The sequence below is a fragment of the Pseudomonas sp. MF06569 genome (genome assembly GCF_059862735.1).
The window spans coordinates 1-53777 of the sequence record NZ_JCBCUZ010000010.1 but is presented as its reverse complement, the minus strand read 5'-3'; the positions used below and the strand labels follow the sequence as shown (position 1 = coordinate 53777).

The following is a 53777-nucleotide window of genomic DNA, read 5'->3' as shown; positions in this document are numbered from 1 at the left end:
TCGTTTGACGATAACAACAAGGGGAAATACGTGGGCGAACCGCGCACGCTCTACGTCCAGACTTCTGTCGCATTTTGATATAAATCGATCATAGCCCGCACACGCGGGCTTTTCTCACCGGCAAAGACTGACGCCGATCACGACTTGAAAGACTTCCTGAAAATAGTGCTTGAAATATTTGCTCATCGGCCCAAACACTGTAACTGAGCAATGACGATGAACCTTTGTACACACGAGGCCGTCAGACCTCACACGAGCACGCTTATATAAGGGAAGAACTATGCTTACTCACGTCTTTTCCGATAAACATATCGACAGTGACAAACGCACCCAAGACTGGGTCACCGCTACTGTTGAAGTAACGCTCGAACGCCATTTGGAAGATCTGACCCGGGTCGAGGTCCATCTCAGTGATGAAAATGGTGGCAAGTCTGGTCCGAAGGACAAACGCTGCAAAATGGAGGCTCGACCTAAAGGACACCAGCCGATTCTTGTATCCCACGACGCTGATTCGCTGACCCAGGCTGTGGAGGGTGCAGCTGAAAAGCTGGAGCACGCTCTGGAACACCTGTTTGGCAAGCTGCGTGGAAAACGCACTGCGGCCCTCGCCCCGGAAGGGTTTGAGGCAAAAGAACCAAAGCAGAGCGCTGACGCTTTGCTGGAAGAAGAGTTTTTGGAAAAAGAAAAAGAACTCGAACTCAATAGCTGATACCGCGTCCAGGACGCATAAAAAAGGGCGGGCTTACTTCGGTAAGCCCGCCCTTTTTCATGAAGAGCCCTTACAACTCGCCCTTCTCCACTTCCGGATGCTCACTGGAGCCGGTACCGGTCTTGCGATGGGGATTCTCGATCTTCACCGACGGGAACTGCGAAGACGCATAGCGCACCACCAGGATGGCAAACGCCAACAACAGGATTGCCCCGGTCAGGTACACCACGCCCATGTCCGGCGGGTTGTGGTGTGACACGTTGGAAATCAGCAAGCGGGTCAGCGCCGTAATTGCCACGTAAATCAGGAAGCGCACGGGCATGTGGTTGGTTTTGAAATAAATGCCTACCATGGCGCCCAGTTCCAGGTAGATGAACAGCAGCAGGATGTCATCAATCGAGATGTTGCCTTTCTCCACCATCCCCAGAAATTCCATCACCGCCGCCCAGGCAGTGACCGCTCCAATGGCAAACAACGCCAGGTAATGGAAGGTTTCGACGAACAGATTGCCCATCGATTCGGCCAGTTCATGAACCTGGCGACGTAGCTTCTCAGCTTTGTTAACTCTCACGATGCAGCTCCTTGAATCGACTCGAACGGATCGTCCGCGATGCACATGACGCTTTTTACATGCAGAAAAAAGGCCAGCGACCCCTGGTGAGATGATGGCGGGCGGCTATTAGACACGTCAGGCTACCGTTGCGCCTACCAATTGCAGCTAGAGTGAAAAAGCCGCTATTCAAATCCAGGTGATTGGATTATCCTTTTAGCTGTATATAAATACAGTAATCGCAAGATAATTTACGTGAAGGCATATGAGGTGGTAAATGGCCGTCGAAGTGGTATACCGCAGCAGCCGAGATCTGGAGCGTTTGTTCATGGATAAAGCCGAAGCTGACCGTCATGACAAAATGCTGGAACTGGCAGAATTGCTGGCCGAAGTGTTGCAAAAAGCTGTGCCGTCCCTGAGCGAGCAACAAGTCGAGGAAGCCGGTATTTACATGGCGAAAAATCGCGATGTGTTTGCCAAGGCCTTCAAGAGCCAGCCGGACGCCCTGTCCGAGTTGCTGGTCGACAGCGAGTAATCGCACCCAGTCCTCGCTTGACTCTCCCCTATGGGGCAGCCCCTAACCTCGAAGGCCCCCTTTCAGGTTGGCGTCACGATGAGCAAGCGAGTACTGGTGATCCTGGGTCACCCCGGCACCGACAGTTTCTGTGGTGCACTGGCAGACAGCTATGTTGAGGCTGCCAGGAGTGCCAACCATGATGTTCGCGTCATGCAATTGGGCACCCTGCACTTCGATCCGGTACTCCATGAGGGTTACAGGCAGATCCAGGCACTGGAGCCTGATTTGCTCAACGCTCAGGCAGACATCCTCTGGGCTGAGCATCTGGTCCTGGTCTACCCGATCTGGTGGGGTGGAATCCCCGCATTAATGAAAGGTTTTTTCGACCGGATCCTGCTACCCGGCTTTGCCTTTCAGTACCGCAAGGGCAAGGCATTCCCCGACAAGCTCCTGAAAGGTCGCAGTGCCCACCTGCTGGTGACGATGGACACGCCCCCCTGGTACTACAAATGGGTTTACCGCATGCCGGGGCTGCATCAAATACGCAAAACCACCCTCGCGTTTTGTGGCATAAAGCCCCTCGCCACCCTGACGTTCGGCCCGCTTCTGGACGCCACGCACGCACAAAAAAACACATGGCTGCAGCAAGCCCGCACGCTCGCGATCCGCTGAGCATCAGCCTTGCGGGCGACCATTGAAAAAGGACTTTTCATGTACATCGGCAAAGCCGCCCAGCTGTCGGGCACCACCGTCAAAAGCATTCGCCATTACGAAGACATCGGCCTGTTGCCACCACCGCAACGCCGGGGGGCTTATCGCGTCTACTGCGAGCAGAGCGTTGAGCTGTTGATGTTTATCAAGTGCGCGCAGCAATTGGGTTTCAAACTCAAGGAGATGCAGGCCATTCTCGATGAGCACCGTGGCCAGACATTGCCTTGGGAAGTGGTCAGCAACGCAATTGCCCGCAAAAAACACGCTGTGGCAAGCCAGATCGAGGCATTGCAGCAGGTGCATGCGGGGCTGGTTGAGTTTGAGTCACGCTTTGCCATGGGAGGCCTGGAGCTGGATTTGGCCTGCGTTCAATCCTTGGGGTACAGCAATTGATGCGCCAGCTCATCCGAAACCCGTGCCGGTGAGCGCTTTTCAGCCTGGGCATGGGCGTAGATGCCGGTCAATCGCCGGCTGATACGCAATAACTGCTCATTGATGGCCTCGGGCGTTGCGCCTTCATGGGTCAGCGCCATATAGATCAAGCCGCCAGAATTAATGACGTAATCGGGCGCGTACAAAATGCCACGCCGCTCGAGCTGGTCTGCCACTTGCAGGTTGGTCAGCTGGTTATTCGCACATCCGGCCACAGCCGAGCAGCGCAGTTGCGCCACACTATGCCAGTTCAGCACGCCACCCAGACCACACGGCGCCAGAATATCGCACGGGGTACTGAGCAAGGCTTCGCACGCGATGGGATGCGCTCCGAGTTGCTCCATGGCCAGGCGCACTTTAACCGGATCGGTATCGCAGACCAGCAACTCGGCTCCCGCAGCATGCAGTTGCTCGGCCAGCGCGTACCCCACCTTGCCCAACCCTTGTACCGCTACCCGCAAACCTTCGAGATTGTCGCTGCCCAAGCGCGACGAGGCGGTGCTGCGAATACCGGCAAACACACCCATTGCCGTATGGGGCGAAGGATCGCCTGCAGCGCTGGTACTGGTGACGTGTCGGGTATGTTGGGCAATGCAATCCATATCGGCGGTAGAGGTGCCGCTGTCGATGGCGGTGATGTAGCGCCCGTCCAGTTGCTCCACGCAGCGGCCAAACGCTTCAAACAGCTGCGCACGGCTTTCGACATGGGCCGCACGAATGACGACTGCCTGCCCACCCCCAACGGCAAGACCGGCCAGAGCCGCCTTGTAGCTCATGTCTTGAGCCAGATGAATGGCATCGTTCACAGCACTTTCGTCGTTGGGATACGCCAGATAACGGCAGCCACCCAATGCTGGACCCAAATGAGTGTTATGAATCGCAATCACGGCCTTGAGGCCTGTAACGGGGTCCACACTAAGGTGCAGCGACTCCATCTGAGCGCTTTGCATGAGAGCAAACATCATCAGGCCCTCGAACGATTATGGGTAATCGCCAGTATAGGCGGCGCCAGAAAAATCGTTGAAGTGCGCAGGAATAAGCCTGTGCGGTTTTCGGGGTTTCGGACATATCCCGGCGGGATTGGATTCTGTGGGAGCGGGCTTGCTCGCGATACTGACAACGAGGTTATCCAGCAAGACCGCGTTGATTCGATCGCGAGCAAGCCCGCCCCCACAGTGAGTTCAGGCAGGTGTATCGGGCTGATTGGCTGGATGCGCCTGGATAAACGCCAGGTGTTGCTCAGCCAGCGCTGCCACACGGGCAATGCGCGGGTACGCCGCCATTGGCACGCCAAAACGCTGCGCGGCGTACAACTGCGGGATCAGGTACACATCCGCCAACCCTGGCTGCGACCCGAAGCAATATCCGCTGTCACCGATCAATTGCTCAATGGCTCCCAGCCCTTGGGTGATCCAGTGACTGATCCACTGCACCACTTGCTCTTCGCTCTGCCCCAATTGACGCAGTTGATTGAGCACGCTGACGTTGTGCAACGGGTGAATATCGCAGGCCACCAGGGCCGCCACCGCCCGCTCGTGAGCGCGGACGGTAAGGTCCGGGGACAGCAGCGCTACCTGCGGGTAACGCTCTTCAAGATATTCAATGATCGCCGGCGACTGGGTCAGGACGCTGCCCTCATCGGTGCGCAAGGCCGGCACGCGGCCTTGCGGGTTGATCGCCAGATATGCCGCCTGGCGGTGTTCACCGCCAGGCGGCGAAATCAGGTTGACCGGCACTGCCTGATAATCCAGTCCCTTAAGCGCCAGCGCGATCCGCACTCGGTAAGAAGACGTGGAGCGGTAATAGGTAAAGAGTTCCATGACCCGCTCCTTTTAACGCGCTGCGACAACCTTGCCCCGGCACTCGCCGAAACCAATGGAGGCATGACCTTCACGGGTGCAGCGGGCACGCAGGATGATTTCATCACCGTCCTCCAAAAATTTGCGCACCTCTCCCGAAGCCAGCTCGATCGGGAGTTTGCCGCCTTCGGTGATTTCCAGCAGGCTGCCCAGCTGCGAGCGGTCAGGGCCCGACAAAGTCCCCGAACCGAACAGGTCGCCTGACTGCAATTGGCACCCATTGACGCTGTGGTGAGCCACCAGCTGCGCAGCGGTCCAGTACATGTTCAGGCTATTGCTCAACCCCAGGCGATGGGCGGGCAGATTTTGCTGGCGCATCGACTCGGTCAACAACAGCACTTCAAGTTCAATATCCAGGGCGCCACCGGCCTGGTCCTTGGGATCAAGCAGATACGGCAACGGCTGCGGATCACCTTCAGGACGGGCCGGTTGCGCACGGCGGAACGGCTCCAGCGCTTCAGCCGTTACCACCCACGGCGAGATGCTGGTGATAAAGCTCTTGGACAGAAACGGGCCCAGCGGCTGGTATTCCCAGGCCTGGATATCCCGGGCCGACCAGTCGTTGAGCAAGCAAAAACCGGCAATGTGCTTGCCTGCTTCGCTGACAGGGATCGCGTCCCCCATCTCATTGCCCTGGCCAATCCAGATCCCCAGCTCCAGTTCATAGTCCAGGCGCGCGCATGGACCAAAGGTCGGTTCAGTCTGACCCGCTGGCAAGGTTTGCCCTTTTGGACGGCGTACGTCGGCACCCGACGCACGAATGGTAGAGGCGCGGCCGTGATAGCCAATCGGCACATACTTATAGTTGGGCAGCAGCGGATTGTCGGGACGAAACAGTTTGCCGACGTTTTTTGCGTGCTCGATACCGACATAAAAGTCGGTGTAGTCACCGATTCTGGCAGGCAGATGCAGCTGGCAATCCGCCGCCAACGGCAGCAGCTTTGCGCCTTGGGCTTCGATTTTCCCGCGCAGGGTGCTGCCTTCAACCAGCAGTTCAAGCAGGCGCTCGCGCAGGGCAACCCGGGCGCTGCGGCCCAACGCAAAATAGGCATTCAAGGCCCCGCCCAACGAGGCTTCTACTGCAGCCTTCGCCTGGTCTTCGAACAGACCCGCCGCCAGTCCGGCTTCAAGGTCAAAAATGGAATCGCCAATGGCAACCCCGCTGCGCGCAGCAGATCCATCAATACTGAAAATGCCCATCGGCAGGTTTTGCAGCGGGAAGTCGCTGTGACCGTTGGCGGAGGCAATCCAGCTACGGGGGAAGGTGGACTGGGTCATGGGTTATCTCCGATTCGGGGTGAAGGTTGCGGGCAAGGAGGCCCAGCAAGCGTCGTAGTTCGATTGCAGTTGCGGGCACTCAAGCGCAAACCGGCTGGGACGCAACACCTGGCTGGTCTCAAACATGAAAGCCATGGTGTTGTCGATCTTGCCCGGTTGCAGCTCAGCCGCAATCGCTTTGGTACAGGTTTCGCCGTCCGGGCCGTGGGCGCTCATGCAGCTGTGCAGAGAGGCGCCTCCCGGCAAGAAGCCTTCGGCCTTGGCATCGTAGCTGCCCTGGATCAGGCCCATGAATTCGTTCATCAGGTTGCGGTGGAACCACGGTGGCCTGAAGGTGTTTTCAGCCACCATCCAGCGCGGCGGAAAAATCACGAAGTCCAGATTGGCCAGGCCAGGCACGCTGGTCGGCGAAGTCAGAACGGTAAAAATGGACGGATCGGGATGGTCGAAGCTGACCGTGCCAATGGTATTGAAGCGGCGCAAGTCGTATTTGTAGGGCACGTTATTGCCATGCCACGCGACCACATTCAGCGGCGAGTGATCCAGCTCGCAGCCCCACAGTTCGCCGAGAAACTTTTGCACCAGCGTCGTGCTGCCCTGGCCGTCTTCGTAATGGGCGACCGGCGCCAGGAAGTCGCGGGGGTTGGCCAGACCATTGCTGCCAATCGGCCCCAGGTCCGGAAGACGCAACGGCGCGCCATGGTTTTCGGCGACATAACCACGGGCCTGCGGGTCGAGTAACTCAACGCGAAACTTTAGTCCACGGGGGATGACCGCAATCTCCAAAGGCTCCAGGTCCAGACGCCCCAGCTCCGTGCAGATACGCAAGCGACCCTGCTCAGGCACCAGCAGCAACTCGCCGTCAGCATTGAAAAACACACGCTGCATCGAGGTATTGGCACGGTAATGGTAAATGCTGATGCCCGAGGGCTTTTCCGCCCCGCTATTGGCCACCATGCCCACCAGGCCATCGATAAAGTCAGTGGCCTCGGCAGGGATCGGCAGCGGATTCCATCGCAAGCGATTAGGCGTCACCGGGCCCAGTGGGCCGCCGACCAATTGCCGCTCCAGTTTAACGAACGCAGGATGATTGGCGGACGGCTGGATGCGGTACATCCAGGTCCGCCGCGACTCGCTGCGGACCATGGTGAATGCAGTGCCGGACAACAATTCGGCGTACAGGCCGTACGGGGCTTTTTGCGGAGAGTTCTGACCGACCGGCAAGGCGCCGGGAAGTGCTTCGCTGCTGAATTCATTGCCAAACCCGGATTGATAGCCAAGGACTGGCGAAGACGCGTCGAGGTTCATGGAGCCTCCAGAGTGGAGAAGACAGTGGACTGCGCATTGCTGTGAGACAACCTGCGCGTCGCTGCGTTATTTTTATCGTAATTCAATTACGCATAACGTAATTTGATTGGTATTAAGCGTCAAGCTATAAAGACGCCCATTCGTCCCGAGATATAAGCATCACCATGGAAAAGCCCCGTAGCAGCAATGACAGTGCCGGCAAACAAAAAGTGCGTTCGGCCGAGGTCGGCACAGACATCCTCAAGGCCCTGGCCGAGCTGTCACCCTCGACCTCGCTGTCGCGCCTGGCCGAACACGTGCAGATGCCCGCCAGCAAGGTACATCGCTATCTACAGGCGCTTATTGCCAGCGGGTTTGCCGAGCAGAATATCGCCACCAACCATTACGGCCTGGGGCGTGAGGCGTTACGAGTGGGCCTGGCCGCGCTCAACAGCATGGATGTGCTAAAGGTCGCCGCCCTGCCCCTGGCCGAGTTGCGTGATGACTTGAACGAAACCTGCTTTCTGGCCGTGTGGGGCAATCAGGGGGCCACGGTGGTGCATATCGAACCGGCGGTGCGGGCAATCACGGTGGTCACTCAGCTAGGCTCGGTTTTACCGCTGCTGAGTTCATCAACGGGGCTGGTGTTCAACGCCTTTTTGCCGGACCGCGAAACCGCCGATTTGCGCGAACTGGAATTAAAAACCGATCTGGTTCACCCGCTGGAAAAACCCGAGGCCTATACCCGGCTTTGTGAGCACATCCGTCAGCGTGGCTTGCACTTTGTGCATGGCTTGCTGATGCCCGGTGTTGATGCACTGTCGGCCCCGGTATTCGATGCTACCGGCAAGGTTGCCGGCGTACTGACCGTGGTTGGCCCCACATCACTGTTCCACGCCGATGAAAACGGGCCAGCAGCCAAGCGTTTGCTGGCTGCCAGCCAGGCCATCAGTTGGCGAATGGGCTATCAGCCGGGCTGACGATCAGCGGCGTCAAACCATCCATTTGTATTTGGCTTCATCGAGCAGGTCTCTCATCAGTTGTTCGATGTCCTCGATGGCAAACTGATGCATTCGGTGGCTGTCCTGGAACGTCCAGGGTTTAGAGAACACGCCTGTTTCCCAGTCGTTGTGCAACTGGACCGTGCCCCACTCCAGCGTGTCCATGCCAAGACCCTGCAGGTCCTGGCTGTAGGTCAATGTCAGGTCAACGATGTTGTTGACCGTGTTGATGTAAATGCTTTCGCAATCTATTGCATGGTGCAGCAACTGCTCATTCAGAAACGAGCGTACCCGCTCGAGTACGTCCGGGCTCGGCTTGAGGGTGAAGCTTGCAGCATCGAACACGCGCTTATCCATATCGCTCATGATGAACCTCCTGTCATTGCTCCCGGCCTGTGCAGCCTCGTGCTGCATCAGATCAGCCGGGAGAAATCATGTAAAAGCGCATTCAACACGGCCAATATGCAGGGCATGAAGTACATAGTTATCACGCCCTCATCAGACATATAACCCTCTGAGCTACCGCACTTTTTTGCTCCACCACTGTTGTCGAAGCTGTAAAAGAGATTGTCGTAAAGCGGCCTTACTCCGCAGCGGGCAAGTCCTTATTCTTGTCGAACTTTCCAGCACGGACACACGTCCAACGCATCGAGTCGCATCGACTCTGCACCCGATTTACCCTGACGTTGATTTGTAGCTCCTTGATGAACGTCTTCCTTGGCCGCTGTTTTCAGCGGCCTTTTTTATGCCCGCAGATTGTGTGGCAACGGTACAAACTAGAACACCATCGCCAGCAGCGGCGCGGCGAACAGGTTAAGAATGCCGGTCAACACCATCACCAGCCCTGCCACCGAACCTTCTTCGCTCCCCACTTCCCGGGCTCGGCTCACGCCCGCCCCATGGGCACCGATACCGAACAGCGCACCCCGTGCCAGACTGCTGCGCAGCGGCAACCACTTGAGCAGGATGCCGCCCAGCAATGCGCCAAATACTCCGGTAAACATCACAAACACAGCCGTCAGCTCCGGTACGCCACCCAAACCCTGGGCCAGCGGCATGGCAAACGGGGTGGTGATGGAGCGCGGCACCAATGACATGGTGAGCTCAGTGTCGAGTGACAGCGCCCTGGCCAGCCAGAATGAACTGCCGATGGACGCTGCGCTGCCTGCCAGCATGCCCAGCAGCAAAGCCACCCAATGCCGGGCCAGCAACCTGCGCTGCTGCCAGATAGGCACAGCGAAGGCGACCGTCACAGGCCCCAACACCAGCATCAGCCAATGGGTGTTGCTGGAGTACTCGGCATAGGCGGTGTGTAACGGGACGGCCACGGCAAGCAGCAAGGCAGGTACCAGAATCAGCGGTGACAGCAGATAGCGGCCGGTGCGCTGATACAACCAGCGGCTAAAACCGTAGGTGGCCAGAGTGAACAACAGCCAGAACATGGGCATCAGTTCAAACTTCATGGCGCACTCTCCAACGGCATACCGCCTCAACGGTAAACGCCGTCACAATCATTACCAGCAGGGTGCTGACGCCAATCACCAGCAGGATGCGCCAGCCGTCATCACGCATGATCACGCCGTAGTCGAGCAGGCTCATCAGCGCGGGAATAAAAAACAACAGCATTTCAGTCATCAACACGCCGGCCCCCAGTTGCAGGGTCGCAGGCTTGACCCAGCCCAGGGCAAACGCCAGCAGCAACAACGCCATGCCCACAACACCTCCCGGTATTGGCAGGTGCCACCAGGCCGCGAGCTGGCAGCCCAAGAAGTAGAGCGCCAACAACACCGCCAGCTCACTGATCAGCCGACCCAAGCGTTTTACATCGAAGCGTTTCATGATCTTTCCATTCCTGACAGGCCATCAGTCTAAAGAGCCTGCTACCATCCCGAAAACGAATTGTCAGACTTATAGCCATTCCAAAACGGAATCACGACGATGGAATTCAAACACCTGCGCACCTTTATTGAAGTCGCACGCCTGGGCGGCTTCACCCAGGCCGCCAGCGGCCTGCATATCAGCCAGTCGGCGGTCAGCAAGCAGGTGGCACAGCTCGAGCACAGCCTTGGCACGCCCCTGTTCGATCGCCTGGGCTCACAGGTCAGGCTGACGGCTGCGGGGACGGTGGTGCTACAGCGAGCCGAGGACATGCTGCGTTTGCACAACGAGTTGCTGAGCGAGCTGGACGATTTGAGCCATCTGACCCGGGGCGAGCTGCGAGTAGGCCTGCCATTGCTGGGCAGCAATACGCTGTTTGCCGGGTTATTTGCCGAATACCGGCGACGTTATCCGAATATTCAGGTGCAATTGTTGGAAGAAGGCAGCTTGAATATTGAAAAGGCGGTTTTGAGCGGCGAGCTGGAACTGGGCGGTAGCTTGACGCCGAAGAATCCCGCATTTGCTTATCAGCCCTTTTGTGACGAGCCTCTGGACGTTTTGATCCCGGTAGATCACCCGCTGGCAGAAGGCCCCAGCGTGCGCCTTGAACAATTGGCCGATACTCCTTTTTTGCTCTACCAGCGCAGTTTTGTGCTCAACGATCGCGTGCTCAAGGCCTGCCAGCAAGCGGGCTTTACCCCCATTGAAGGCGGACGCAGTGGGCAGGCGGATTTTTTGGTGGCACTGGTGGCCGCAGGCCAGGGCGTGGTGTTGCTGCCCAGCGTGGTTGCCCGCGGGCTGGTGCGCCCCGGCGTGGTGCGGGTAAAGCTGCTGGCACCGGACTATTTGCGCTGGGATATCGCGTTCATATGGCGCGAAGGCGCGTATTTGTCACGGGCAGCCCAAGCCTGGCTTGAGCTGCTGCGTGAACGCCCGGTTATTGGCTCAGTGCTTTGATCAAGTCTGCAATCCAGGGCTCGGAGTCTTCCTCTGGCGTCACCGTGACACTGGAGTCCAGGCGCAGCATCGGCAGTACTTCGCCCACGCCAAGCTCGGCAAACAGTTCGCGCAGTTGCTCGCCACCGCCACAGAACGTATCGCCGTAGCTCTCGTCACCCAAGGCGATCACGGCACCGGGCAAACCGCGCCAGGCGGCTGGCAGTTGGTCACGAATGGCGCTGTACAACGCCACAAGATTGTCGGGCAGCTCGCCCATGCCCGTGGTCGAGGTCACGGCCAACAAAGCCTCAGGGCCGAACGCCTGGAGATCGGCAAGGGTGGCGCGGGAATTGAGAAACACCTCAAAACCGGCATCAGTGAGCAGTTGCTTGGCATTACGGGCGACTTCTTCAGCAGTGCCGTACACCGAGCCGCAAAGGATGGCGACTTTCATCAATCTGATCCTGTAACTGACTAAAAGGCTGGGATATTAACAGGTGCGACACAGCTCTCGTACCTATGCCTTAAGATGCAGCAATCTGTTCGACTAAAGAGAATTGCACGATGATCAACGCCCGCTTGTTGCAGCGCATGGTAGACGCGTCCCAGGACGGCATTGTGGTGGCCGAACAAGAAGGCGAAGACAACATTCTGATTTATGTTAACGATGCGTTTGAGGCCCTCACCGGCTACAGCCGCGACGACATCCTGTATCAGGACTGCCGTTTTTTGCAGGCTGGCGACCGCGACCAGCGTGGCCTGCAGTTGATCCGCGAAGCCATTGCCAGCGGGCAACCGACTCGCCAGGTGCTGCGCAACTATCGCAAGGACGGCACGCACTTCTGGAATGAGCTGTCGATCACGCCGGTGTTCAACGAGAACGACCAGCTGACCTACTTTATTGGCGTGCAGAAAGATGTCACCCAGCACGTCAAGGCCGAACAGCGTGTCGCGCATCTCGAAGCCCAGCTGGCTGCTGTCCAGGCCGAGTTGCAGGCACTCAAGGCGACGAGCGGATCAAACAAAACGTAAAAAGAGCGGTCTGATAATCGCAATGACGATTTTTCTGACCTTTTTTTGAGCCCCATCCATGTCTCACGATGCCCTTTTGACTCAGGACGAGCTGGATTTCATCCGAACGATTCACCAAAACCCGCTGCTCAATACGCGGGATGCGTCGTCCAGCCTGACGGTCAACGGGATGTCGCAAATCCGTGATCTGCTGACACGCCTGGCGGCCCATGAACAGGTCACCATCCTGGCGCAATTCGCCAACCAGCAAATGAGCTTTCCACTGCGCCTGGTTGAAGACGAGTTCCATGCCCAGCATCTGCAACTCGGAACGCCAAGCATCTTCGAAGACGGGCCCAAATCCCGCCCCTGGCGCCTCACCCTGGCAGAACCAGTCCCCCTGGAAAACATCAGGGGCAAAGCCGGACACCTGTGGGTCACCGAACTTTCGTTCAAAGGGATGCTGGTTGAAATGCGTCACGACAGCGAGCCACCCCGCCAGTTTGCACAGTGGTTCAGCCCAGGCGGCCATGAGCGAATTGCCCTGCGCGGCACCCTTGAACGTAAAACCGAACTGGGCCTTTACGCCTACCAGCTCAGTCAGCGTAACAAGGGCGAGACTGAACGCCTGCGCCAATACATCTTGCAGCAACACCGCCTGACGCACCCAAGCCTGCACGGCTGATCTCGATCAGCTGCCCAGTGTTGCCTTGAGATCAGCGTCCAATCGCTGATTCATCAACCGGGCCTCACTGCCCAGGCAAGCAATGGATGAACCCGCCAGCGCCTCCTGGGCCACGTTCGAACCGGCCCCGGCCAATGACATCGAGCAATTCAAGGTCTGCGCCAGCCGCATCAGCCGGCGGTGGTGCGCCGTCCCCAGGGCATGACTGGCAAACAGTACGACAGCCTGAGGCTCCAGTTTTTCGCAGACCAGTGACAGCTCTTCCAAGGGTTGGCCGATGGCCAAAACCCGGACTACGCGATCATTACGGGTCAACAGCAAGCCCGTCACCAACAGTTCCAGCTCGCGGCACAGCTCGGGCATCGCCACCACCATCACACACTGCCTGGCATCTGCCGCCTGCAACTGCAGGCGATGCTGCACCCGCCCGCGCAAGAATCCATCCAGCATCAGCCATTCGCTGGTTCGGCCAAACACATCCCGAGCTTTTGACAACTGTTGCCACAGGGGCAGGAAGATCCCCTGAAACACCACTTCGACCGGGTAACTAGAGTAAATCTGACCGTAGAGTCGCTCCAGCTCCGACTCATTGAAGGCCGCGAGCGCGCTGCTGATACGGGTTTGCCATTCGCCATACTCGCTGGCCTCGGGCTGCGGATTGTCAGCGGGCTTCGTGTTTGCGAGCAATTGCGCGACTTTGCTGACAGCAACCCCACGCTCAAGCCAGCCCATGATCAGGCGAATTGACTCAATATCGCTCACTGAATACAGCCGATGCCCACTTTCGGTGCGTTTTGGTTCGATCAAACCATAACGCCGCTCCCACGCACGCAGGGTCACCGGGTTGATGCCGGTGAGCCTGGCCACATCCCTGATCGGGTAGAGACCTTGGCAATCATCAGCCTGTGTAATGGGCTCAACTTCAGTAATCACGGACATTGGGCGGGCAACAGTCAGAAAGGGATGACAGGATTCTACCCCTCAATCCAGACGCTGTGGGAGCGGGCTTGCTCGCGATGCAGGCCGAGCTGCCTGCCAGATAAGCGGCGGTGATGCTATTGCGGGCACGCCCGCCCCACAAACGGCGCCGTGAGCATTCAGGAACAATACTTGCTTGTTTTTCATCACTCAGCCCACCACCCCGGCGCTGTGTTTTGTGCCTGCCCTACCCGGGCAGCATTAGCCTCATGGAGATACACAATGTCTACCTCCCCTGTCACGTTGATGGTTGCGCGCCGTGTCGCCAAAGGTCGCTACCAGGAGTTGATTGCCTGGTTGCATGAAGGCGAACAACTGGCCACGGACTTTTCCGGATACCTGGGTTCCGGCGTACTGGCCCCGCCACCGGGCGACGACGAATTTCAAATCATCTTCCGCTTTGCCGACGAAACCACCTTGCATGCCTGGGAGCACTCGGTATCGCGCAAGGCCTGGTTGCTGCGCGGCAGCGATTTGTTTGCCAACCCGTCGGAGCACCGCGTCAGCGGGATCGACGGCTGGTTTGGCGCTGCCGGACAAAGACCACCACGCTGGAAACAAGCCGTTGCCATCTGGCTGGCGTTCTTCCCCGTATCGCTGCTGTTCAATTTTGTGTGCGCGCCCTTATTGAGCGAGCTGAGCCTGTTGCATCGGGTCCTGGTCAGCACCCTGGCCCTGACGCCGCTGATGGTTTATCTATTTATTCCACTGTCCACGCACCTGCTGGCCAACTGGCTGCACAGCTCGCCAGGCAAACCCCTGCGCAGCGCAATCGCAACCCAGCGCAACTAAGCTCGGGCTTGGGCTTTACGTCGCGGACGCTGGTATAGTTTTGCCATTGCGCCGCGACTGTTTCCGGCTTACCTGCTCCGAGTCTGTCATGCCCACTTCTTCTGCTCCGATCCTGATCACGGGTGCCGGCCAGCGCATCGGCCTGTACTGCGCGCAGCAATTGCTGGCAGACGGCTACCCGGTGGTTTTTACCTATCGCAGCGAAAGACCCGGGGTGCAAACCCTGCGTGACCTGGGCGCTGTTGCGTTGTTTGCCGACTTCTCCACCGAAGCTGGCATTCTGGATTTTATCCAGCGACTTAAAGAGCACACCGACTGCTTGCGGGCAATTGTGCATAACGCCTCGGCCTGGCTGGCAGAAACCCCGCAGACAGAAACCGACGCCTTTACGCACATGTTCAGCGTGCACATGCTCGCGCCTTACCTGATCAACCTGCATTGCAGCGAGCTGCTCAAGCGCTCGACCCCGGCGGATATCGTGCATATCAGCGACGATGTGACCCGCAAGGGCAGCAGCAAGCACATTGCCTATTGCGCCACCAAGGCCGGGCTCGACAGCCTGACCCTGTCATTCGCGGCTAAACTGGCCCCGCAGATCAAAGTCAACGGCATCGCCCCGGCCATGCTGTTGTTCAACCCTGACGACGATGCGGCGTACCGCACCAAAGCGCTGGCCAAGTCTGCGCTGGGCATAGAACCCGGCGCCGAGGTGATTTACCAGAGCCTGCGTTATCTGCTGGACAACCCCCATGTGACCGGCACTACCCTGACCGTCAATGGCGGCCGGCATCTAAAATAAGCCGCCCCGCGAGGAAGTATTTTCATGAGCGCATCACTGCCCGGGCATTACCGCGAAATCCTCATCGATATCGGTGAAGACCCTGACCGCGAAGGTTTGCTCGACACCCCCAAGCGCGCAGCCAAAGCCATGCAGTACCTGTGTCATGGCTATGAGCAGAGCCTGGAGACCATCGTCAACGGCGCCCTGTTCGCCTCTGACAGCGACGAAATGGTGATCGTGGCCAATATCGAGCTGTACTCACTGTGCGAGCATCACCTGCTGCCGTTTATCGGCAAGGCCCATGTGGCCTACATCCCGACGGGCAAAGTACTGGGGTTGTCGAAAATCGCCCGCATCGTCGACATGTTTGCCCGTCGCCTGCAAATTCAGGAAAACCTCACCCGTGAAATCGCCGACGCCATTGAAAGCGTGACCCAGGCCGCAGGCGTAGCCGTTGTGATTGAAGCTCAGCACATGTGCATGATGATGCGCGGCGTAGAAAAACAGAATTCGACCATGAACACCTCGGTCATGCTTGGCGCGTTTCGCGAGCCAAGCACCCGCATGGAGTTCTTGCAACTGATTGGACGGAGCAAGTCGTAATGCCACAACTTCAGCCAGGAATGGCCCGTATTCGCGTCAAGGACCTGTGCCTGCGCACCTACATCGGTATCAATGAGGAAGAAATCCTCAACAAGCAGGATGTGTTGATCAACCTCACCATCCTCTATGCCGCGCAAGAGGCGGTGCGCGATAACGACATCGACCACGCGCTCAATTACCGCACCATCACCAAGGCCGTGATCCAGCACGTCGAAGAGAACCGCTTCGCCCTGCTTGAGCGCCTGACCCAGGAGTTGCTGGACCTGGTAATGGCCAATGGCGCGGTACTGTATGCCGAAGTCGAAGTCGACAAGCCGCACGCGCTGCGCTTTGCCGAATCGGTCTCGATTACGCTGGCGGCGAGCCGCCAGGCTGCAACTTCATAACCCCGGTGAACCCCATGACTCCTCAAGAACAGCTTGAACTGGAGGCGGCCGCCTTCCGCCGCCTTGTCGCACATCTGGACAGCCGCAAGGACGTGCAAAACATTGACCTGATGAACCTCTCGGGTTTTTGCCGCAACTGCCTGTCCAAGTGGTACAAGGCTGCCGCTGACGAGCGCCAGATCGACATCAGCCTCGATGACGCCCGTGAAGCGGTGTACGGCATGCCGTATGCCGACTGGAAATCCCAATACCAGAAAGAAGCCAGCGCCGAACAAGCCGCGGCGTTTGCCCAAGGAAAAAAGCAATGACTGATGTGAACACCCTGCGCGCCAGCCTCGACAGCGGCGAACACCTCTTCGCCGACACCCTGGCATTTATCGCAGCGCACTACGATTACCAGCCGCAGGCCTTCAATAACGGCGGCGTGGAAAACGCTGCCGGGCAGAATGAAGGTTCGTGCAAGACCCTGGGCCTGGCGCTGCTGGAAGGTTTGAGTGATCAGCAGGCGCTGTTGGCGTTTGGCGAGCATTACCGTTCGGTGCTTGCCACGCCTGAAGGCACAGACCACAGCAATATCCGTGCGCTGATTGCCCACGGCCTGGCAGGTGTCAAACTCGACGCACAGCCGCTGACCCGCAAGGCGTAAGCCAGCCTCTGCCCCACAGGGCAGACACAAAAAAACCGGCCGAAGCCGGTTTTTTTATTGGGGCGGGCTATCAGAACTGAGCGTTCTGCAGGCCGTCCAGGTAGCGCTCGGTATCCAGCGCGGCCATGCAACCGGCGCCAGCCGAGGTGATGGCTTGACGGTAAACGTGATCAGCCACGTCGCCGGCAGCAAACACGCCTTCGACGCTGGTAGCCGTAGCGTTGCCTTCACGGCCGCCCTGCACAACCATGTAGCCGTCTTTAAGCTCCAGCTGGCCTTCGAACAACGAGGTGTTCGGCGTGTGGCCGATGGCGATGAATACGCCGTCCACTTTCAGCTCGTCAAAGCTGCCATCGTTGTTTTTCAGGCGCGCGCCGGTCACACCCATGTTGTCGCCCAACACTTCGTCCAGGGTCGCGTTCAGCTTGAGTTCGATCTTGCCTTCAGCGACACGGGCGTGCAGTTTGTCGATCAGGATCTTCTCGGCGCGGAAGGTTTCGCGACGGTGAACCAGGGTCACTTTGCTGGCGATGTTGGCCAGGTACAGCGCCTCTTCAACGGCAGTGTTACCACCACCGACCACGGCAACCGGCTTGTTGCGATAGAAGAAACCGTCACAGGTTGCACAGGCGGAAACGCCCTTGCCCATGAACGCTTCTTCGGACGGCAGGCCCAGGTAACGGGCGCTGGCGCCGGTCGCAATGATCAGGGCATCACACGTGAACGTGCCGCTGTCACCTTTCAAGGTAAACGGACGGTTTTTCAGATCCACTTCATTGATGTGGTCGAAAATGATTTCAGTCTCAAAGCGCTCGGCGTGCTCACGCATGCGGTCCATCAGGGCCGGACCGGTCAGGCCGTGAACATCACCTGGCCAGTTGTCGACTTCAGTCGTGGTGGTCAATTGACCGCCAGCCTGCATGCCCGTGATCAGCAGTGGTTTGAGGTTGGCGCGGGCCGCGTAGACCGCGGCGCTGTAACCGGCAGGGCCGGAACCCAGAATAATCACACGCGAATGACGTACTTCAGACATGACTCACTCCTATGACCGCCCGCATTGGAACCGGGTCGGAACGCCGTTTACCGGCTGGAATAAAAAGAAACCGTAAACCTGCCCAGGCCAAGCCTGAAAAACGCAGGTCCTGAAAAATATGGGTGAAGCATATAGAGGCCGCAGAGAGTAAGGAAATACGCATTAACAATCCAGCTCATAGCGGGTCTCTATGTAGTCGAATTCGATTTTAGACGGCTTTGTTACAGTTATTGTCGATAGTGCGACAAGGCTTTCGTCCTACAGATAAAGCCGTTAAGGTCGCCCGGTTTTCCACTGCTCGGAGCACTCTATGCCCGCCCCCGTTCTTTCTGGCCCGCAGTACCTGCGTGAAGGCCTGACGTTGGTTCTCAGCCCTGGCCTGCGCTTGTTCGTGCTGCTGCCGTTGCTGATCAATCTGGTGCTGTTCGTCGGGTTGATTTATTTCGCCGGGCATCAGTTCAGCCTCTGGGTCGATACCCTGATGCCGTCACTGCCAAGCTGGCTCAGCTTCCTCAACTACCTGTTGTGGCCGTTGTTTGTCGTGCTGGTGGCGTTGATGGTGTTTTTCACGTTCACCATGCTGGCCAACATCATTGCGGCGCCGTTCAACGGTTTTCTCTCGGAAAAAGTCGAGGCCGTCGTACGCGGGGTCGATAACTCACCGCCCTTCAGCTGGGGCGAACTGGCTGCGATGGTGCCCCGCACCCTGGCCCGGGAAATGCGCAAGCTGGGCTACTTTCTGCCACGGGCCGTTGCGCTGCTGATCCTGTCGTTCATACCGGTGCTCAACCTGATTGCGGCCCCGTTGTGGCTGCTGTTCGGGGTCTGGATGATGGCCATTCAGTACATCGACTACCCCGCTGATAACCACAAGCTGGGCTGGAACGAGATGCTCGCCTGGTTGCGCGAGAAGCGCTGGCAGAGCATGAGCTTCGGCGGCATCGTCTATCTGGTGCTGCTGATCCCGGTGGTCAATGTGCTGATGATGCCCGCTGCTGTCGCTGGCGCCACCCTGTTCTGGGTGCGCGAGCGGGGCGATGAAGCGCTGGCATCTCGCTAACGACTTCATAAATCCATCATCACCGTGACACACGGGCGTCATGACCCCAGAACACACTGGGGTCATGACCACAGCCCTGCACATCGCCCTGATCACCGAAACCTTCGCGCCTGAAATCAATGGTGTCGCCAATACCCTTGGCCAGCTGTGTGATGGCTTGCGTGCGCGCAATCATCGCGTGGAACTGGTACGCCCGCGCCAGGCCGACGATGGCGGCCAGCGCAGCAACGACGAACTGATGCTGTGCCGGGGCTTGCCGCTACCCGGCTACCCCGGCCTGCAGTGGGGCCTGACATCCACCCATCGCCTGACCAAACGCTGGCGCCAACAACCTCCGGATGTGGTCTACATCGCCACAGAGGGACCGTTGGGCCTGTGTGCATTGCGGGTTGCACGTCGCCTGGGCATTACAGCGGTCACGGGGTTTCACACCAACTTCCAGCAGTATTTGCGTCAACACGGCCTGACCCTGTTCACCCGTGCACTGACGCACTACTTGCGCTGGTTCCATAACCGCTCTGCACTGACCCTGGTCCCCAGCACCAGCCAGCGCGTAGAGCTTGCGCGCAGGCATTTTGAACGACTGGATCTGCTCCCTCGCGGTGTTGACAGCCAGTTGTTCAGCCCGGCAAAACGCCAGGACGCCTTGCGCCAGAGCTGGGGACTCAGGGAAAACGACATTGCGCTGTTACATGTGGGGCGCCTGGCACCGGAAAAAAACCTGGATGCACTCAAGCGCTGTCTTGATGCGCTGCAAGCCCGCTATCCGGCGCGCCGGTTCAAGTTGATCGTGGTGGGTGACGGATCAAAACGTGCGGCCCTGGAAGCCTCATTGCCCGAAGCGATTTTTTGCGGGCAACAGTCAGGACACGCCCTGGCTTGTCACTACGCCTGCGGGGATGTGTTTCTGTTTCCGAGCCTGAGCGAGACATTTGGCAATGTGGTGCTTGAAGCCCAGGCCTCTGGCTTGGGCGTAGTGGCCTATGACGAGGCCGCTGCTGGCCTGCATATCCGCCATGGATACAATGGCGTACTGGCCATGCCGGGGGACGAATACGCCTGGATCGAAGCCGCCTGCTGGCTCCTTGAAGACCCAGAGACCTTACGTACCCTGCGCCTCAATGCCCGACGTCATGCCAGCCGCCAAAGCTGGCCAGGCATTGTCGAGCAGTTCGAAAGCCAGTTGTTGCGAGCTCGACAGGGCTCCATGTGCGAAGCCCCGGAGCCTATTCACGTCGCGGTAAAAAAACCTTAAGCCAGGGATTTTTCAATCGACTGAATCACCGTCGCATCGTCTGGCGCGGTGCGCGGTGAGAATCGCGCCAACACCCGCCCATCTTTGCCGACCAGGAACTTCTCGAAGTTCCAGGTGATTTCCCCCTCAAACTCGGCCCCCTCGCCTGCCAGCAAACGATAGAGCTGATGACGGTCAGGTCCGTTGACCTCAAGCTTGCTGCTCAGAGGAAAACTGACACCGTAGTTGAGGCTGCAAAACGCCTGAATTTGCTCCTCGGTACCCGGCTCTTGCCAGGCGAACTGATTGCATGGCACGCCCAAAACGCTGAAACCCTGGCCCTTGAATTGCTGATACAGGTTTTCCAGCGCTGCGTACTGAGGGGTCAAACCGCACTTGGAGGCCACGTTCACTACCAGCACCACTTTGCCTTTAAAGGTGTCCAGTGGTAGCGGCTTGCCATTCAGCGCGTCTAAGGTAAGTTCGTGAAAAGCACTCATGACGGACTCCAAAATTCCCGTATCCACGTTCAAGCAATCGTCCGACGTACCGATTACCGTAATCTCCCAGGATCAAAAAAGGCGCCCGTAGGCGCCTTCCTGGCTAGTTCACAAGTGAGCGTAGCAGCACTTATCAGTGCTGATGACCGCCTTCACCGTGGACGTGGCCGTGAGCGATTTCTTCTTCGCTTGCATCACGAATTGCAACAACCTTGACCTTGAAGTTCAGACGCTGACCAGCCAGTGGGTGGTTGCCATCAACGGTCACATCGTCGCCGTCCAGATCACGGATGGTCACGATCTGCATTTGGCCGTCCGGCGCCGAAGCGTGGAACTGCATGCCAACTTCCAGTTGGTCAACGCCTTCGAACATGCTGGCGCTCAAGGTGCTTACCAGCTCGGCGGAGTATTCGCCGTAAGCGTCTTCAGGTTCAACGCTAACGTCCAGCTCGTCACCAACAGCCTTACCGATCAGAGCCTTTTCCAGACCCGGAATGATGTTACCTGCACCTTGCAGGTAGACCAGCGGCGCGCCGCCGGCAGAGCTGTCGATGACCTCACCAGCGTCATTGGTCAGGGTATAGTCGATGGAGACAGCCTTATTGGCGGCGATCGTCATGGGGCGAGACCTTTTGCAAAAAAATAATGAGTTCGCAAGTTTAACCAAGCAATCGCCCGAAAGCGAACACAACAAAGACCAACGGATAATTTTGAAAACTTCAACGATCATTGGCTGGCGTCAGGATGAAGAGCAGCACTGGGTTGTCGTGCTCTCCTGTGGCCACACCCAGCACCAGCGTCACCAACCGCCCTGGCAATCAAGACCCTGGGTGCTTGACCCTGAGCAGCGCCAGGCAAAAATAGGCCAGCCCTTTGACTGTGGCTGGTGTGCTCAAGACGCGGATAGCGCTAATCTTGGCAATTGATTCAGGCACAAGCCCGGTTAAAGGGTGTTGCCCTTGCACTGCCACGTCAGGAAGCTCGCATGCAAACTTTCTTTATCGCTCCCACCGACTTTGGTGTGGGTCTGACCTCTATTAGCCTGGGCCTGGTTCGCACCCTGGAGCGCGCCGGGTTGAAAGTCGGGTTTTTCAAGCCCATTGCCCAGCCGCATCCGGGTGACTTCGGCCCTGAACGTTCCACCGAGCTGATCGCCCGCACCCACGGCCTCAAGCCGCCGACACCACTGGGTCTGGCCCATGTCGAACGCATGCTCGGTGACGGCCAGCTGGATGAGCTGCTCGAAGAGATCATCAACCTCTATCAACAGGCTGCCATCGGCAAGGACGTACTGATCGTAGAAGGCATGGTGCCCACCCGTACCGCCAGCTACGCGGCTCGGGTCAACTTGCACCTGGCCAAGAGCCTGGATGCCGAAGTGATTCTGGTCTCGGCCCCTGAAAACGAAGTGCTGACCGAGCTTTCCGGACGGGTGGAGTTACAGGCGCAGCTGTTTGGCGGGCCCAAGGACCCTAAAGTACTCGGTGTGATCCTCAACAAGGTACGCACCGACGAAAGCATGGAAGCCTTCTCGGCACGCCTCAAAGAGCATTCCCCATTGCTGCGCAGTGGTGATTTCAAGCTGCTGGGCTGCATTCCGTATCAACCCGAACTCAACGCCCCGCGCACCCGCGATGTAGCCGAACTGCTCGGCGCCCAGGTGCTCAATGCCGGGGACTATGAAACCCGGCGCATGTCGAAAATCATCCTGTGCGCCCGCACGGTACTCAACACCCTGCAACTGCTCAAACCGGGCGTGCTGGTCGTCACCCCCGGCGATCGCGACGACATCATCCTGGCCGTCAGCCTGGCCGCGATGAATGGCGTTCCGCTGGCGGGCCTGCTGCTGACCAGCGACACCCAGCCCGATCCGCGCCTGATGGAGCTTTGCCGGGGTGCGTTGCAGGCCGGGCTGCCAGTGCTGTCGGTGAGCACGGGGTCCTACGACACCGCCAACCGCCTCAATGGCCTGAACAAGGAAATCCCGATCGATGACCGCGAACGTGCGGAAATCATCACCGACTTTGTTGCCAGCCATCTGGACGCCCACTGGCTGCATCAACGCTGCGGCACGCCACGGGAAATGCGCCTGACCCCTGCCGTCTTCCGCTATCAACTGATCCAGCGCGCCCAGCAGGCCAACAAGCGCATCGTTTTGCCCGAAGGCAGCGAGCCCCTGACCGTACAGGCGGCAGCTATTTGTCAGGCTCGCGGCATCGCCCGCTGCGTATTGCTGGCCAAGCCCGAAGAAGTCCACGCGGTCGCCAAGGCCCACGGTTTCGAACTGCCCGAGGGTCTGGAAATTCTCGACCCGGACCTGATTCGCGCCCGGTACGTCGAACCGATGGTGGCCCTGCGCAAGACCAAGAGCATCAACGCGCCGATGGCCGAGCAGCAGCTGGAAGACCCGGTGGTGATTGGCACCATGATGCTGGCACTGGACGAGGTCGACGGGCTGGTTTCAGGGGTTATCCACTCCACCGCCAACACCATTCGGCCTGCCCTGCAGTTGATCAAGACGGCACCGGGCTGCACGCTGGTATCGTCGGTGTTCTTCATGCTGTTCCCCGAGCAGGTGCTGGTGTACGGCGACTGCGTGATGAACCCGCACCCGAGCGCCTCTGAACTGGCGGAAATCGCCCTGCAAAGCGCCGACTCTGCCGCGGCGTTCGGCATCACCCCGCGGGTGGCCATGATCAGCTATTCCAGCGGCGAATCGGCCAGCGGTGAAGAGGTCGAAAAAGTCCGCGAAGCCACCTTGCTGGCCCACGAAGCCCAGCACTCACTGCTGATCGACGGCCCGCTGCAATACGATGCCGCCGCGAACGAGGTAGTTGCCAAGCAACTGGCCCCCAACAGCCAGGTGGCAGGCCGAGCCACCGTTTTTGTGTTCCCGGACCTGAACACCGGCAATACGACTCACAAAGCCGTGCAACGCAGCGCCGATTGCGTCAGCCTCGGGCCAATGCTGCAAGGCCTGCGCAAGCCGGTGAACGATCTGCCACGCGGCGCTCAAGTGGACGATATCGTCTACACCATCGCCCTCACGGCCATTCAAGCCGCCAACCGACCTATGGATATTTAAATGTTGGACTTCTTGCCTGCACCGCTACGCGGCGTCATTGCTTCGCTGCTGCTGGCGATCAACACCATCGTGTGTTGCACGCCGCTGTTCATCGTCGCGATTTTCAAGCTGTGTCTGCCCTTTGCGGCAGCTCAACGGGTGACCGATGAATTGATGCGCCGTATCCACGAAGCCTGGATCGCCAACAACAATCGCTGGATGGACTTGCTGCGCAAGACCCGCTGGCATATCAAGGGCCTTGAGGGGCTGGACTATGAGCACTCGTATCTGGTGACCAGCAACCACCAGAGCTGGGTCGACATCATGGTGCTGCAATACGTGCTCAACAAACGCATCCGGCCGCTCAAATTCTTCCTCAAGCAGGAGCTGATCTGGGTGCCGGTCATTGGCCTGGCGTGGTGGGCGCTGGGCTTTCCGTTCATGAAACGCTACTCCAAGGCCTACCTGGCCAAGCACCCGGAGAAAAAAGGCGCGGATCTGGCGACCACACGTAAAACCTGCGCCAAGTTCAAAAACCAGTCCGTGGGGATCTTCAACTTCGTCGAGGGCACGCGCTTTACAGAAGCCAAGCACGCGCAGCAGAACTCGCCGTTCCGCTACCTGCTCAAGCCCAAGGCCGGAGGCATCGCCTTTGTGCTGGATGCAATGGGCGAACAGTTGCAGTCCATCATCAACGTGACCATCCACTATCCGGGCGGGCGTCCAGGGTATTGGGACTTGCTGTGCGGCAATGTGAAAGACGTGGTGGTGGTGTTTGAAGAGCTGCATATCCCGGCTGAGTTTCTGGGTAAAAACTACGATCAGGACCCCGAGTACCGGCTGGCATTCCAAGGCTGGATCAACCAGTTATGGGAAGACAAGGACCGGCTGCTGGAGGAGTTGCATCACGAGTTTCCCAACACCTGACGATTCAACCCTGTAGTCGCTGCCGAGGTACGAAGGCTGCGATAGGGATCGAAGAGCCCGTACAACCTCAGTCCCGAATGGATCTGAAACACCGGGGTGGCTTATTTACGACGGCTTCGCCGCCGATCGCAGCCTTCGTACCTCGTCAGCGGCTACAGGTAGTGGATAACCGCACCCAATAAAAAGCCCGCCACCGATCTCTCGGTGGCGGGCTTTTTAGTGCGGCTTAAATCGCGCCGCGTTGGCGCAACAGGTCGAGCACCAGTTTGACGCTCTCTTCCAGGGACAGCGATTGCGTGTCGACCACAAGGTCGGCATTCAACGGCACGTCATACGGGAAGGATTCACCCGGGATGTTGTCACCACCCGCTGCATACAGCCCTTGCGGGTCACGCTCGGCGCACACGGCCGGGGATGCCTGAACATAAACGGTCACCAGACGGTCGCTGCCAATCAGCGCCTTGGCCTGTTCACGGCCTTCAGCGTCCGGGGCCACGAAGGCGGCCAGTGTCAGCAGACCGGCTTCGTTGAACTGGCGCGCCACGTGAGCAGCACGACGCCAGTTTTCAGTACGTCCGGCACGGTCCTGTGGCAGACCCTTGTTCAGGTCATGGCGCAGGTTCTGGCCATCCAGCACGAATACCGCACGTCCCATATCGAACAACTTGCGTTCAACCGCATAGGCCAAGGTGCTTTTGCCGGCACCCGACAGCCCGCTGAACAACACGGTGGCCGGTTGCTGGCCAAAACGCTGGGCACGCTCTTCAACAGCCACATGGGCCAGTTTGCCGTGATGGGTTGCGCTGCCATGACTCAACGGCTGGGCAACGATCATGCCTGCACCCACGGTGCCGTTGGTCAGGCGGTCGATGATGATGAACGAGCCGGTCGTGCGGTTGCTGTCATAACCATCCAGCGCAATCGGCGCGTCGAGGCTGATTTTGACCTTGCCGATTTCGTTCAGCTGCAAAGCACTGGCCGGACCTTCTTCCAGGGTGTTCACATCGACTTTGTTGACGATGCTGGCAACCGAACCCGGTACGTAGCTGGTAGCGCGCTTGATGTCGTACTTCTTGCCCGGCAACATCGGCTCTTCAGCCATCCACACCAGCATGGCTTCGAAGTTGTCAGTCACCAGCGGCACGTTGTCGGCATGCACCAACAAATCGCCACGGGAGATGTCGATCTCGTCTTCCATGGTCAGGGTAACTGCCTGACCGGGGCCTGCGTGCTCCAGTTCACCTTCAAAAGTGACGATGGATTTGACGCGGCTGCTCTTGCCCGACGGCAACACGACGATTTCATCGCCCTTGTGCACGATGCCGCTGGCCAGGGTGCCGGCAAAACCACGGAAGTTGAGGTTCGGACGGTTCACGTACTGCACCGGGAAGCGCAGGTCAGTGAGGTTGCGGTCGGCCGCCACTTCCACGGTTTCAAGGATTTCCATCAGCGACTGGCCGGTGTACCACGGCGAGCGCTCGGACTTGTTCACCACGTTGTCGCCTTTAAGGGCAGACATCGGCACAAAGTGCAGGCTGGTCGGCTTGAGCTTCAAGCCCTCGGCAAACTTCAGGTAGTCGGCCTTGATCGACTCGAACACACCTTCATCAAAACCCTTGAGGTCCATCTTGTTGATGGCCACGACGATATGCTTGATGCCCAGCAACGAGGCAATGAAGCTGTGGCGACGGGTCTGGGTCTGCACGCCGTAACGGGCATCGACCAGAATGATCGCCAGGTCACAGGTGGACGCACCGGTGGCCATGTTGCGGGTGTACTGCTCATGGCCTGGGGTGTCGGCAATGATGAATTTGCGCTTGGCGGTAGAGAAATAGCGATACGCCACGTCAATGGTGATGCCCTGCTCGCGCTCGGCTTGCAGACCGTCAACCAGCAGTGCCAGGTCGATATCGTCGCCCGTGGTGCCACTTTTTTTCGAGTCGCGGGTAATGGCTTCCAGATGGTCTTCGTAGATCATCTTGGAGTCGTGCAGCAGGCGCCCGATCAGGGTGCTCTTGCCGTCGTCGACGTTGCCGCAGGTCAGGAAGCGCAACATCTCTTTGCGCTCGTGCTGGCCCAGGTAGGCGAGGATGTCCTCGCTGATCAAATCAGATACATGCGACATGACAACCCCTTAGAAATAACCTTGACGTTTTTTATCTTCCATTGAGCCTGCGCCATCGTGATCGATGACTCGGCCCTGGCGCTCGGAAGTTCGCGTCAGGAGCATTTCCTGGATGATGTCGGTCAGGGTTTCAGCCTCTGACTCCACCGCGCCGGTCAGCGGGTAGCATCCCAGAGTACGGAAGCGGACCTTTTTCTTGACGATGCGAGCCTTGTCTTCGTCAGACAGGTGCTCAAGGATACGGTCGTCGTCGATCATGATCAGCGTGCCGTTCTTCTCGATGACGTCGCGCTCGGCCGCAAAGTACAGCGGCACAATCGGGATGCCCTCAAGGTAGATGTACTGCCAGATGTCCAGCTCGGTCCAGTTCGACAACGGGAACACACGAATGGATTCGCCCTTGTTGACGTTGCCGTTGTAGACGTTCCACAACTCGGGGCGCTGGTTTTTCGGATCCCAGCGGTGCTTGCTGTCACGGAAGGAATAGACGCGCTCTTTGGCACGGGATTTTTCTTCGTCGCGACGGGCACCACCAAAGGCGGCATCGAAGCCGTATTTGTCCAGAGCCTGCTTCAGGCCCTCGGTTTTCATGATGTCGGTGTGCTTGGCACTGCCGTGGGTGAAGGGGTTGATCCCTTGAGCCACGCCGTCAGGGTTGACGTGAGTGATCAGGTCCAGGCCCAGCTCGGCAACCATCTTGTCGCGAAAGCTGTACATCTCCTGGAATTTCCACTGGGTGTCGACATGCATCACCGGAAACGGCAGCTTGCCAGGGAAAAACGCCTTGCGTGCAAGGTGCAGCATCACGGCGGAATCTTTACCGATCGAGTACAGCATCACCGGGTTATCGAACTCGGCGGCCACCTCGCGGATGATGTGGATGCTTTCCGCCTCCAGCTGTTTCAGGTGCGTCAGTTTGTCGACCATGGCTACTCACGAAAGCTATCTTATGAACGGCCTGCGGGCCGTGTTCGAGGGTCGAATGCTAGCACAGCATCCGCTTCTATAGATGACCCCAACTAGATCGAAACGGTCTAAGAATAGACCCCGGAGTTTGGGCGATTACTCCATGTGGGAGCGGGCTGGATTCCAATAATCAGATCGGATTCGGGCAATCGATAAACAGGTGTTCCAAAGCAAAGCGCCGCGCCAGGTAGTCACCCAATGCCTGCACGCCATAGCGTTCGGTAGCATGGTGCCCCGCGGCAATGAAGCTGATGTCGTTTTCCCGGGCACTATGGAAAGTCTGCTCCGAAGCTTCGCCACTCAGGTACAGATCAACGCCCGCCAGCACCGCCTGATCGATATAGCCTTGCCCGCCACCGGTACACCAACCCACGCGGCGGATCATTTCACTGCCTTCAATCAGCAGCGGCTCGCGCCCAAGCGCCTCTTGAACACGGCGTGCAAAATCACGGGCGGTCACAGGCTCGGCCAGAGAGCCCACCAACCCCACCACTTTCGAATTGCCAGGATCAAGCGGGCCTTCGACGGTGATGTCCAGCTGCCGCGCCAATTGCACGTTGTTGCCCACCTCGGGATGCAGGTCCAGTGGCAAGTGATAGGCCAGCAGGCTGATGTCGTGCTTGAGCAGCGTCTTGAGGCGACGTTGCTTCATCCCGGTCACGCAGGGATCTTCACCCTTCCAGAAGTAACCATGATGCACCAGCACCAGATCGGCCTGGGCCTCGACTGCAGCATCCAGCAGTGCCTGGCTGGCGGTCACGCCACTGACGATGCGCATCACCTGGGGGCGACCTTCGACCTGCAGGCCATTGGGGCAGTAATCATTGATGGTGGCGCAATTGAGGTAACGATTTGCTTCTTCTACCAGCGTGCTCAGGGCGACAGCCATAAAAGACTCCTAAATATAGCGTTCAGAGCCGGGCGGCCCTCGTATAATGGCGCCATTATGGGCCGTCAGAATGGCTCTGCAACCTTCAGGACTGAGTTCAATGTTTAAGGCTTTGCGTTTTTTTGGCTGGCCATTGCTGGCTGGCGTGCTTATCGCTTTGCTGATTATTCAGCGTTACCCGCAATGGGTTGGACTGCCGAGCCTGGACGTCAATCTGCAACAAGCCCCGCAAACCAGTTACATGCAGCAAGGACCGGTGACCTATGCCGACGCGGTAGTGCGTGCCGCGCCTGCCGTAGCCAACCTGTACACCACCAAAGTGGTGAACAAAAACGCCAGGCCCTTGTTCGAGGACCCGCAGTTCCGGCATTTTTTCGGCAACAACGAGCCCAAGCAAAAACGTATGGAGTCCAGCCTGGGTTCGGCGGTTCTGATGAGTCCCGAAGGCTATTTGCTGACCAATAACCACGTGGTCGCAGGGGCCGACCAGATTGTGGTGGCGCTGAAGGACGGTCGTGAAACACACGCCAGGGTCATTGGCAGCGACCCGGAAACTGATCTCGCGGTGCTGAAGATCGACCTCAAGAATCTGCCGGCAATCACCATCGGCCGCTCGGACACCTTGCGTATCGGTGATATCGCCCTGGCGATTGGCAACCCGTTCGGCGTGGGTCAAACCACCACAATGGGCATCATCAGTGCCACAGGCCGCAACCAGTTGGGCCTGAACAACTACGAAGACTTTATCCAGACCGATGCCGCGATCAACCCGGGCAACTCGGGCGGCGCACTGGTAGATGCCAACGGCAACCTGACCGGCATTAACACCGCGATTTTTTCCAAGTCAGGCGGTTCGCAAGGCATCGGCTTCGCGATCCCGATCAATCTGGCGATGGAGGTCATGAAGTCGATTATCGAGCACGGCCAGGTCATTCGCGGCTGGCTGGGGATTGAGGTTCAACCCTTGACCCAGGAACTGGCCGAGTCGTTTGGTCTCAGTGGACGTCCTGGAATTGTTGTCGCGGGCATTTTCCGTGGGGGTCCGGCGCAAAAAGCCGGTCTTGAACTGGGAGACGTGATTCTGAGCATCGATGGCGAGCCTGCCAGCGATGGGCGCCGCTCAATGAATCAGGTGGCGCGGATCAAGCCTTCGGACAAGATCACGATCCAGGTCATGCGTAACGGCAAAGAGCTTAAGCTCACCGCCGAGGTGGGCCTGCGACCGCCACAGGAACAGCCGCCGCAGCAGGAAGAATAAGTAACGCGCCCTCACCACCTGATGTGGGAGCGGGCTTGCTCGCGATGGTATCGCCGCGGTTTGCCTGAACTACCGCGGCGCCTGCATCGCGAGCAAGCCCGCTCCCACAAGAGCCGCGGTCAACCTCTATTCGATATCCGACAACCCTTCAATCAACGCCGCATTCTGCTCCGGCGTACCGATGCTGATGCGCAAGAACTGGGCAATGCGCAATTGCTTGAAGTGGCGCACGATCACGCCCTGCCCCCGCAACTTGGCCGCCAGCGCCGCCGCATCGTGTTCCGGATGACGGGCAAAGATAAAGTTCGCCGCCGACGGCAGCACTTCAAAACCCAGTGCCTGCAACTGCCCTACCACGTGTTCGCGACTGTCGATTACCTGCTTGCAGGTGTGCTCGAAGTATTCACGGTCGGCAAACGCAGCCGCAGCGCCCGCAATGGCGATACGGTCCAGCGGGTAGGAGTTGAAACTGTTCTTGATCCGTTCCAGCGCTTCGATCAGATCCGGGTGGCCCACTGCCAACCCGACCCGCAAGCCGGCCAGGGAGCGCGATTTGGACAGGGTCTGAGTCACCAGCAGGTTCGGGTAGCGATCCACCAGGCTGATGGCCGTCTCGCCACCAAAGTCGATGTACGCTTCATCCACGACAACCACTGAATCAGAGCTGGCCTTGAGGATCTGCTCGATGGCCTCCAGCGCCAAAAGACAGCCGGTCGGGGCATTCGGGTTCGGGAAGATGATCCCGCCATTAGGCCTGGCATAGTCCGCAGGCTGGATCTGGAACTGCTCATCCAGAGGCACGGCGTCAAATTCGATGCCGTACAAACCGCAGTAAACCGGATAGAAGCTGTAGCTGATATCCGGGAACAGCAGCGGCTTGTCGTGCTGGAACAGGCCATTGAATACATGGGCCAGGACTTCGTCCGAACCGTTGCCCAGAAACACCTGGGCAGTCTGTACACCGTAGTACTCGGCCACCGCCTGCTTGAGCAGGTCGCTGTTCGGGTCAGGGTACAAACGCAGGTTGTCGTTGATCTCGGCCTGCATCGCCGCCAGGGCCTTGGGCGAAGGCCCATAAGGGTTTTCGTTGGTGTTGAGCTTGACCAGCTTGGTCAGCTTCGGCTGCTCACCCGGCACGTAAGGCACCAGATCCTTGACGAATGGACTCCAGAATTTGCTCATGTTTATTGCCCCTTGTCGTCGGCGATGATGCGGTATTCGGCACTGCGGGCGTGACCGGTCAGCGACTCACCACGGGCGAGAATCGATGCGGTCTTGCCCAGGTCGGAAGCACCCTGCTCGGAGCAGAAGATGATCGAGGAGCGCTTCTGGAAGTCATACACCCCCAGCGGCGACGAAAAACGTGCCGTGCCGGAAGTTGGCAATACGTGGTTGGGGCCCGCGCAGTAATCACCCAGGGCTTCAGACGTGTGTCGGCCCATGAAGATCGCGCCAGCGTGACGGATCTGCGGCAGCCAGGCTTGCGGGTCAGCCACCGACAACTCCAGGTGCTCCGGAGCAATGCGATTGGCAACGTCGATGGCTTGCTGCATGTCATTCACCAGAATCAGTGCGCCACGGCCATTGATCGACGTTTCGATGATGTCGGCCCGCTCCATGGTCGGCAACAACTTGGCAATGCTCGCCGCGACCTTGTCGAGGAACTCGGCGTCGGGGCTGACCAGAATCGCCTGTGCGTCTTCATCGTGCTCGGCCTGGGAAAACAGGTCCATGGCAATCCAGTCCGGATCGGTCAGGCCATCGCACACCACCAGAATTTCCGAAGGGCCGGCGATCATGTCGATGCCCACCTGACCGAACACGTGGCGCTTGGCGGTGGCGACATAGATGTTGCCCGGGCCGACCACTTTGTCGACTTTCGGAACGCTTTCTGTGCCGTAGGCCAGTGCCGCAACGGCCTGTGCACCGCCGATGGTGAACACTCGGTCAACGCCCGCAATGCAGGCGGCAGCCAGCACCAGCTCATTGATTTCACCACGAGGGGTCGGCACCACCATGACCACTTCGGTAACGCCTGCGACCTTGGCCGGAATGGCGTTCATCAACACCGATGACGGGTAAGAGGCTTTGCCGCCCGGTACATACAAGCCTGCACGGTCCAGTGGCGTGACTTTCTGGCCCAGCACCGTGCCGTCGGCTTCGGTGTAGCTCCAGGAGTCCTGCTTCTGTTTTTCGTGATAGCTGCGCACACGCTGTGCGGCTTTTTCCAGCGCTTCACGTTGCGGCGCGGTGATACGGGTCAGGGCCAGCTCCAGGCGCTCGCGGGGCAGGATCAAGTCGGCCATCGAGTTGACGCTCAGCCCGTCAAAGCGCTGGGTGAACTCAACCAGTGCAGCATCGCCACGCTCACGCACGGCTTTGATGATGTCGAGCACACGCTGGTTGACCGAGTCGTCAGACACACTTTCCCAGCTCAGCAGATGATCCAGATGCTGCGCGAAATCCGGGTCAGCAGCGTTGAGTCGGCGAATTGCAGTGGGAGCGGTCATAGCGAGGGCCTCGGTATTGGGCGAATGCTTAGAATGAATGATGTTACACAGTGAAGGCAGCAAGACTACCAAGCCATCCGCGCAGGTCGCTGAAATTTCTGGCTATTACACGGATAGATGGGCGCGACTCAAGGTCGCGCAGGTGAGTCAGCCGCGGTGTCGCGATTCCACTGCCTTGCGCAGGGTATCGATCAGGGCTTGAATACGGGCGTGCTGCATTTTCATCGAAGCCTTGTTAACCACCAGACGGGAGCTGATGGCGGCAATGAATTCCTGAGGTTCCAGGCCATTGGCGCGCAAGGTGTTGCCGGTGTCGACCACGTCGATGATCTTGTCGGCCAGGCCAATCAGCGGCGCCAGCTCCATCGAGCCGTACAGCTTGATGATGTCGACCTGACGGCCTTGCTCGGCGTAGTAGCGCTTGGCGACATTCACGAACTTGGTGGCAACACGCAGGCGGCCTTTAGGCTCGGGAACACCAATGGCACCGGCAGTCATCAGCTTGCACTGGGCAATCTGAAGGTCCAGCGGCTCGTAAAGGCCCTGGCCGCCGTACTCCATCAGCACGTCTTTACCCGCGACACCGAGGTCTGCCGCGCCATGTTCAACGTACGTCGGCACGTCGGTGGCGCGTACGATCAGCAGACGTACATCGGGTTGGGTAGTCGGAATGATCAGCTTGCGGCTTTTGTCCGGATTCTCGGTCGGCACAATGCCCGCTTCAGCGAGAAGCGGCAGGGTGTCGTCAAGGATACGGCCCTTGGACAGTGCAATGGTCAACATGGGAAACGTAAGTCCTTATCAGGGTACTTTTTGCCCGGGCGCAATCGGCGCCGGACAAGCATCGAGCCTGATATCAGGCTCGACTTGAACGATTCGAGGCCAGGTAAGGTAACGCTTGCAAGCCGTTACGTCACCTGGCGGCTGGACACTATCCCTGTGCCCATGATGCCAAACAACAAAAAACTAGCCCGGAACGCGGCGAATTTTGGCGCCCAGCATTTGCAGTTTTTCTTCGATGCACTCGTAACCACGGTCTATGTGGTAGATGCGGTCGATCAGGGTATCGCCTTCAGCGACCAGAGCCGAAATAACCAGGCTGGCCGAAGCACGCAGGTCGGTAGCCATGACTGGCGCACCCTTGAGGGTTTCAGTACCGGTGACGATGGCAGTGTTGCCTTCGACCTGGATCTTGGCGCCCATGCGGTGCAGTTCGTACACGTGCATGAAGCGGTTTTCGAAGATGGTCTCGATCACTGCGCCCGTGCCTTCGGCAATGGCGTTCAGGGAGATGAACTGCGCCTGCATGTCAGTCGGGAACGCCGGGTACGGAGCCGTACGCACGTTCACCGCTTTAGGACGCTTGCCGTGCATGTTCAGCTCGATCCAGTCTTCACCGGTAGTGACTTCGGCGCCCGCTTCCTTGAGTTTTTCAAGAACGGCTTCGAGGATGGTCGGATCGGTGTCCTTGACCTTCACACGGCCGCCAGTCACGGCAGCGGCTACCAGGTAGGTACCGGTCTCGATACGGTCCGGCATCACGCGGTAGGTCGCGGTGTGCAACTCTTTGACGCCATCAATGGTGATGGTGTCCGTGCCTGCACCGCTGACCTTGGCGCCCATGGCGTTCAGGAAGTTGGCCAGGTCGACGACTTCAGGCTCGCGTGCAGAGTTCTGCAAAACGCTGCGGCCATTGGCCAGAGCGGCGGCCATCATGATGTTTTCAGTACCGGTCACGCTGACGGTATCGAAGAAGAAGTTGGCACCGCGCAAGCCGCCTTCCGGGGCCTTGGCCTTGATGTAGCCACCTTCCACGTCAATCACTGCGCCCATGGCTTCAAGGCCGCGGATGTGCAGGTCAACCGGACGCGAACCAATGGCGCAACCACCTGGCAAGGCCACTTCGGCATAACCGAAACGCGCAACCATCGGACCCAGAACCAGGATCGAGGCACGCATGGTTTTAACCAGTTCGTACGGAGCAACCAGGGTTTTGATGGTGTTCGGGTTGATTTCGACGCTCAGCTTTTCATCGATCACCGGCTCAATGCCCATACGACCGAACAGCTCGATCATGGTGGTGATGTCATGCAAGTGCGGCAGGTTGGCTACAGTGACCGGGCCATTGCACAGCAAGGTCGCTGCCAGAATCGGCAGGGCGGAGTTCTTCGCCCCGGAAATGCGGATTTCGCCATCTAGACGAACGCCGCCGGTAATAATCAATTTATCCATAACAATCTCGACGCCAATGGGCTCAGGGGGCTCAGGTGCGCTCGGCCCAGGCCGCGCTGCTGAAGAATTTCATAGTGACCGCATGGATGCTGCCATCAGCGATCCACGGGTTCAAATGGGCATAGATGCTTTGTTGACGTTTGACCGGGCTCAAGGCCACCAGTTCGTCACTAATCACGTTCAGCTGAAAGTTGCAGCCTTCGCCCTCAACTTCTACCTGGGTTCCAGGCAGCTTTCCCTCAAGAAAGCTCTTCACTTCTACGGCCTGCATGCTCAACCTCAATCGGCGCCTAACGCGCGCGGGTCGGCCATCATACAAAAAAGCCCCGCGCCTGCGAACCCCGTATAACAGGACTCTGACGGGGGGACTTTTCTATACGTGGCTATTAATGATGTGCCAGCAATTCGGTCAAGCCCGAGACCTGGGCGATTTCGCGCATGTCTTCGGGCATGTCACGAATGCTCAATGGCTTGTTCAGGGCTTGCGCATCACGGATGTAACACAGCAACAGCGACAAACCGACGCTGCTGGATTTGGTGACACCCGAGCAGTCAACGACCAACGCCTTGGCCAGAGCTTTTTTGATCAGTGCCTGACCTTCAGTGCGCAAGCGGGGGCCGGTCTGATAATCGAGTACGCCACTGAGGCGCAACTCGCTCTCGCCGGCCAGGGTTACAGCCGCTTCACTCATTGGCCTGCAGCCTTGGGCGAAGCTGCATCGGTCGTTTCCTTGGCCTTGGCTACTTCGCCAGCCCAGTTATCGATGGTTTTATCCAGGTTGTTGCCGTTGCGCTGCATGGCGTCGGCGAACTGATCACGGAACAGCTTGCCGATATTGATGCCATTAATGATCACGTTACGCACTTTCCACTCGCCGTTAACCTTGTTGAGGGTATAGGACAGCGGGTAAATCGCCCCGTTATCACCCTTGACGGTCATGTCGACGCTGGTGCGATCGCCGCTTTCATCCTTGGCCGGGGCAACGGTGATGCCCTGGTTTTTGAACTCAAGCAAGGCATTGCCATAGAACTGCATCAGGCTGCGCTTGAAGTTCTCTTGAAAGCGCTGCATTTGCTCAGGACTCGCACTACGGGAGTACTTCACGGTCATGATGCTTTTCGAAATACCGTCGGCATCCACCACCGGCCCGACAATACCGTTCAGGGCATCGTAGAACTTGCTCGGGTTTTGCTTGTACTGCTCTTTATTGGCAGCCAGGTCAGCCAGCAACCGGGTGGTTGTGTCTGAAACGATGTCGTGAGCAGACTGCCCCGGCGCAGCATTTGCCACCAGAGGGAGGGCTGCAGCCATAATTACCAACAGGCCACGGCGCAAGAGAGAAATCATCTTAAAGCTCCTTATTTGGCGTCTTTGCTAACGGTATTGAGCAGGAATTTACCGATCAGGTCTTCAAGGACCAGCGACGACTGAGTGTCGTGAATGGTGCCACCGTCCTTGAGCACAGTGTCTTCACCACCCACGCTCAGACCGATGTATTTCTCGCCCAGCAGACCCGCTGTGAGAATAGACGCAGTCGAATCGGTCGGCAGATTATCCACAGCTTTTTCGAGCTGCAGGGTGACACGGGCCATGTAGTTGTCACGGTCCAGGTCAATCGCCGTAACCTTGCCGATGGTCACGCCCGCCATGGTGACTTTGGCGCGCACGGTGAGGCCGGCAATGTTGTCAAAATTGGCGTACAGCTTGTAGGTGTCAGTGCTGGCGGTCGGGGACAGTCCGCTGACCCGCAGGGCAAGCAGAAGCAAAGCCAGGATGCCAGCCAGCAGGAACAGGCCGACACCGATTTCCATGGTGCGGTTTTGCATCAGAAATCTCCAAACATCAAGGCAGTCAAAATGAAGTCCAGCCCGAGGACTGCCAGAGAGGCATACACCACGGTCTTGGTAGTGGCACGGCTGATCCCCTCTGATGTGGGCTCACAGTCATAACCTTGAAACACGGCAATCCAGGTCACCACGAAAGCAAAGACGATGCTTTTGATGATCCCGTTAAGTACGTCACCACTGAAGGTCACGCTATTTTGCATATTGGCCCAGTAGGAACCGTCATAGACACCCAACCAGTCCACTGCAACCCACGAACCGCCCCAGATGCCGACCACACTGAAAATCATCGCCAGCACAGGCAGGGAAATAAAACCGGCCCATAACCGCGGCGCGATAATGTATTTGAGTGGGTCGACCCCAATCATTTCCAGGCTGGACAGCTGCTCGGTCGATTTCATGTTGCCGATTTCAGCGGTCAAGGCAGAACCCGCGCGACCGGCGAACAGCAAGGCAGTCACCACCGGCCCCAATTCGCGCAACAGGGTGAGGGCCACCATCTGCCCAACCGCCTGCTCGGAACCATAGCTGGACAGAATGCTAAAGCCTTGCAGCGCCAGCACCATGCCGATGAATATGCCGGACACCACGATAATGACCAGCGACATGACGCCAACGGAGTGCAGCTGCTTGATCAGCAGCCCGAAACCGCCGCCGATACCACCTCGCCCCAGCAGTGCATGAAACAGGAAAATCGTCGAACGCCCCAGCACCGCGACGATGTCGATCCCGGCTCGGCCAAACAAACCGATACGGTCCATTAATGAATGTCTGCGCATCAGCGCTTCCCCAGTAGATCGGTTCGGTAGTCCGACGCCGGAAAGTGAAACGGAACCGGGCCATCCGGATCGCCGGTCATGAACTGGCGAATGCGCGGGTTATCGGCGTTCATCAACTCTTCAGGCGTACCCTGCCCCAGCACCTGACCGTCACCGACTACATAGAGATAGTCAGCGATGCTCGCGGTTTCAGCCAGGTCGTGAGACACCACAATACTGGTGATGCCCAGCGCATCGTTAAGCAGGCGAATCAGCCGCACCAGCACTCCCATTGCGATGGGATCCTGGCCCACGAAGGGTTCGTCATACATCAGGATTTGCGGATCCAGGGCAATCGCCCGCGCCAGGGCCACCCGACGCTTCATGCCGCCGGACAACTCGTCGGGCATCAAATCGATAGCCCCGCGCAAGCCCACCGCCTGCAATTTCAGCAGCACGATGTCACGAATCATTTCTTCAGGCAGCTGGGTATGCACCCGCAGCGGGAAGGCAACGTTCTCGAACACATCCAGATCGGTGAACAATGCACCACTCTGGAACAACACCCCCATGTGCTTGCGGGCATCAAACAAATCACTGCGCGACAGGGTCGGCAGGTTTTGATTGTTGACCCACACTTCGCCGCTGCTGGGACGCAGTTGCATGCCCATCAGGCGCAATAGTGTGGTTTTGCCGCAGCCCGACGGGCCCATGATTCCCGTGACCTTGCCACGGGGAATTCGAATATCGACATTATTGAAGATGCTGCGCGTGCCGCGCTTGAAGGACACTCCCTTCAGCTCGACCGCGTAGGCGTTATCGGCGCTCATCTAAACTCCTTGCGATGCAGCCTCTGCCTCTCACCCGGACACCAAACCTCTTATCAAGAAGCACGCGTTCCCTGGCGGGCCGAACTGGCGGCGAACTATACCACTGCTCATAGTGACCGCCCAAGACCGAAGGAGTGCCGGTTCAGCCTCAATACAGTGAAATAAAGCGGGTTTTTCTGTAAACACACTAAGACTTTACCTACGCAGGCAACAAAGCACTGCGATCAAGCGTGAGGGAACGTCACATAACCGCTATAATCGTTGCCTTTTCTCAGGCTACCCGACTTCAACCATGAGCCAATCCAGCGACCTGATTCAATCCGCCCAACGCACCATCCGCCTCGAACTGGAAGCCGTAGAGGGCTTGCTGACTCATATCGACGCAGATTTCGTACGCGCTTGCGAGATGATTTTGGCAAGTAAAGGCCGGGTAGTCGTGGTCGGCATGGGCAAGTCAGGGCACATAGGCAACAAAATTGCCGCCACCCTGGCCAGCACCGGCACCACGGCTTTTTTTGTTCATCCGGCAGAAGCCAGCCACGGTGACATGGGCATGATCACCCGGGATGACATCATTCTCGCGCTGTCCAATTCTGGCTCAACCGCCGAAATCGTCACCCTGTTGCCGCTGATCAAGCGCCTGGGTATCAAATTGATCAGCATGACCGGTAATCCGCAATCACCCCTGGCCAAGGCTGCCGATGTCAGCCTAGATGCAAGCGTGGCCCAGGAGGCCTGCCCGCTAAACCTGGCACCGACCTCCTCCACCACGGCAACCCTGGTGCTGGGCGATGCACTGGCCATAGCACTGCTCGAAGCCCGTGGCTTCACGGCCGAAGACTTTGCCTTCTCCCATCCGGGTGGAGCACTGGGCCGGCGTTTGCTGCTCAAGGTCGAAAACGTCATGCACTCTGGCGATGAGTTGCCGCAAGTCATGCGCGGCACCCTGCTCAAAGAAGCACTGATGGAAATGACCCACAAGGGGCTGGGCATGACTGTCGTCATCGAAGAAGACGGCCGGCTGGCCGGGATCTTCACTGACGGTGACTTGCGCCGCACCCTGGACCGCGAAATCGATATCCGCAACGCAACCATTGATGCCGTCATGACCCCGCACGGCAAAACCGCCCGGGCCGACATGCTGGCGGCCGAAGCCCTGAAGATCATGGAAGATCACAAAATCAGCGCACTGGTGGTTGTCGACAAGCAAGATCGCCCGGTTGGCGCCTTGAACATGCACGATCTGCTACGCGCAGGAGTAATGTAATGACCCAGGAACTTCTCAAACGCGGCAAAGGCATCAAGCTTGCCATTTTTGACGTTGACGGTGTCTTGACCGACGGTCGCCTGTACTTCCTCGAAGACGGCAGCGAATTCAAAACCTTCAATACCCTCGACGGCCAAGGCATCAAGATGCTGATGGCGGCCGGTGTTCAAACCGCAATCATCAGCGGCCGCAAAACCCCGGTCGTCGAGCGCCGCGCGCAAAATCTGGGCATCCCGCACCTCTATCAGGGCCGGGAGGATAAATTGGTCGTGCTGGACGAGCTTCTTGGCCAACTCAACCTAAGCTATGAACAGGTCGCCTATTTGGGCGACGATTTGCCAGACTTGCCGGTTATCCGTCGTGTCGGCCTCGGCATGGCAGTGGCCAATGCTGCAAGTTTTGTTCGCGAGCACGCCCACGGCGTTACCCAGGCACGTGGTGGCGAAGGTGCCGCCCGCGAATTCTGCGAGCTGATTCTGAGCGCCCAGGGCAGCCTGGACGCAGCCCACGCCGCCTACCTATAGAGCTTTCTATGCTGAGCAAAAAGATTCGCCAAATACTGCTGTTCGCGGTCATTGCTTCGCTGTTTGCAGCAGTTGGCTACTGGAACATCAGGCCGGAACGCTTTCTCGACGCCCCTACCGTGGCCGTGGATGAACACACTATCGACTATTACGCCACCAACGCACGCAGCCTTCAGTTTCTGCCCGACGGCAAGTTGCAGTACGAGATGACCTCCGAGAAGCTTGAACATTTGAAAGCTTCCGAAGTCACTCAATTGACCAACCCGAAAATGCAGCTGTATCGCGGCACGGCCTACCCGTGGGACGTGAAGAGCGAGCGCGGTGAAGTCAATCCGGACGGTACTGAAGTCGAGCTGATCGACTCGGTGCGCATAGCCCGTACCGACGAGAAAAAACGCACCACGATTATTACCAGTACCCGCATGACTGTATTCCCGCAGAAGCAATATGCGCAGACCGAGCGAGACGTTAGAATCGACGGCGCTGGCGGCGTGACTACTGGCAAGGGAATGAAAGCATATTTGAAAGACGGCAGGATGGACCTGCTGTCCAACGTAAGAGGACAGTATGAGTCTCGTTAAAACCCTCCCTTTATTGCTCAGTTTGAGCGCAGCACTGGGAAGCGTGAGCGCCTGGGCTCTGCCGAACGACAACGAGCAACCTATCCGCATTCAGGCCAACGAAGCACAACTGGATGACAAGCAAGGCATCGCCACCTACAAGGGCGATGTAATCATCACCCAGGGCTCGATGAAAATTACCGGCAATACCGTCACCATCACCCGTAACGCTGCGGGAGAAATCGACGTGGTGACTTCTGTGGGCAACCTGGCTTACTTCGAGCAGCTGCAAAAAGCCACAGACCCCAAGCCGGTTCAGGCTTACGCCGTCACCATTCAGTACCATGCGCCGCAAAATCGCATCGTGCTGATCGACAAGGCCAAGGTCATCAACGACGGCAACACCACCGAAGGCGAGAAAATCGTCTACGACACGGTGAAACAAATCGCCAGCGCCGGTCGCGCCAATGGTAGCCAGGTCACAGCACCTCGCCCACGCATCGACATGGTGATCCAGCCCAAGAAGAAAACCGACCCGCAGAAGGCCCAGTAATGGCAACTCTGAAAGCCCAGCATCTGGCCAAAAGCTACAAGGGCCGTCAGGTAGTACGTGATGTCAGCCTGTCGATCGACAGCGGGCAAATCGTGGGTTTGCTCGGCCCTAACGGCGCGGGCAAGACCACGTGCTTCTACATGATTGTCGGCCTGGTGCATGCCGACCAGGGTCGCGTCCTGATCGACGACCTGGACGTCAGCCATGAGCCCATGCACGGCCGCGCACGCGCCGGTATTGGCTACTTGCCGCAGGAAGCCTCGATTTTCCGCAAGCTGTCTGTCGCGGATAACATCATGGCCATCCTCGAAACACGCAAGGAACTCGACAAGGCCAGTCGGCGCAAAGAGCTGGAAAGCCTGCTGCAGGAGTTCCACATCAACCACATCCGCGACAACCTGGGCATGAGCCTGTCGGGTGGTGAACGTCGCCGGGTAGAAATTGCCCGCGCCCTGGCCACTGCGCCAAAGTTCATCCTGCTCGACGAACCTTTTGCCGGGGTTGACCCGATTTCGGTGGGCGACATCAAGCAAATCATTCACCACCTCAAGGCCAAAGGCATTGGCGTGCTGATCACCGATCACAACGTTCGCGAAACCCTCGACATCTGCGAAACCGCTTATATCGTTAACGACGGCCAACTGATCGCCGAAGGTGATGCAGAAACGATTCTGGCCAACAAGTTGGTGAGAGAAGTTTACCTGGGCCATGAGTTCCGCCTGTAAATCCAGGCATGTCGCGTGTTGTCAGAGCACCAGAGGCAGCAAAAAGTCCCCATGATTTTTATTGCCCGGGCGCTCTCAATTGGTTTACTCCCCCTGCGTGGAAACTAATTGAGAACGCCCCCTAGGCAAACGCACCGGTTTCAGGCATATAATTTGCTTAAGTTTGGCGCTCGCGCGCCCTGTAGTGGATGGCGCCATGTGCGCCGGCGAATAAGGTGTTAAGCCCCTGCCATGAAACCATCGCTAGTCCTGAGAATGGGCCAGCAGCTGACGATGACACCTCAGCTGCAACAGGCCATCCGCCTGCTCCAATTGTCGACCCTCGACCTGCAACAGGAAATCCAGGAAGCCCTGGAGTCCAATCCGATGCTCGAACGCCAGGAAGAAGGCGACGACTTCGACAATGCAGACCCCTTGGCCGACAACATCGAGCAAAAACCCAATTCCGACGTTCAGGAGCCCACCTACCAGGAGCCCGCTCAGACGGTAGACAACCTGGAAGACGGCGACTGGGGCGACCGCATCCCCAATGAGCTGCCTGTGGACACTGCCTGGGAAGACGTCTACCAGACCAGCGCCAGCAGCCTGCCAAGCAACGATGATGACGAGTGGGACTTCACCACCCGCACCTCTGCCGGCGAGAGCCTGCAAAGCCACCTGCTGTGGCAGTTGAACCTTGCGCCGATGTCCGACACCGACCGACTGATCGGTGTGACCCTCATCGACTGCATCAATAACCAGGGCTACCTGGACGAAACCCTCGAGGAAATTCTCGAAGCGTTCGATCCGGAACTGGATATCGAGCTCGATGAAATCGAAGCCGTCCTGCACCGCATCCAGCAATTCGAACCTTCCGGCATTGGTGCGCGCAACCTGGGCGAGTGCCTGCTCCTGCAATTGCGCCAGCTCCCGGCCAAGACACCTTGGCTGAACGAAGCCAAACGCCTGGTCACGGATTACATCGACCTGCTGGGCGCGCGCGACTACAGCCAGCTCATGCGCCGCATGAAGCTCAAAGAGGACGAACTGCGCCAGGTCATCGAGCTGGTGCAAAGCCTCAATCCGCGCCCGGGCTCGCAAATCGAGTCCAGCGAAGCCGAATATGTCGTGCCTGACGTGATCGTTCGCAAGGACAACGAACGCTGGCTGGTGGAGCTCAACCAGGAGTCCGTGCCACGTCTGCGGGTAAACCCGCAATACGCAGGTTTCGTGCGTCGCGCCGACACCAGCGCCGACAACACCTTTATGCGCAACCAGCTGCAAGAAGCACGCTGGTTTATCAAAAGCCTGCAGAGCCGCAACGAAACCCTGATGAAAGTGGCGACCCAGATCGTCGAGCATCAGCGCGGATTTCTGGAATATGGCGACGAGGCCATGAAGCCACTGGTACTGCACGACATCGCAGAAGCCGTGGGCATGCACGAGTCAACCATTTCGCGGGTTACCACGCAGAAATTCATGCATACCCCGCGCGGTATCTATGAGCTGAAGTACTTTTTCTCCAGCCACGTCAGCACCTCTGAAGGCGGCGAATGCTCCTCCACTGCGATCCGTGCCATCATCAAAAAACTGGTTGCAGCTGAAAATCAGAAAAAGCCGTTGAGTGACAGCAAGATCGCTGGTTTACTGGAGGCACAAGGTATTCAGGTAGCCCGTCGCACCGTCGCCAAGTACCGCGAATCCCTCGGGATAGCGCCTTCGAGCGAACGCAAGCGTTTGATGTAAGCCACGGACCCCGGCGTTTCAGTGGCAGGCTGCTCGGCCTGCCGCTTTATGCAATGGCATCAAAGGAGAAACTGTATGCAAGTCAACATCAGTGGACACCAACTGGAAGTCACCGAACCGCTACGCGCTTACATCGGCGAAAAACTCGACCGGCTTGAGCGTCATTTCGACAAGATTACCAACGTACAGGTAACGATGGCGGTCGAAAAACTGAAACAGAAAATCGAAGCCACCTTGCACATCCATGGAGGAGAAGTCGTTGCCAACGCCGAGCATGACGACATGTATGCCGCCATTGATCTGCTCACTGACAAGCTTGATCGCCAACTGAAAAAGCATAAGGAAAAGACCCAAAGCCTGCTCCAGGGCGCGACCGGTCGTTAATACTCCCTACCCATGATCCGACTTGAAAGTATCCTGACCCCCGGCCGTTCCTTGGTGAACGCGCCGGGCGGCAGCAAAAAGCGCGCACTCGAACACATTGCCAACCTGATCAGCCGCGAAGTGCCTGGTCTCGAAATGCAGGATGTTTTTGAGAGCCTTATTGCCCGTGAAAAACTGGGTTCCACCGGTTTTGGTAACGGCATCGCCATACCCCATTGCCGCCTCAAGGGCTGTGAGTCGCCTGTCAGCGCCTTGCTTCACCTCGACGCCCCTATAGATTTCGACGCCATCGATGGCGCGCCGGTCGACCTGCTTTTCGTTTTGCTGGTACCAGAAGCGGCAACCGATGCACACCTGGAACTGCTCCGGCAGATTGCCAGCATGCTCGATCGTAAAGACGTGCGCGATAGACTGCGTAACGCACCCAGCAACGAAGCGTTGTATCAGGTTGTTCTGGACGTACAGAACGGTCATTAATCATGCGCTTAGTCATTGTCAGCGGACGCTCCGGCTCCGGTAAAAGCACTGCCCTCGCCGTCCTTGAAGACAACGGTTTCTATTGCATCGACAACCTTCCGGCAGGCTTGCTGCCGGAACTGGCCGAACGTGCGCTGATTCACACCGAATTGGCGCAACCCCTGGTGGCCGTGTCGATTGACGCGCGAAACCTGCCAAGCCATTTGTCACGCTTTCCCCAGTTGCTTGAAGAGGTTCGCAACCGACACATCCAGTGCGACGTGCTCTACCTGGATGCCGACGAAGAAACCCTGCTCAAGCGCTTCTCGGAAACCCGCAGGCGTCACCCGCTCAGTAGCGCAAGCCGTTCGCTTGCCGAAGCTATTCGCGATGAAACCCAGCTGCTTGGACCGATTGCCGACCTCGCTGACCTGACCATCAACACCACCAATCTGAACCTGTATCAGTTGCGTGACACCATCAAGTTGCGCCTGCTGAACAAACCTGAAGCCGGCACCGCCTTTTTGGTTGAGTCGTTTGGTTTCAAGCGCGGGATGCCAGTGGATGCCGACCTGGTCTTTGACGTACGTTGCCTGCCCAACCCGTACTGGAAACCCGAACTGCGCGAGCAATCCGGGCTGGATCAGCCGGTTGCCGATTATCTGGCAGCACAACCTGATGTCGAGGAAATGTTCCAGGACATCTCCAGCTACCTGCTGAAGTGGCTACCACGCTTTGCCGCGAGCAATCGTGCCTATGTAACGATTGGTATTGGTTGTACGGGCGGACATCACCGCTCCGTGTACCTGACCGAACGACTGGGCAAGTGCCTGCAAGAAACTCTGAAGAACGTCCAGGTTCGCCACCGCGACCTTACTTGAAGGATCTACCCTGCGATGCCTGCACTGGAAATACAAATCATCAACAAACTGGGCTTGCACGCCCGGGCATCTGCAAAGTTCGTCGGTATCGCAGGTCAGTTTCCATGCCAGATCCGGGCAGGTCGTACACCCGAGTCAATGGTAGACGGCAAGAGCATCATGGCAATGATGATGCTCGCCGCTGGCAAAGGAACCACCATCCACCTGAAAACCGAAGGCGAGAAAGAACAGGAAGCTTTGGATGCGTTGGTCGCGCTGATCAACAACTTCTTCGATGAAGGTGAGTAGCGGCTACAGCGATCGGCTCAACCAAGCGCCGTATCCATTACCATCATCAAACAGAAACCTACACACAATCCCAGACTCGCCAGTTTCTCGTGACCATTGCGTCGAGACTCCGGGATAACCTCTTGTGTGACCACCAGTAGCATCGCCCCTGCAGCCAATGCCAACCCCAATGGCAACAACACTTCGGCCAGATTGACCAGCCACGCGCAAAGCACCGCAAACACTGGCTCGACCAAACCTGAGGCGGCACCAATCAGGAAGGCCTTGATTCGCGACATCCCTGCCCCAGCCAACACCAAGGCAATTACCAGCCCTTCCGGCACATCCTGCAGCGCAATCCCCATCGCCAGGCTATCGGCATCAGGCATTCCGCCCCCTGCCGACACCCCGACCGCCATCCCTTCAGGAATGTTGTGCGCCACAATCGCGATCACAAACAACCAGATGCGCGGTGCAATGACCGGCTCTGCGGGACGGCTGGCAAAGACTTGCGGCCCAACCCCCGACACTTTGCGATCCACCATAAACAGGCAGAATGCACCCAGCAGGATGCCCACACTGATCAGGCCACTGGATGACCAGGGCGACAACCCCAGACTCTGAGCAGCCGCGATTCCCGGCACAATCAGCGAGAAAGCGGTGGCAGCCAGCATCACCCCGGCACCAAAGCCAAGCAAGGTATCGCTCACTGCAACCGGCATTTTACGAATGACCAATACCGGCACCGCGCCCAACGCGGTGCCTAACGCACAGAGCGCACCGCCTTGCAGCGCCCGCAGCAATCTGGGCTCCAGGTCCAGCCAGACCAGCCCCTTGGCCACCAGCAAGGCAGTACCCGCCAAGAGCAAGAGTGTGCCGAGGGCATAACGAAACATCCGAACACCACCGACGGCCAATATTTGCGTGCCCATAATCTGCCTGAATCCTGTTAAGTGGGCTCAGCCAATCGCGGCTTGATAACGACGCGCCACTTCCGGCCAATTAATCACGTTATAGAACGCGTTAATGTATTCCGGACGACGGTTTTGATAACGCAGGTAGTAAGCGTGCTCCCACACATCCAGCCCCAGAATCGGCGTATTGCCATTCATCAACGGACTGTCCTGGTTGCCACTGCTTTCAATCACCAGTGTTTTTTGCGGCGTCACGCTCAGCCATGCCCAGCCGCTGCCAAAACGCGTCAACGCGGCCTTGGTGAAGTTCTCCTTGAACGTCTCGAGCCCACCCAACTGTTCGTCAATTGCCTTGGCCAATGCACCTTCTGGCTTGCCCCCGCCCTTGGGGCTCATGACCTCCCAAAACAGCGAGTGGTTGGCATGCCCGCCGCCCTGATTGATCACTGCAGCCCTTAGTTTCTCGGGTAATTGATGAACACTGGCCACCAGCTTTTCTACAGGCCATTGCGCCCATTCAGTACCCTCTACCGCCGCATTGAGATTATTGATGTAGGTCTGGTGGTGCTTGGTGTAGTGGATTTCCATTGTTTGCGCATCAATATGCGGCTCGAGCGCGTCGTAGGCATAAGGCAAGGCAGGCAAGGTATAAGTCATATCAGTGTGCTCCTAAGTGATGGCCGCTAACTGTCGAGAACTCATGGCTGTTCTGAGCCACATTGCTTTTGAGTAAAAGATTGGAGCGCGGGTATTCGCCGTGCTCACTGATGAAATTCAAAAGCTCAACATAGGTTTTGCTGCTCTGACGCAACGCTGCTTCACGCAACGCCGACGACAGTCGAGCGTTCTGCATGGTTTGCAATAAACGCTGATGGATCGCACAGAGGTACTCGACGCTTTCCTCCGGCTGGTTGAGGCGCAAATGTAAATCCGCCAGGTTATGGTGCGAAATGACGCAAGCCGCCACTGCTTCGTCGGCATCACTCCATCGTTCGAACAACACTTGAGCCAACGCCAGCGCCTGCAAGTAATGCTCTCGCGCATCGACCAATTCACCCTCGGCGAAACAGCGATTGGCTCTTTCGATCGTGCGTTTCCAATGTTCCATGTGAGCCTCCAAAGCAGTGTGGATGCGTTAAACGCCGCCGGCGGTCAGTTTCTCGGGGTCTAGCAAGATCTCTAGCTGGCTGCGTGGCAGGTCGGTGTACTCAAGGGCCACGTCAATCACCGGACGACCTTGTTGATAGGCGGTCTTGGCGATTTCAGCGGCTTTTTGATACCCGATGATCGGGTTAAGGGCAGTCACCAGAATCGGGTTACGCGACAGCGCCTCTTTAAGCTTGGCCTCGTTGACCTTGAAGCTGGCAATCGCCTTGTCGGCCAGCAGACGGCTGGCGTTGGCCAACAACTCAATACTGCTCAACAGGTTCTGGGCGATCACCGGCAACATCACGTTCAGCTCAAAGTTGCCGGACTGACCTGCAACCGTGATCACCGTGTCGTTACCGATAACCTGAGCCGCAACCATTGCAGTGGCTTCCGGGATCACCGGATTGACCTTGCCCGGCATGATCGAGGAACCGGGTTGCAGGGCCTCCAGCTCGATCTCACCCAGGCCCGCCAACGGCCCGGAGTTCATCCAGCGCAGATCGTTGGCGATTTTCATCAGCGACACCGCCGTGGCTTTGAGCTGCCCCGACACGGATACCGCCGTGTCCTGCGAGCCAATCAACGCGAACAGATCCTTGCCCGGCGTGAACGTCACGTGAGTCAAGGCGCTGAGCCGCTGACTGAATAACCCGGCGAATTGCGGGTGCGCGTTAATCCCCGTCCCCACCGCCGTACCGCCCTGCGCCAGGGATTGCAGCGCTGGCTGCAGGTTGTGCAAATGCTCGATATTGGCCTTAAGCTGTTGTGCCCAACCGTTGAGCACCTGGCTCATGCGCACGGGCATGGCATCCATCAAGTGCGTGCGCCCGGTTTTGACGTACACATGAACCTGCTCGGCCTTGTGCTCGATCACCTGAACCAGATGCGTCAACGCCGGTAGCAGTTGCTCGTGCAGACCTAACGCCGCGCTGACATGGATGGTGGTCGGGATGATGTCGTTGCTGCTTTGCCCGCAGTTGACATGGTCATTGGGATTGACCTCCTCGCCCAGTAGCCGCGTGGCCAGCGTTGCGATCACTTCATTGGCATTCATGTTGGAGCTGGTGCCCGAACCGGTCTGGAAAATATCCACCGGGAAGTGCTCCATGAAATCCCCGGTCAGCAGGATCTGTGCGGCCTCGACAATGGCCTCGCCCTGGGCAGCAGTGATCTGTTTGAGTTCGACGTTTGCCTGGGCGGCCGCAGCTTTTGCCAGGATCAGCGCGCGAATGAATTGCGCCGGCATGCGTTGATGACTGATGGGGAAGTTGTCGACCGCACGCTGTGTTTGAGCGCCATACAGCGCCGCCTCAGGTACGCGCAACTCACCCATGCTGTCACGTTCGATACGAGTGTTACTCATCAGGAAATCCTTGCACCAGTTCTGTTAAAGAAATTGAAGGTTGGAGCTCGCAGGTAGCCAACAGCCAGGCAAAGCTTTGCCAGCGTTTGAGTCGGCAGGTACACAGGGCTTGGGTTTCGAGGTCGCGCAGCGGACGCCACGCGTGGTCCAGACACAGAGTGCGCCAATGCCAGGGCAGAGCAGTATCGGTTGCGGTATCCAGCAACAGCCGGAACGAGGTAACGGCAATCATCCAGGGAGAGGTCGCCGTACAGCCGGCAAGATAGCGGCCTTCAGCCAGGTAATGCTCGATCAGGCGCGGCTCGTCCGGCGCCAGCCCGCAGCGGATCTGGCGGCTCATCCAACGCCAGCTTTCTAGATACGGCCCTTCACGCAAGGCAGAACTCATGACCCAAGCCCACTCGATAATGAGATTCATTATTAAGCGATATTGATTATCAACACAAGCCCGGAGGGATTGATTTCCATCCTCTGCGTTCGACAATCCAACAAAATTTGAGAAAAACCCTACGCATACGCTGGACTAGTCCGTTAACTGATTCATGCGCATCAAAAGTACCATCCTGAAGTTGCGAAGCACTCATCCAACACACTCATCGGATTGCTCCATCAGAAGGCACACATGAAAAAACTAATCCTCGCTTCAGGCATATTGGCGGCGGCCTCTTTTACTCAGTTAGCTCAAGCTTCAACAGGCAATATTAACTTTACAGGCGGTTTAACCACTGCAACGTGTTCTATTAACGGTGGCGGGGGTTCTGACCTCGACGTTGATCTTGGCCTGGTATCAATTGACGATTTAAACGATGGCAGCGCTGCTGCAGGCGCCAATACCCGAATTACCGTAGACATCGACTGCACCGCTGCAACCGGGCTCAGCAATGTCTATATGAACTTCGATCCGCGCTCGGGTTCGGGTCAAGATAGCCGCGACTCCAGACTGTTGAAAACAGAGGGCGATGCCACGGGGGTCGGTATTGGTTTAATCAATGGCGCCAACCAAATTCTCGACATGCGGGCAGGTGACACGATTACAGAACCTCTGACCGTTGCCGCCGATGGCACGGCAAGAGCATCTCTCGATCTACGGGCGGCTTATGTCGTGAACGGTGATCCTGTTGTCGCCGGCGAGGCGAATGCAACGTTGCCATTTACGTTTACTTACGACTAAGCGCCAAGCAAGGGAAGTTCCAAAACTTCCCTTCGAATCATAGAGCGCCGTGAGGGCACTACCATGTTTCAACATTCTTTAAACAGTCTGGTGGCGCTGTTAGCCATCTTGCTGTGCGGTCAAGCGCAGGCTGCCATCACGCTCAGTTCAACACGGGTTATCTATGACGGAGATAAAAAAGAAGCCAGTGTCACGGTGCGCAATGTGGGCAGCGATGAAATATTGATCCAGTCCTGGCTCGACGGCGACAGGCCCGGCAGGCCTTCCGGGTCGATTCCCTTTGCCGTCACCCCGCCGTTAGCCCACATGGGGGGCCAAAGCCGACAAGTGCTGCGCATTCTTTTTCAAGGGAGCGGCGTGCCCACGGACAAGGAATCGGTGTTTTGGTTGAATGTTCAGCAAATCCCCAAGGCGCCTGAGGGCACTAATGTTTTACAACTGGCCATTCGCCAACGCATCAAGTTCTTCTACCGCCCCGCCGGATTATCGGGCACCCCGAAAGATGCTCCGGGCGCACTAACATGGCATGCCGAACGCGATGGTAAAAACAGTGGATTGCGCGTCAACAACCCCAGCCAATACCACGTCACCATCACCGACTTTCAGGTCAAAGGATCGGATTATACCAGTGCCCCAATTACCAACTTCATGATTGCGCCGGGCGCCTCAATGTTTATCAAGATCCCCAAACTTCCTGCGGCCCATTCATTGACGTTAAGTGCCCACCCCATCAACGACTTCGGTGCAAAAGAGCTGTACAGCACGCCCTTGGGCTCTGCAACTTTAAAACTTTAACCTGCCAAACAGTAACACTTCTTATTGCCTTTTTTAGCGGCAATTAAGTGATATGGCCTTACTGGGTTATTGCGCTGATTAATCTATAGCGCAAGCACCAGGACTGAAGCACACATGACACTTACAACCGTAATCATCAAGATACTCTCTCATTGTTTACAGCCACAACCGCACTGGACCGCTCCCCATAAACACGCTGCGTTTATAGTGAGCAAGTTATATCTTGGAATTGCGTTTAGCGTGCCTGTTATTGCGTTGGCCGATACCCCCGAAAAAACCAACACCGCCACAAAGTTCAGCACCAGCTTTTTACAGAACGGTGGCGCGGGCGTCGACCTGAGCGACTTTTTGCAAGGCAGCAATGTGGTGCCGGGCACTTATCGGGTCGACCTGTATATCAACCGCTCCCTGGTCGGGCGCCAGGATATTGTCTTTGCCAAACAGGATAAAACCGGTCGTGTCGAAGCCTGCCTGACACTGCCAGTGCTTCAGTCCCTGGAGCTGGATATGAATGCACTGCGCCAGGCAGGCCTGCTGGACGACACTCAACCCGAGCAGTGCCATGACCTGCCCAGCCTGATCGAATTGAGCAGCGTCGAGTACGATACCGGGCGCCAGCAGCTCACTATCGCTGTGCCCCAAGCCGCCATGCTGCGCAGTGCCAGAGGCTATGTAGCCCCTTCATTATGGGATGAAGGTGTCACCACAGGCTTTATCAGCTATGACCTGACAGCTCGACGCAATACCACCCATGACAGGACTGCCAACCGTTACTACGTGGGACTGCGCAACGGCATCAACCTGGGCCCGTGGCGACTGCGCAATGAATCAAACTTCACCAACAGCAACAACGGGGGCATGAAGTTCTCCAGCGACCGCACGTTTGCCCAGCGCGATATCACTTCACTCAAGAGCCAATTGACCGTGGGAGCGGCCTATACCGACCCGAAAATCTTCGACAGCGTGCGTATAAATGGCGTGTTGCTGAATTCCGATGACGCCATGCTGCCAGACAGCCAGCGCGGTTATGCGCCGATCATTCGCGGTGATGCCGAGACCAACGCAACCGTTGAAATCCGCCAGAATAATTACCTGATGTACAGCCTCAACGTTCCCCCCGGGCCGTTTGTGATCGATGACCTTTACCCTAACGGCTCCAATGGCGACCTTGAAATTACCGTGATCGAAGCCGATGGGCGCCGGCGGGTGACCACCCAGGCCTTCTCTTCGCTGCCGCAAATGGTGCGCCGTGGCCAGCTTCCCTCGGCGAATACGACAGCACCACCCAAGACTCCATCTCGCCCAAGATTGCCATGGCGACGCTGGCCTATGGCTTGACCGATAACACCACCCTGTTCGGCGGCTCCCAATGGTCCCCCGACTTCAGTGCATGGAACCTGGGCGCCACACAAAATACCGTCTTAGGCGCGTTTTCGACAGACATCACCCAGGCCTCAAGCGCCGCCCCAGATATTCGACGCCAGATCCAGCGCAACAAGGGCCAGAGCGCTCGCGTGCTTTACGCCAAGACGCTCGCCCGTACCGACACCACCTTTACCCTGGCCAGTTATCGCTATTCGACCGAGGGCTACCGCACCCTGAACGAGCACCTGCGCGATTTGGGCAACAACCCCCAATACCGATCCAGTGGCCGGGCGAAATCGCGCTTTGACCTGTCCCTCAGCCAAAGCCTGGGGGGCCGTGAGTACGGCTCGCTGTATCTGAGGTTGAACGAGCAGCGCTATTGGAACCTTGCAGGCAAAACCCGGCAGTACACCGTGGGTTACAGCGGCAACTGGGGCAAGTTGAGCTACAACCTGAGTGCAACCCACTCGGTGAACCCGGTGACCTATTACGGCGGTAATGACAGTTCACGGTTTTCCCTCACCCTGTCCTTGCCGCTGGGTAGCGGCAGTAATACCACCTATGCCCGAAGCACCCTGACCCGTGACGACAACGGCGTACAAAGCCTGAGCGGCGGCGCCAGCGGCCGCATCATGGGGCGTAACGATGCGGCCTGGTCGGTGAATGCCAGTCATGAAAGCCTGAGTGAAAAAACGTTCAGTGGCAGTGTCAGCGGCACTACCCCGGTGGCACACATGAACGCTGGATATACCCAGGGCAATAACTTCACCACCTTCAACGCCGGTGCCTCGGGCTCCATCGTGGCCCATGCTGGCGGTATCAACCTGGGCCAATCACTGAGCGAGAGCTTTACCCTGGTAGAAGTGCCGGGCGTTGCCGGGGTTGCGGTGGGCAATAGCGCGGGGGTTACCACAGGCGCCAATGGCTATGCCGTGGTACCGAACGCGCAGCCCTACCGCACCAACTGGATCAACCTGGACTCCAGCCAGCTGGGGGCGGATATCGAAATCGATAACACCACCCAGCAGGTTATTCCGCGCCGGGGTTCGGTGACCGTGGCGCGCTTTAACGTCAAGCAGGGTCGTCGGGTGCAGTTTGAACTGGTCAAGGCCGATGGCACGCCAATGCCCTTTGGCGCCCGCGTAGAAAATGAACAAGGCACGCTATTGGCCATTGCCGACCCGAGTGGTCAGGCACTGGTGATGGTCGAGTCGGACAAGGGTGTATTGAAGGTCAAGTCCGGGGCTTTGCTGTGTGAGGCGGGTTATGTATTGCCGTGAACGAGCCCCATGAAAGACAGGACACCGTTTCCCCCTTACGATAAGGGATAGGCAAACGGTTATGTTTATGACTAATAGCAACGATAAGAGTGGGGAGCTTTTGGGCCAGGAGCGGCGGCGCCGA

65 protein-coding genes and 1 pseudogene (1 of these 66 running past the window's edge) are annotated in these 53777 nt (G+C 57.9%); 35 read left to right on the top strand and 31 right to left on the bottom strand.

Features of this window, described 5'->3' with window-relative positions:
- On the top strand, positions 1-78 hold the final stretch of the coding sequence (fecA, locus tag AC19YQ_RS12100; protein ID WP_133076324.1) for a TonB-dependent Fe(3+) dicitrate receptor FecA. Its footprint begins 2259 nt before the window's first position; the window shows 78 of its 2337 coding nt (coding positions 2260-2337); its start codon lies beyond the left edge, outside the window; it ends in the stop codon at positions 76-78.
- Between the two features lie 202 nt (positions 79-280).
- Positions 281-709, top strand: coding sequence for an HPF/RaiA family ribosome-associated protein (locus AC19YQ_RS12095; protein ID WP_133076325.1), 429 nt, complete (start codon positions 281-283; stop codon positions 707-709).
- 70 nt (positions 710-779) lie between these two features.
- On the opposite strand, the gene AC19YQ_RS12090 is transcribed toward AC19YQ_RS12095, so the two are convergent.
- Positions 780-1280, bottom strand: coding sequence for a phosphate-starvation-inducible protein PsiE (locus tag AC19YQ_RS12090; RefSeq protein ID WP_133076326.1), 501 nt, complete (start codon positions 1278-1280; stop codon positions 780-782).
- 256 nt (positions 1281-1536) lie between these two features.
- Between AC19YQ_RS12090 and AC19YQ_RS12085 the strand changes: the two genes are divergently transcribed.
- The 3 genes from AC19YQ_RS12085 to AC19YQ_RS12075 all read left to right on the top strand — a co-directional run bounded on the left by AC19YQ_RS12085 (position 1537) and on the right by AC19YQ_RS12075 (position 2880).
- On the top strand, positions 1537-1794 hold the full coding sequence (locus tag AC19YQ_RS12085; RefSeq protein ID WP_019410845.1) for a YebG family protein: 258 nt from the start codon (positions 1537-1539) through the stop codon (positions 1792-1794).
- A gap of 78 nt (positions 1795-1872) precedes the next feature.
- On the top strand, positions 1873-2448 hold the full coding sequence (locus tag AC19YQ_RS12080) for an NAD(P)H-dependent oxidoreductase (protein WP_133076327.1): 576 nt from the start codon (positions 1873-1875) through the stop codon (positions 2446-2448).
- A gap of 39 nt (positions 2449-2487) precedes the next feature.
- Positions 2488-2880: a MerR family transcriptional regulator gene (locus AC19YQ_RS12075; protein WP_133076328.1), complete on the top strand. Its 393-nt coding sequence runs from the start codon at positions 2488-2490 to the stop codon at positions 2878-2880.
- On the opposite strand, the gene AC19YQ_RS12070 is transcribed toward AC19YQ_RS12075, so the two are convergent.
- The 4 genes from AC19YQ_RS12070 to hmgA form a co-directional block, all read right to left on the bottom strand.
- Positions 2856-3881, bottom strand: a complete 1026-nt coding sequence (locus AC19YQ_RS12070; RefSeq protein ID WP_133076466.1) for a Leu/Phe/Val dehydrogenase — start codon at positions 3879-3881, stop codon at positions 2856-2858. The genes AC19YQ_RS12075 and AC19YQ_RS12070 overlap by 25 nt on opposite strands.
- A gap of 219 nt (positions 3882-4100) precedes the next feature.
- Complete coding sequence (gene maiA / locus AC19YQ_RS12065) at positions 4101-4739, bottom strand: maleylacetoacetate isomerase (protein WP_326397383.1); 639 nt, start codon at positions 4737-4739, stop codon at positions 4101-4103.
- A gap of 12 nt (positions 4740-4751) precedes the next feature.
- Positions 4752-6056, bottom strand: a complete 1305-nt coding sequence (gene fahA, locus AC19YQ_RS12060; RefSeq protein ID WP_326397381.1) for a fumarylacetoacetase — start codon at positions 6054-6056, stop codon at positions 4752-4754.
- A 3-nt stretch (positions 6057-6059) separates the two neighbouring features.
- Entirely contained in the window at positions 6060-7364 is a 1305-nt protein-coding gene (gene hmgA, locus AC19YQ_RS12055) for a homogentisate 1,2-dioxygenase (RefSeq protein WP_133076331.1), read from the bottom strand.
- Between the two features lie 164 nt (positions 7365-7528).
- Here hmgA and AC19YQ_RS12050 point away from each other — a divergent pair, with 164 nt between their 5' ends.
- Positions 7529-8323 carry an IclR family transcriptional regulator gene (locus tag AC19YQ_RS12050; protein ID WP_133076332.1) on the top strand — a complete coding sequence of 265 codons (795 nt, stop codon included), beginning with the start codon at positions 7529-7531 and terminating at the stop codon, positions 8321-8323.
- Between the two features lie 12 nt (positions 8324-8335).
- On the opposite strand, the gene AC19YQ_RS12045 is transcribed toward AC19YQ_RS12050, so the two are convergent.
- From AC19YQ_RS12045 to AC19YQ_RS12035, 3 genes are all read right to left on the bottom strand, one after another.
- Positions 8336-8710: a hypothetical protein gene (locus tag AC19YQ_RS12045; RefSeq protein ID WP_326397380.1), complete on the bottom strand. Its 375-nt coding sequence runs from the start codon at positions 8708-8710 to the stop codon at positions 8336-8338.
- A 410-nt stretch (positions 8711-9120) separates the two neighbouring features.
- Positions 9121-9807, bottom strand: a complete 687-nt coding sequence (locus AC19YQ_RS12040) for an LrgB family protein (RefSeq protein ID WP_133076334.1) — start codon at positions 9805-9807, stop codon at positions 9121-9123.
- Positions 9797-10183, bottom strand: a complete 387-nt coding sequence (locus tag AC19YQ_RS12035; RefSeq protein ID WP_326397379.1) for a CidA/LrgA family protein — start codon at positions 10181-10183, stop codon at positions 9797-9799. The genes AC19YQ_RS12040 and AC19YQ_RS12035 overlap by 11 nt, the downstream gene beginning before the upstream one ends.
- A gap of 99 nt (positions 10184-10282) precedes the next feature.
- Here AC19YQ_RS12035 and AC19YQ_RS12030 point away from each other — a divergent pair, with 99 nt between their 5' ends.
- Positions 10283-11179, top strand: a complete 897-nt coding sequence (locus AC19YQ_RS12030; protein ID WP_133076336.1) for a LysR family transcriptional regulator — start codon at positions 10283-10285, stop codon at positions 11177-11179.
- Here the strand turns inward: AC19YQ_RS12030 and AC19YQ_RS12025 are convergent.
- The gene (locus tag AC19YQ_RS12025; RefSeq protein WP_133076337.1) at positions 11160-11615 is read right to left on the bottom strand and encodes a flavodoxin; all 456 of its coding nucleotides are present in this window, start codon (positions 11613-11615) and stop codon (positions 11160-11162) included. The genes AC19YQ_RS12030 and AC19YQ_RS12025 overlap by 20 nt on opposite strands.
- Positions 11616-11725: 110 nt before the next feature.
- On the opposite strand from AC19YQ_RS12025, the gene AC19YQ_RS12020 reads away from it, so the two are divergent.
- Together AC19YQ_RS12020 and AC19YQ_RS12015 are read left to right on the top strand one after the other, a co-directional pair.
- Positions 11726-12193: a PAS domain-containing protein gene (locus AC19YQ_RS12020; RefSeq protein WP_326397378.1), complete on the top strand. Its 468-nt coding sequence runs from the start codon at positions 11726-11728 to the stop codon at positions 12191-12193.
- Positions 12194-12251: 58 nt separating this feature from the next.
- Entirely contained in the window at positions 12252-12857 is a 606-nt protein-coding gene (locus AC19YQ_RS12015) for a hypothetical protein (RefSeq protein WP_133076339.1), read from the top strand.
- A gap of 6 nt (positions 12858-12863) precedes the next feature.
- On the opposite strand, the gene AC19YQ_RS12010 is transcribed toward AC19YQ_RS12015, so the two are convergent.
- Positions 12864-13796, bottom strand: coding sequence for a MerR family transcriptional regulator (locus tag AC19YQ_RS12010; protein ID WP_133076340.1), 933 nt, complete (start codon positions 13794-13796; stop codon positions 12864-12866).
- Between the two features lie 261 nt (positions 13797-14057).
- Between AC19YQ_RS12010 and AC19YQ_RS12005 the strand changes: the two genes are divergently transcribed.
- The 6 genes from AC19YQ_RS12005 (at position 14058) to AC19YQ_RS11980 (ending at position 17043) form a co-directional block, all read left to right on the top strand.
- Positions 14058-14627 carry a putative antibiotic biosynthesis monooxygenase gene (locus AC19YQ_RS12005; protein ID WP_219261673.1) on the top strand — a complete coding sequence of 190 codons (570 nt, stop codon included), beginning with the start codon at positions 14058-14060 and terminating at the stop codon, positions 14625-14627.
- An 88-nt stretch (positions 14628-14715) separates the two neighbouring features.
- The gene (gene folM, locus AC19YQ_RS12000) at positions 14716-15426 is read left to right on the top strand and encodes a dihydromonapterin reductase (protein WP_326397377.1); all 711 of its coding nucleotides are present in this window, start codon (positions 14716-14718) and stop codon (positions 15424-15426) included.
- A gap of 24 nt (positions 15427-15450) precedes the next feature.
- Positions 15451-16011, top strand: coding sequence for a GTP cyclohydrolase I FolE (gene folE, locus AC19YQ_RS11995; protein ID WP_133076343.1), 561 nt, complete (start codon positions 15451-15453; stop codon positions 16009-16011).
- Positions 16011-16397, top strand: a complete 387-nt coding sequence (folX, locus tag AC19YQ_RS11990; RefSeq protein WP_133076344.1) for a dihydroneopterin triphosphate 2'-epimerase — start codon at positions 16011-16013, stop codon at positions 16395-16397. Before folE ends, folX begins: the two co-directional genes overlap by 1 nt.
- Positions 16398-16411: 14 nt before the next feature.
- Positions 16412-16705 carry a DUF1244 domain-containing protein gene (locus tag AC19YQ_RS11985; RefSeq protein ID WP_133076345.1) on the top strand — a complete coding sequence of 98 codons (294 nt, stop codon included), beginning with the start codon at positions 16412-16414 and terminating at the stop codon, positions 16703-16705.
- Entirely contained in the window at positions 16702-17043 is a 342-nt protein-coding gene (locus AC19YQ_RS11980) for a HopJ type III effector protein (protein WP_219261674.1), read from the top strand. The genes AC19YQ_RS11985 and AC19YQ_RS11980 overlap by 4 nt, the downstream gene beginning before the upstream one ends.
- Before the next feature lie 70 nt (positions 17044-17113).
- Here the strand turns inward: AC19YQ_RS11980 and trxB are convergent, their stop codons facing one another.
- The gene (trxB, locus tag AC19YQ_RS11975) at positions 17114-18076 is read right to left on the bottom strand and encodes a thioredoxin-disulfide reductase (protein WP_133076347.1); all 963 of its coding nucleotides are present in this window, start codon (positions 18074-18076) and stop codon (positions 17114-17116) included.
- A 310-nt stretch (positions 18077-18386) separates the two neighbouring features.
- Between trxB and cysZ the strand changes: the two genes are divergently transcribed.
- Positions 18387-19136: a sulfate transporter CysZ gene (gene cysZ, locus AC19YQ_RS11970; protein WP_133076348.1), complete on the top strand. Its 750-nt coding sequence runs from the start codon at positions 18387-18389 to the stop codon at positions 19134-19136.
- 64 nt (positions 19137-19200) lie between these two features.
- The gene (locus AC19YQ_RS11965) at positions 19201-20391 is read left to right on the top strand and encodes a glycosyltransferase family 4 protein (RefSeq protein WP_257622856.1); all 1191 of its coding nucleotides are present in this window, start codon (positions 19201-19203) and stop codon (positions 20389-20391) included.
- Here the strand turns inward: AC19YQ_RS11965 and AC19YQ_RS11960 are convergent.
- Together AC19YQ_RS11960 and AC19YQ_RS11955 are read right to left on the bottom strand one after the other, a co-directional pair.
- A complete protein-coding gene (locus tag AC19YQ_RS11960; protein WP_500595187.1) occupies positions 20388-20870 on the bottom strand; it encodes a glutathione peroxidase in 483 nt (160 codons plus the stop codon). The genes AC19YQ_RS11965 and AC19YQ_RS11960 overlap by 4 nt on opposite strands.
- Before the next feature lie 133 nt (positions 20871-21003).
- Positions 21004-21489: an FKBP-type peptidyl-prolyl cis-trans isomerase gene (locus AC19YQ_RS11955; RefSeq protein WP_019824979.1), complete on the bottom strand. Its 486-nt coding sequence runs from the start codon at positions 21487-21489 to the stop codon at positions 21004-21006.
- Between AC19YQ_RS11955 and AC19YQ_RS11950 the strand changes: the two genes are divergently transcribed.
- The 3 genes from AC19YQ_RS11950 to yihG are packed head-to-tail and all read left to right on the top strand — an operon-like array spanning position 21458 to position 24861.
- Entirely contained in the window at positions 21458-21796 is a 339-nt protein-coding gene (locus AC19YQ_RS11950; RefSeq protein WP_133076351.1) for a DUF3565 domain-containing protein, read from the top strand. The two genes, AC19YQ_RS11955 and AC19YQ_RS11950, sit on opposite strands and share 32 nt — an antisense overlap.
- 59 nt (positions 21797-21855) lie before the next feature.
- Positions 21856-23955, top strand: a complete 2100-nt coding sequence (gene pta, locus AC19YQ_RS11945) for a phosphate acetyltransferase (RefSeq protein ID WP_326397374.1) — start codon at positions 21856-21858, stop codon at positions 23953-23955.
- The gene (yihG, locus tag AC19YQ_RS11940; protein ID WP_326397373.1) at positions 23956-24861 is read left to right on the top strand and encodes a 1-acylglycerol-3-phosphate O-acyltransferase, YihG family; all 906 of its coding nucleotides are present in this window, start codon (positions 23956-23958) and stop codon (positions 24859-24861) included.
- 226 nt (positions 24862-25087) lie between these two features.
- Here yihG and cysN read toward each other — a convergent pair whose 3' ends face one another.
- From cysN to AC19YQ_RS11925, 3 genes are all read right to left on the bottom strand, one after another.
- A complete protein-coding gene (gene cysN, locus AC19YQ_RS11935; RefSeq protein ID WP_133076354.1) occupies positions 25088-26986 on the bottom strand; it encodes a sulfate adenylyltransferase subunit CysN in 1899 nt (632 codons plus the stop codon).
- 9 nt (positions 26987-26995) lie between these two features.
- A complete protein-coding gene (cysD, locus tag AC19YQ_RS11930) occupies positions 26996-27913 on the bottom strand; it encodes a sulfate adenylyltransferase subunit CysD (RefSeq protein ID WP_095028988.1) in 918 nt (305 codons plus the stop codon).
- Between the two features lie 169 nt (positions 27914-28082).
- Positions 28083-28841, bottom strand: coding sequence for a Nif3-like dinuclear metal center hexameric protein (locus tag AC19YQ_RS11925; protein WP_219261677.1), 759 nt, complete (start codon positions 28839-28841; stop codon positions 28083-28085).
- Positions 28842-28941: 100 nt separating this feature from the next.
- Here AC19YQ_RS11925 and algW point away from each other — a divergent pair, with 100 nt between their 5' ends.
- Positions 28942-30099, top strand: coding sequence for a Do family serine endopeptidase AlgW (gene algW / locus AC19YQ_RS11920; RefSeq protein ID WP_133076356.1), 1158 nt, complete (start codon positions 28942-28944; stop codon positions 30097-30099).
- A gap of 126 nt (positions 30100-30225) precedes the next feature.
- Here the strand turns inward: algW and hisC are convergent, their stop codons facing one another.
- The 10 genes from hisC to AC19YQ_RS11870 all read right to left on the bottom strand — a co-directional run bounded on the left by hisC (position 30226) and on the right by AC19YQ_RS11870 (position 38274).
- The gene (hisC, locus tag AC19YQ_RS11915; RefSeq protein ID WP_219261678.1) at positions 30226-31281 is read right to left on the bottom strand and encodes a histidinol-phosphate transaminase; all 1056 of its coding nucleotides are present in this window, start codon (positions 31279-31281) and stop codon (positions 30226-30228) included.
- A 2-nt stretch (positions 31282-31283) separates the two neighbouring features.
- Positions 31284-32609 carry a histidinol dehydrogenase gene (gene hisD, locus AC19YQ_RS11910; RefSeq protein ID WP_133076358.1) on the bottom strand — a complete coding sequence of 442 codons (1326 nt, stop codon included), beginning with the start codon at positions 32607-32609 and terminating at the stop codon, positions 31284-31286.
- A 147-nt stretch (positions 32610-32756) separates the two neighbouring features.
- Entirely contained in the window at positions 32757-33392 is a 636-nt protein-coding gene (gene hisG, locus AC19YQ_RS11905; protein ID WP_133076359.1) for an ATP phosphoribosyltransferase, read from the bottom strand.
- Positions 33393-33575: 183 nt separating this feature from the next.
- Positions 33576-34841, bottom strand: a complete 1266-nt coding sequence (gene murA, locus AC19YQ_RS11900; RefSeq protein ID WP_133076360.1) for a UDP-N-acetylglucosamine 1-carboxyvinyltransferase — start codon at positions 34839-34841, stop codon at positions 33576-33578.
- A gap of 31 nt (positions 34842-34872) precedes the next feature.
- Positions 34873-35112, bottom strand: coding sequence for a BolA family protein (locus tag AC19YQ_RS11895; RefSeq protein WP_003439919.1), 240 nt, complete (start codon positions 35110-35112; stop codon positions 34873-34875).
- 115 nt (positions 35113-35227) lie between these two features.
- On the bottom strand, positions 35228-35533 hold the full coding sequence (locus tag AC19YQ_RS11890) for an STAS domain-containing protein (protein ID WP_019825006.1): 306 nt from the start codon (positions 35531-35533) through the stop codon (positions 35228-35230).
- Complete coding sequence (locus AC19YQ_RS11885; protein WP_133076361.1) at positions 35530-36189, bottom strand: MlaC/ttg2D family ABC transporter substrate-binding protein; 660 nt, start codon at positions 36187-36189, stop codon at positions 35530-35532. Before AC19YQ_RS11885 ends, AC19YQ_RS11890 begins: the two co-directional genes overlap by 4 nt.
- Positions 36190-36200: 11 nt before the next feature.
- Positions 36201-36668: an outer membrane lipid asymmetry maintenance protein MlaD gene (mlaD, locus tag AC19YQ_RS11880; RefSeq protein ID WP_019825010.1), complete on the bottom strand. Its 468-nt coding sequence runs from the start codon at positions 36666-36668 to the stop codon at positions 36201-36203.
- On the bottom strand, positions 36668-37465 hold the full coding sequence (gene mlaE / locus AC19YQ_RS11875; RefSeq protein ID WP_133076362.1) for a lipid asymmetry maintenance ABC transporter permease subunit MlaE: 798 nt from the start codon (positions 37463-37465) through the stop codon (positions 36668-36670). Before mlaE ends, mlaD begins: the two co-directional genes overlap by 1 nt.
- Positions 37465-38274 carry an ATP-binding cassette domain-containing protein gene (locus tag AC19YQ_RS11870; protein ID WP_046809022.1) on the bottom strand — a complete coding sequence of 270 codons (810 nt, stop codon included), beginning with the start codon at positions 38272-38274 and terminating at the stop codon, positions 37465-37467. Before AC19YQ_RS11870 ends, mlaE begins: the two co-directional genes overlap by 1 nt.
- A gap of 292 nt (positions 38275-38566) precedes the next feature.
- On the opposite strand from AC19YQ_RS11870, the gene AC19YQ_RS11865 reads away from it, so the two are divergent.
- From AC19YQ_RS11865 to AC19YQ_RS11820, 10 genes are all read left to right on the top strand, one after another.
- Positions 38567-39541, top strand: a complete 975-nt coding sequence (locus tag AC19YQ_RS11865; protein ID WP_019825016.1) for a KpsF/GutQ family sugar-phosphate isomerase — start codon at positions 38567-38569, stop codon at positions 39539-39541.
- Positions 39541-40065, top strand: coding sequence for a KdsC family phosphatase (locus AC19YQ_RS11860; protein WP_500595186.1), 525 nt, complete (start codon positions 39541-39543; stop codon positions 40063-40065). Before AC19YQ_RS11865 ends, AC19YQ_RS11860 begins: the two co-directional genes overlap by 1 nt.
- An 8-nt stretch (positions 40066-40073) precedes the next feature.
- Positions 40074-40646 (top strand): LPS export ABC transporter periplasmic protein LptC, encoded by a 573-nt coding sequence (gene lptC / locus AC19YQ_RS11855; protein WP_500595185.1) that lies wholly within the window; start codon positions 40074-40076, stop codon positions 40644-40646.
- Positions 40633-41178 (top strand): lipopolysaccharide transport periplasmic protein LptA, encoded by a 546-nt coding sequence (gene lptA, locus AC19YQ_RS11850; RefSeq protein WP_133076365.1) that lies wholly within the window; start codon positions 40633-40635, stop codon positions 41176-41178. The genes lptC and lptA overlap by 14 nt, the downstream gene beginning before the upstream one ends.
- Entirely contained in the window at positions 41178-41903 is a 726-nt protein-coding gene (gene lptB, locus AC19YQ_RS11845; RefSeq protein ID WP_133076366.1) for an LPS export ABC transporter ATP-binding protein, read from the top strand. The genes lptA and lptB overlap by 1 nt, the downstream gene beginning before the upstream one ends.
- Before the next feature lie 231 nt (positions 41904-42134).
- Positions 42135-43628, top strand: a complete 1494-nt coding sequence (locus AC19YQ_RS11840) for an RNA polymerase factor sigma-54 (RefSeq protein ID WP_133076367.1) — start codon at positions 42135-42137, stop codon at positions 43626-43628.
- A 75-nt stretch (positions 43629-43703) separates the two neighbouring features.
- Complete coding sequence (gene hpf, locus AC19YQ_RS11835; protein ID WP_016781796.1) at positions 43704-44012, top strand: ribosome hibernation-promoting factor, HPF/YfiA family; 309 nt, start codon at positions 43704-43706, stop codon at positions 44010-44012.
- Between the two features lie 12 nt (positions 44013-44024).
- Positions 44025-44489, top strand: a complete 465-nt coding sequence (gene ptsN / locus AC19YQ_RS11830) for a PTS IIA-like nitrogen regulatory protein PtsN (protein WP_133076368.1) — start codon at positions 44025-44027, stop codon at positions 44487-44489.
- A gap of 2 nt (positions 44490-44491) precedes the next feature.
- Positions 44492-45349 (top strand): RNase adapter RapZ, encoded by an 858-nt coding sequence (rapZ, locus tag AC19YQ_RS11825; RefSeq protein ID WP_133076369.1) that lies wholly within the window; start codon positions 44492-44494, stop codon positions 45347-45349.
- Between the two features lie 15 nt (positions 45350-45364).
- A complete protein-coding gene (locus AC19YQ_RS11820; RefSeq protein WP_019825032.1) occupies positions 45365-45637 on the top strand; it encodes an HPr family phosphocarrier protein in 273 nt (90 codons plus the stop codon).
- A 17-nt stretch (positions 45638-45654) separates the two neighbouring features.
- On the opposite strand, the gene AC19YQ_RS11815 is transcribed toward AC19YQ_RS11820, so the two are convergent.
- From AC19YQ_RS11815 to AC19YQ_RS11795, 5 genes are read right to left on the bottom strand one after another with little or no spacing between them, the layout of a single operon-like run.
- Positions 45655-46548, bottom strand: a complete 894-nt coding sequence (locus AC19YQ_RS11815; protein ID WP_133076370.1) for a ZIP family metal transporter — start codon at positions 46546-46548, stop codon at positions 45655-45657.
- 27 nt (positions 46549-46575) lie between these two features.
- Positions 46576-47187, bottom strand: coding sequence for a superoxide dismutase (locus AC19YQ_RS11810; protein ID WP_326397368.1), 612 nt, complete (start codon positions 47185-47187; stop codon positions 46576-46578).
- A 1-nt stretch (position 47188) separates the two neighbouring features.
- Positions 47189-47638 (bottom strand): DUF2753 family protein, encoded by a 450-nt coding sequence (locus tag AC19YQ_RS11805; RefSeq protein WP_133076372.1) that lies wholly within the window; start codon positions 47636-47638, stop codon positions 47189-47191.
- Between the two features lie 27 nt (positions 47639-47665).
- Positions 47666-49042, bottom strand: coding sequence for a class II fumarate hydratase (locus AC19YQ_RS11800; RefSeq protein ID WP_133076373.1), 1377 nt, complete (start codon positions 49040-49042; stop codon positions 47666-47668).
- Entirely contained in the window at positions 49035-49430 is a 396-nt protein-coding gene (locus tag AC19YQ_RS11795) for a FagA protein (RefSeq protein ID WP_326397366.1), read from the bottom strand. Before AC19YQ_RS11795 ends, AC19YQ_RS11800 begins: the two co-directional genes overlap by 8 nt.
- Before the next feature lie 234 nt (positions 49431-49664).
- On the opposite strand from AC19YQ_RS11795, the gene AC19YQ_RS11790 reads away from it, so the two are divergent.
- From AC19YQ_RS11790 to AC19YQ_RS11775, 4 genes and pseudogenes are all read left to right on the top strand, one after another.
- Positions 49665-50213: a fimbrial protein gene (locus AC19YQ_RS11790; RefSeq protein WP_500595184.1), complete on the top strand. Its 549-nt coding sequence runs from the start codon at positions 49665-49667 to the stop codon at positions 50211-50213.
- Positions 50214-50276: 63 nt separating this feature from the next.
- On the top strand, positions 50277-51008 hold the full coding sequence (locus tag AC19YQ_RS11785; protein ID WP_500595183.1) for a fimbrial biogenesis chaperone: 732 nt from the start codon (positions 50277-50279) through the stop codon (positions 51006-51008).
- Positions 51009-51122: 114 nt separating this feature from the next.
- Positions 51123-53380 (top strand): annotated as a pseudogene (locus AC19YQ_RS11780) (fimbria/pilus outer membrane usher protein); the annotation flags it as partial.
- A 117-nt stretch (positions 53381-53497) separates the two neighbouring features.
- Complete coding sequence (locus AC19YQ_RS11775) at positions 53498-53653, top strand: FimD/PapC C-terminal domain-containing protein (protein WP_500595193.1); 156 nt, start codon at positions 53498-53500, stop codon at positions 53651-53653.
- Positions 53654-53777 lie beyond the last annotated feature (124 nt).

Excerpts from the sequence above, each read along its gene's own strand:
- AC19YQ_RS11795 (WP_326397366.1), bottom strand. The coding sequence starts at position 49,430 with ATGAGTTCTGCCTTGCGTGAAGGGCCGTATCTAGAAAGCTGGCGTTGG.
- folE (WP_133076343.1), top strand. The coding sequence starts at position 15,451 with ATGAGCGCATCACTGCCCGGGCATTACCGCGAAATCCTCATCGATATC.
- maiA (WP_326397383.1), bottom strand. The coding sequence starts at position 4,739 with ATGGAACTCTTTACCTATTACCGCTCCACGTCTTCTTACCGAGTGCGG.
- AC19YQ_RS12025 (WP_133076337.1), bottom strand. The coding sequence starts at position 11,615 with ATGAAAGTCGCCATCCTTTGCGGCTCGGTGTACGGCACTGCTGAAGAA.
- mlaE (WP_133076362.1), bottom strand. The coding sequence starts at position 37,465 with ATGCGCAGACATTCATTAATGGACCGTATCGGTTTGTTTGGCCGAGCC.
- hisD (WP_133076358.1), bottom strand. The coding sequence starts at position 32,609 with ATGACCGCTCCCACTGCAATTCGCCGACTCAACGCTGCTGACCCGGAT.
- AC19YQ_RS11960 (WP_500595187.1), bottom strand. The coding sequence starts at position 20,870 with ATGAGTGCTTTTCACGAACTTACCTTAGACGCGCTGAATGGCAAGCCG.
- AC19YQ_RS11885 (WP_133076361.1), bottom strand. The coding sequence starts at position 36,189 with ATGATTTCTCTCTTGCGCCGTGGCCTGTTGGTAATTATGGCTGCAGCC.
- folM (WP_326397377.1), top strand. The coding sequence starts at position 14,716 with ATGCCCACTTCTTCTGCTCCGATCCTGATCACGGGTGCCGGCCAGCGC.
- lptA (WP_133076365.1), top strand. The coding sequence starts at position 40,633 with ATGAGTCTCGTTAAAACCCTCCCTTTATTGCTCAGTTTGAGCGCAGCA.
- hpf (WP_016781796.1), top strand. The coding sequence starts at position 43,704 with ATGCAAGTCAACATCAGTGGACACCAACTGGAAGTCACCGAACCGCTA.
- AC19YQ_RS12085 (WP_019410845.1), top strand. The coding sequence starts at position 1,537 with ATGGCCGTCGAAGTGGTATACCGCAGCAGCCGAGATCTGGAGCGTTTG.
- AC19YQ_RS11775 (WP_500595193.1), top strand. The coding sequence starts at position 53,498 with ATGCCCTTTGGCGCCCGCGTAGAAAATGAACAAGGCACGCTATTGGCC.
- AC19YQ_RS11950 (WP_133076351.1), top strand. The coding sequence starts at position 21,458 with ATGGAGACAGCCTTATTGGCGGCGATCGTCATGGGGCGAGACCTTTTG.
- AC19YQ_RS12030 (WP_133076336.1), top strand. The coding sequence starts at position 10,283 with ATGGAATTCAAACACCTGCGCACCTTTATTGAAGTCGCACGCCTGGGC.
- AC19YQ_RS11890 (WP_019825006.1), bottom strand. The coding sequence starts at position 35,533 with ATGAGTGAAGCGGCTGTAACCCTGGCCGGCGAGAGCGAGTTGCGCCTC.
- AC19YQ_RS11965 (WP_257622856.1), top strand. The coding sequence starts at position 19,201 with ATGACCACAGCCCTGCACATCGCCCTGATCACCGAAACCTTCGCGCCT.
- AC19YQ_RS12010 (WP_133076340.1), bottom strand. The coding sequence starts at position 13,796 with ATGTCCGTGATTACTGAAGTTGAGCCCATTACACAGGCTGATGATTGC.
- cysD (WP_095028988.1), bottom strand. The coding sequence starts at position 27,913 with ATGGTCGACAAACTGACGCACCTGAAACAGCTGGAGGCGGAAAGCATC.
- lptB (WP_133076366.1), top strand. The coding sequence starts at position 41,178 with ATGGCAACTCTGAAAGCCCAGCATCTGGCCAAAAGCTACAAGGGCCGT.
- AC19YQ_RS11810 (WP_326397368.1), bottom strand. The coding sequence starts at position 47,187 with ATGACTTATACCTTGCCTGCCTTGCCTTATGCCTACGACGCGCTCGAG.
- AC19YQ_RS12005 (WP_219261673.1), top strand. The coding sequence starts at position 14,058 with ATGTCTACCTCCCCTGTCACGTTGATGGTTGCGCGCCGTGTCGCCAAA.
- hmgA (WP_133076331.1), bottom strand. The coding sequence starts at position 7,364 with ATGAACCTCGACGCGTCTTCGCCAGTCCTTGGCTATCAATCCGGGTTT.
- lptC (WP_500595185.1), top strand. The coding sequence starts at position 40,074 with ATGCTGAGCAAAAAGATTCGCCAAATACTGCTGTTCGCGGTCATTGCT.
- AC19YQ_RS11860 (WP_500595186.1), top strand. The coding sequence starts at position 39,541 with ATGACCCAGGAACTTCTCAAACGCGGCAAAGGCATCAAGCTTGCCATT.
- AC19YQ_RS12080 (WP_133076327.1), top strand. The coding sequence starts at position 1,873 with ATGAGCAAGCGAGTACTGGTGATCCTGGGTCACCCCGGCACCGACAGT.
- AC19YQ_RS12020 (WP_326397378.1), top strand. The coding sequence starts at position 11,726 with ATGATCAACGCCCGCTTGTTGCAGCGCATGGTAGACGCGTCCCAGGAC.
- yihG (WP_326397373.1), top strand. The coding sequence starts at position 23,956 with ATGTTGGACTTCTTGCCTGCACCGCTACGCGGCGTCATTGCTTCGCTG.
- AC19YQ_RS11785 (WP_500595183.1), top strand. The coding sequence starts at position 50,277 with ATGTTTCAACATTCTTTAAACAGTCTGGTGGCGCTGTTAGCCATCTTG.
- cysN (WP_133076354.1), bottom strand. The coding sequence starts at position 26,986 with ATGTCGCATGTATCTGATTTGATCAGCGAGGACATCCTCGCCTACCTG.
- hisG (WP_133076359.1), bottom strand. The coding sequence starts at position 33,392 with ATGTTGACCATTGCACTGTCCAAGGGCCGTATCCTTGACGACACCCTG.
- AC19YQ_RS11865 (WP_019825016.1), top strand. The coding sequence starts at position 38,567 with ATGAGCCAATCCAGCGACCTGATTCAATCCGCCCAACGCACCATCCGC.
- AC19YQ_RS12035 (WP_326397379.1), bottom strand. The coding sequence starts at position 10,183 with ATGAAACGCTTCGATGTAAAACGCTTGGGTCGGCTGATCAGTGAGCTG.
- AC19YQ_RS11985 (WP_133076345.1), top strand. The coding sequence starts at position 16,412 with ATGACTCCTCAAGAACAGCTTGAACTGGAGGCGGCCGCCTTCCGCCGC.
- AC19YQ_RS11840 (WP_133076367.1), top strand. The coding sequence starts at position 42,135 with ATGAAACCATCGCTAGTCCTGAGAATGGGCCAGCAGCTGACGATGACA.
- rapZ (WP_133076369.1), top strand. The coding sequence starts at position 44,492 with ATGCGCTTAGTCATTGTCAGCGGACGCTCCGGCTCCGGTAAAAGCACT.
- AC19YQ_RS11925 (WP_219261677.1), bottom strand. The coding sequence starts at position 28,841 with ATGGCTGTCGCCCTGAGCACGCTGGTAGAAGAAGCAAATCGTTACCTC.
- AC19YQ_RS12095 (WP_133076325.1), top strand. The coding sequence starts at position 281 with ATGCTTACTCACGTCTTTTCCGATAAACATATCGACAGTGACAAACGC.
- AC19YQ_RS11820 (WP_019825032.1), top strand. The coding sequence starts at position 45,365 with ATGCCTGCACTGGAAATACAAATCATCAACAAACTGGGCTTGCACGCC.
- cysZ (WP_133076348.1), top strand. The coding sequence starts at position 18,387 with ATGCCCGCCCCCGTTCTTTCTGGCCCGCAGTACCTGCGTGAAGGCCTG.
- AC19YQ_RS11895 (WP_003439919.1), bottom strand. The coding sequence starts at position 35,112 with ATGCAGGCCGTAGAAGTGAAGAGCTTTCTTGAGGGAAAGCTGCCTGGA.
- AC19YQ_RS12040 (WP_133076334.1), bottom strand. The coding sequence starts at position 9,807 with ATGAAGTTTGAACTGATGCCCATGTTCTGGCTGTTGTTCACTCTGGCC.
- AC19YQ_RS11870 (WP_046809022.1), bottom strand. The coding sequence starts at position 38,274 with ATGAGCGCCGATAACGCCTACGCGGTCGAGCTGAAGGGAGTGTCCTTC.
- algW (WP_133076356.1), top strand. The coding sequence starts at position 28,942 with ATGTTTAAGGCTTTGCGTTTTTTTGGCTGGCCATTGCTGGCTGGCGTG.
- AC19YQ_RS12045 (WP_326397380.1), bottom strand. The coding sequence starts at position 8,710 with ATGAGCGATATGGATAAGCGCGTGTTCGATGCTGCAAGCTTCACCCTC.
- AC19YQ_RS11805 (WP_133076372.1), bottom strand. The coding sequence starts at position 47,638 with ATGGAACATTGGAAACGCACGATCGAAAGAGCCAATCGCTGTTTCGCC.
- mlaD (WP_019825010.1), bottom strand. The coding sequence starts at position 36,668 with ATGCAAAACCGCACCATGGAAATCGGTGTCGGCCTGTTCCTGCTGGCT.
- trxB (WP_133076347.1), bottom strand. The coding sequence starts at position 18,076 with ATGTCTGAAGTACGTCATTCGCGTGTGATTATTCTGGGTTCCGGCCCT.
- AC19YQ_RS11980 (WP_219261674.1), top strand. The coding sequence starts at position 16,702 with ATGACTGATGTGAACACCCTGCGCGCCAGCCTCGACAGCGGCGAACAC.
- AC19YQ_RS12015 (WP_133076339.1), top strand. The coding sequence starts at position 12,252 with ATGTCTCACGATGCCCTTTTGACTCAGGACGAGCTGGATTTCATCCGA.
- AC19YQ_RS12075 (WP_133076328.1), top strand. The coding sequence starts at position 2,488 with ATGTACATCGGCAAAGCCGCCCAGCTGTCGGGCACCACCGTCAAAAGC.
- folX (WP_133076344.1), top strand. The coding sequence starts at position 16,011 with ATGCCACAACTTCAGCCAGGAATGGCCCGTATTCGCGTCAAGGACCTG.
- fahA (WP_326397381.1), bottom strand. The coding sequence starts at position 6,056 with ATGACCCAGTCCACCTTCCCCCGTAGCTGGATTGCCTCCGCCAACGGT.
- pta (WP_326397374.1), top strand. The coding sequence starts at position 21,856 with ATGCAAACTTTCTTTATCGCTCCCACCGACTTTGGTGTGGGTCTGACC.
- AC19YQ_RS12070 (WP_133076466.1), bottom strand. The coding sequence starts at position 3,881 with ATGTTTGCTCTCATGCAAAGCGCTCAGATGGAGTCGCTGCACCTTAGT.
- AC19YQ_RS11815 (WP_133076370.1), bottom strand. The coding sequence starts at position 46,548 with ATGGGCACGCAAATATTGGCCGTCGGTGGTGTTCGGATGTTTCGTTAT.
- AC19YQ_RS11800 (WP_133076373.1), bottom strand. The coding sequence starts at position 49,042 with ATGAGTAACACTCGTATCGAACGTGACAGCATGGGTGAGTTGCGCGTA.
- AC19YQ_RS11790 (WP_500595184.1), top strand. The coding sequence starts at position 49,665 with ATGAAAAAACTAATCCTCGCTTCAGGCATATTGGCGGCGGCCTCTTTT.
- ptsN (WP_133076368.1), top strand. The coding sequence starts at position 44,025 with ATGATCCGACTTGAAAGTATCCTGACCCCCGGCCGTTCCTTGGTGAAC.
- AC19YQ_RS12050 (WP_133076332.1), top strand. The coding sequence starts at position 7,529 with ATGGAAAAGCCCCGTAGCAGCAATGACAGTGCCGGCAAACAAAAAGTG.
- hisC (WP_219261678.1), bottom strand. The coding sequence starts at position 31,281 with ATGAGCAAATTCTGGAGTCCATTCGTCAAGGATCTGGTGCCTTACGTG.
- AC19YQ_RS11955 (WP_019824979.1), bottom strand. The coding sequence starts at position 21,489 with ATGACGATCGCCGCCAATAAGGCTGTCTCCATCGACTATACCCTGACC.
- murA (WP_133076360.1), bottom strand. The coding sequence starts at position 34,841 with ATGGATAAATTGATTATTACCGGCGGCGTTCGTCTAGATGGCGAAATC.